General features: G+C 29.6%; 74 protein-coding genes, 1 pseudogene and 1 riboswitch (1 of these 76 running past the window's edge). Of the genes and pseudogenes, 5 read left to right on the top strand and 70 right to left on the bottom strand.

All coding sequences use genetic code 11. The annotated features are described in order from the left end of the window. From cbiB to ACWW38_RS00340, 8 genes are all read right to left on the bottom strand, one after another. Positions 1 to 219: the start of an adenosylcobinamide-phosphate synthase CbiB gene (gene cbiB, locus ACWW38_RS00375; protein WP_456258853.1), read on the bottom strand. The gene continues 738 nt to the left of window position 1, outside the view; the window shows 219 of its 957 coding nt (coding positions 1-219); it begins with the start codon at positions 217 to 219; the stop codon falls past the left edge of the window. Further along, positions 212 to 1726, bottom strand: a complete 1515-nt coding sequence (locus ACWW38_RS00370) for a cobyric acid synthase (RefSeq protein ID WP_456258852.1) — start codon at positions 1724 to 1726, stop codon at positions 212 to 214. Before ACWW38_RS00370 ends, cbiB begins: the two co-directional genes overlap by 8 nt. 9 nt (positions 1727 to 1735) lie before the next feature. Further along, entirely contained in the window at positions 1736 to 2323 is a 588-nt protein-coding gene (cobC, locus tag ACWW38_RS00365) for an alpha-ribazole phosphatase (protein ID WP_456258851.1), read from the bottom strand. Then, the gene (cobS, locus tag ACWW38_RS00360) at positions 2320 to 3072 is read right to left on the bottom strand and encodes an adenosylcobinamide-GDP ribazoletransferase (protein ID WP_456258850.1); all 753 of its coding nucleotides are present in this window, start codon (positions 3070 to 3072) and stop codon (positions 2320 to 2322) included. The genes cobC and cobS overlap by 4 nt, the downstream gene beginning before the upstream one ends. Before the next feature lie 10 nt (positions 3073 to 3082). Beyond that, positions 3083 to 3643 carry a bifunctional adenosylcobinamide kinase/adenosylcobinamide-phosphate guanylyltransferase gene (cobU, locus tag ACWW38_RS00355; protein ID WP_456258849.1) on the bottom strand — a complete coding sequence of 187 codons (561 nt, stop codon included), beginning with the start codon at positions 3641 to 3643 and terminating at the stop codon, positions 3083 to 3085. 7 nt (positions 3644 to 3650) lie between these two features. Then, positions 3651 to 4718 carry a nicotinate-nucleotide--dimethylbenzimidazole phosphoribosyltransferase gene (cobT, locus tag ACWW38_RS00350; RefSeq protein WP_456258848.1) on the bottom strand — a complete coding sequence of 356 codons (1068 nt, stop codon included), beginning with the start codon at positions 4716 to 4718 and terminating at the stop codon, positions 3651 to 3653. 156 nt (positions 4719 to 4874) lie between these two features. Then, positions 4875 to 5055, bottom strand: a riboswitch (cobalamin riboswitch). An 88-nt stretch (positions 5056 to 5143) separates the two neighbouring features. Further along, entirely contained in the window at positions 5144 to 6472 is a 1329-nt protein-coding gene (locus ACWW38_RS00345) for an FAD-dependent oxidoreductase (protein ID WP_456258847.1), read from the bottom strand. A 299-nt stretch (positions 6473 to 6771) separates the two neighbouring features. Then, entirely contained in the window at positions 6772 to 7092 is a 321-nt protein-coding gene (locus ACWW38_RS00340; protein WP_456258846.1) for a hypothetical protein, read from the bottom strand. A 168-nt stretch (positions 7093 to 7260) separates the two neighbouring features. On the opposite strand from ACWW38_RS00340, the gene ACWW38_RS00335 reads away from it, so the two are divergent. From ACWW38_RS00335 to ACWW38_RS00325, 3 genes are all read left to right on the top strand, one after another. Then, complete coding sequence (locus tag ACWW38_RS00335; protein ID WP_456258845.1) at positions 7261 to 7785, top strand: amidase domain-containing protein; 525 nt, start codon at positions 7261 to 7263, stop codon at positions 7783 to 7785. A gap of 85 nt (positions 7786 to 7870) precedes the next feature. After that, positions 7871 to 8152 (top strand): YmaF family protein, encoded by a 282-nt coding sequence (locus ACWW38_RS00330; RefSeq protein ID WP_456258844.1) that lies wholly within the window; start codon positions 7871 to 7873, stop codon positions 8150 to 8152. A gap of 208 nt (positions 8153 to 8360) precedes the next feature. After that, entirely contained in the window at positions 8361 to 8705 is a 345-nt protein-coding gene (locus ACWW38_RS00325) for a YmaF family protein (protein ID WP_456260484.1), read from the top strand. Positions 8706 to 8859: 154 nt separating this feature from the next. Here the strand turns inward: ACWW38_RS00325 and ACWW38_RS00320 are convergent, their stop codons facing one another. Together ACWW38_RS00320 and ACWW38_RS00315 are read right to left on the bottom strand one after the other, a co-directional pair. Then, positions 8860 to 9159, bottom strand: a complete 300-nt coding sequence (locus ACWW38_RS00320) for a hypothetical protein (RefSeq protein ID WP_456258843.1) — start codon at positions 9157 to 9159, stop codon at positions 8860 to 8862. A gap of 357 nt (positions 9160 to 9516) precedes the next feature. Then, positions 9517 to 9663 (bottom strand): hypothetical protein, encoded by a 147-nt coding sequence (locus tag ACWW38_RS00315; protein ID WP_456258842.1) that lies wholly within the window; start codon positions 9661 to 9663, stop codon positions 9517 to 9519. A gap of 449 nt (positions 9664 to 10112) precedes the next feature. Between ACWW38_RS00315 and ACWW38_RS00310 the strand changes: the two genes are divergently transcribed. Together ACWW38_RS00310 and ACWW38_RS00305 are read left to right on the top strand one after the other, a co-directional pair. Next, entirely contained in the window at positions 10113 to 10541 is a 429-nt protein-coding gene (locus ACWW38_RS00310; protein WP_456258841.1) for a DUF1259 domain-containing protein, read from the top strand. A gap of 573 nt (positions 10542 to 11114) precedes the next feature. After that, complete coding sequence (locus ACWW38_RS00305; RefSeq protein ID WP_456258840.1) at positions 11115 to 12722, top strand: recombinase family protein; 1608 nt, start codon at positions 11115 to 11117, stop codon at positions 12720 to 12722. Positions 12723 to 12784: 62 nt separating this feature from the next. Here ACWW38_RS00305 and ACWW38_RS00300 read toward each other — a convergent pair. From ACWW38_RS00300 to ACWW38_RS00005, 60 genes and pseudogenes are all read right to left on the bottom strand, one after another. After that, positions 12785 to 13531, bottom strand: a pseudogene (locus ACWW38_RS00300) (FAD-dependent oxidoreductase); the annotation flags it as partial. A 50-nt stretch (positions 13532 to 13581) separates the two neighbouring features. Continuing rightward, positions 13582 to 14232: a class I SAM-dependent methyltransferase gene (locus tag ACWW38_RS00295; protein ID WP_456258839.1), complete on the bottom strand. Its 651-nt coding sequence runs from the start codon at positions 14230 to 14232 to the stop codon at positions 13582 to 13584. An 83-nt stretch (positions 14233 to 14315) separates the two neighbouring features. Then, complete coding sequence (locus ACWW38_RS00290; RefSeq protein WP_456258838.1) at positions 14316 to 15146, bottom strand: class I SAM-dependent methyltransferase; 831 nt, start codon at positions 15144 to 15146, stop codon at positions 14316 to 14318. A 21-nt stretch (positions 15147 to 15167) separates the two neighbouring features. Continuing rightward, entirely contained in the window at positions 15168 to 15707 is a 540-nt protein-coding gene (locus tag ACWW38_RS00285) for a GNAT family N-acetyltransferase (RefSeq protein WP_456258837.1), read from the bottom strand. A 72-nt stretch (positions 15708 to 15779) separates the two neighbouring features. Further along, positions 15780 to 16730 (bottom strand): NAD-dependent epimerase/dehydratase family protein, encoded by a 951-nt coding sequence (locus ACWW38_RS00280; RefSeq protein ID WP_456258836.1) that lies wholly within the window; start codon positions 16728 to 16730, stop codon positions 15780 to 15782. Positions 16731 to 16815: 85 nt separating this feature from the next. Continuing rightward, entirely contained in the window at positions 16816 to 17274 is a 459-nt protein-coding gene (locus ACWW38_RS00275; protein WP_456258835.1) for a GNAT family N-acetyltransferase, read from the bottom strand. Between the two features lie 23 nt (positions 17275 to 17297). Continuing rightward, on the bottom strand, positions 17298 to 17840 hold the full coding sequence (locus ACWW38_RS00270) for a flavodoxin domain-containing protein (protein ID WP_456258834.1): 543 nt from the start codon (positions 17838 to 17840) through the stop codon (positions 17298 to 17300). A gap of 45 nt (positions 17841 to 17885) precedes the next feature. Further along, a complete protein-coding gene (locus ACWW38_RS00265; RefSeq protein ID WP_456258833.1) occupies positions 17886 to 18863 on the bottom strand; it encodes a S66 family peptidase in 978 nt (325 codons plus the stop codon). 46 nt (positions 18864 to 18909) lie between these two features. Next, on the bottom strand, positions 18910 to 19725 hold the full coding sequence (locus tag ACWW38_RS00260; RefSeq protein ID WP_456258832.1) for a sugar nucleotide-binding protein: 816 nt from the start codon (positions 19723 to 19725) through the stop codon (positions 18910 to 18912). A 13-nt stretch (positions 19726 to 19738) separates the two neighbouring features. Then, entirely contained in the window at positions 19739 to 20218 is a 480-nt protein-coding gene (locus ACWW38_RS00255; protein WP_456258831.1) for a tetratricopeptide repeat protein, read from the bottom strand. A 166-nt stretch (positions 20219 to 20384) separates the two neighbouring features. Next, complete coding sequence (locus ACWW38_RS00250) at positions 20385 to 21023, bottom strand: GerMN domain-containing protein (protein ID WP_456258830.1); 639 nt, start codon at positions 21021 to 21023, stop codon at positions 20385 to 20387. Positions 21024 to 21617: 594 nt separating this feature from the next. Further along, positions 21618 to 21779, bottom strand: a complete 162-nt coding sequence (locus tag ACWW38_RS00245; RefSeq protein WP_456258829.1) for a hypothetical protein — start codon at positions 21777 to 21779, stop codon at positions 21618 to 21620. Positions 21780 to 22122: 343 nt separating this feature from the next. Continuing rightward, the gene (locus ACWW38_RS00240) at positions 22123 to 22446 is read right to left on the bottom strand and encodes a hypothetical protein (protein WP_456258828.1); all 324 of its coding nucleotides are present in this window, start codon (positions 22444 to 22446) and stop codon (positions 22123 to 22125) included. A 45-nt stretch (positions 22447 to 22491) separates the two neighbouring features. Further along, positions 22492 to 23415, bottom strand: coding sequence for a hypothetical protein (locus ACWW38_RS00235; protein ID WP_456258827.1), 924 nt, complete (start codon positions 23413 to 23415; stop codon positions 22492 to 22494). A 22-nt stretch (positions 23416 to 23437) separates the two neighbouring features. Continuing rightward, positions 23438 to 23893 (bottom strand): GNAT family N-acetyltransferase, encoded by a 456-nt coding sequence (locus tag ACWW38_RS00230; RefSeq protein WP_456258826.1) that lies wholly within the window; start codon positions 23891 to 23893, stop codon positions 23438 to 23440. A 50-nt stretch (positions 23894 to 23943) separates the two neighbouring features. Further along, positions 23944 to 24375 carry a GNAT family N-acetyltransferase gene (locus ACWW38_RS00225; protein WP_456258825.1) on the bottom strand — a complete coding sequence of 144 codons (432 nt, stop codon included), beginning with the start codon at positions 24373 to 24375 and terminating at the stop codon, positions 23944 to 23946. Between the two features lie 37 nt (positions 24376 to 24412). Continuing rightward, positions 24413 to 24982 carry a GNAT family N-acetyltransferase gene (locus ACWW38_RS00220; protein WP_456258824.1) on the bottom strand — a complete coding sequence of 190 codons (570 nt, stop codon included), beginning with the start codon at positions 24980 to 24982 and terminating at the stop codon, positions 24413 to 24415. 224 nt (positions 24983 to 25206) lie between these two features. After that, positions 25207 to 25653 carry a helix-turn-helix domain-containing protein gene (locus ACWW38_RS00215; protein ID WP_456258823.1) on the bottom strand — a complete coding sequence of 149 codons (447 nt, stop codon included), beginning with the start codon at positions 25651 to 25653 and terminating at the stop codon, positions 25207 to 25209. Between the two features lie 310 nt (positions 25654 to 25963). Beyond that, positions 25964 to 26845 (bottom strand): CPBP family glutamic-type intramembrane protease, encoded by an 882-nt coding sequence (locus ACWW38_RS00210; RefSeq protein ID WP_456258822.1) that lies wholly within the window; start codon positions 26843 to 26845, stop codon positions 25964 to 25966. A 39-nt stretch (positions 26846 to 26884) separates the two neighbouring features. Beyond that, positions 26885 to 27610 carry a class I SAM-dependent methyltransferase gene (locus ACWW38_RS00205; RefSeq protein WP_456258821.1) on the bottom strand — a complete coding sequence of 242 codons (726 nt, stop codon included), beginning with the start codon at positions 27608 to 27610 and terminating at the stop codon, positions 26885 to 26887. Between the two features lie 211 nt (positions 27611 to 27821). Then, positions 27822 to 28346 carry a DNA topology modulation protein gene (locus ACWW38_RS00200; protein WP_456258820.1) on the bottom strand — a complete coding sequence of 175 codons (525 nt, stop codon included), beginning with the start codon at positions 28344 to 28346 and terminating at the stop codon, positions 27822 to 27824. A 39-nt stretch (positions 28347 to 28385) separates the two neighbouring features. After that, a complete protein-coding gene (locus ACWW38_RS00195) occupies positions 28386 to 29147 on the bottom strand; it encodes a permease prefix domain 1-containing protein (protein ID WP_456258819.1) in 762 nt (253 codons plus the stop codon). Positions 29148 to 29150: 3 nt separating this feature from the next. Then, positions 29151 to 29483: a PadR family transcriptional regulator gene (locus tag ACWW38_RS00190; RefSeq protein ID WP_456258818.1), complete on the bottom strand. Its 333-nt coding sequence runs from the start codon at positions 29481 to 29483 to the stop codon at positions 29151 to 29153. A 162-nt stretch (positions 29484 to 29645) separates the two neighbouring features. Beyond that, positions 29646 to 30269, bottom strand: a complete 624-nt coding sequence (locus ACWW38_RS00185) for an HD domain-containing protein (RefSeq protein ID WP_456258817.1) — start codon at positions 30267 to 30269, stop codon at positions 29646 to 29648. A gap of 105 nt (positions 30270 to 30374) precedes the next feature. Next, positions 30375 to 30980 carry a lactate utilization protein gene (locus tag ACWW38_RS00180; RefSeq protein WP_456258816.1) on the bottom strand — a complete coding sequence of 202 codons (606 nt, stop codon included), beginning with the start codon at positions 30978 to 30980 and terminating at the stop codon, positions 30375 to 30377. 122 nt (positions 30981 to 31102) lie between these two features. Beyond that, a complete protein-coding gene (locus tag ACWW38_RS00175) occupies positions 31103 to 31360 on the bottom strand; it encodes a hypothetical protein (RefSeq protein WP_456258815.1) in 258 nt (85 codons plus the stop codon). 63 nt (positions 31361 to 31423) lie between these two features. After that, a complete protein-coding gene (locus tag ACWW38_RS00170) occupies positions 31424 to 31984 on the bottom strand; it encodes a hypothetical protein (protein ID WP_456258814.1) in 561 nt (186 codons plus the stop codon). Positions 31985 to 32156: 172 nt separating this feature from the next. After that, a complete protein-coding gene (locus ACWW38_RS00165; RefSeq protein ID WP_456258813.1) occupies positions 32157 to 32783 on the bottom strand; it encodes an HD domain-containing protein in 627 nt (208 codons plus the stop codon). A gap of 128 nt (positions 32784 to 32911) precedes the next feature. After that, positions 32912 to 33340 (bottom strand): hypothetical protein, encoded by a 429-nt coding sequence (locus ACWW38_RS00160; RefSeq protein ID WP_456258812.1) that lies wholly within the window; start codon positions 33338 to 33340, stop codon positions 32912 to 32914. Positions 33341 to 33704: 364 nt separating this feature from the next. Next, positions 33705 to 34604: an HD domain-containing protein gene (locus tag ACWW38_RS00155; protein WP_456258811.1), complete on the bottom strand. Its 900-nt coding sequence runs from the start codon at positions 34602 to 34604 to the stop codon at positions 33705 to 33707. Positions 34605 to 34774: 170 nt separating this feature from the next. Continuing rightward, positions 34775 to 35257: an NUDIX hydrolase gene (locus tag ACWW38_RS00150; protein WP_456258810.1), complete on the bottom strand. Its 483-nt coding sequence runs from the start codon at positions 35255 to 35257 to the stop codon at positions 34775 to 34777. Positions 35258 to 35948: 691 nt separating this feature from the next. Next, positions 35949 to 36209: a transporter gene (locus ACWW38_RS00145; protein ID WP_456258809.1), complete on the bottom strand. Its 261-nt coding sequence runs from the start codon at positions 36207 to 36209 to the stop codon at positions 35949 to 35951. A 231-nt stretch (positions 36210 to 36440) separates the two neighbouring features. Beyond that, positions 36441 to 37328 (bottom strand): MerR family transcriptional regulator, encoded by an 888-nt coding sequence (locus tag ACWW38_RS00140; protein ID WP_456258808.1) that lies wholly within the window; start codon positions 37326 to 37328, stop codon positions 36441 to 36443. 217 nt (positions 37329 to 37545) lie between these two features. Continuing rightward, positions 37546 to 37902, bottom strand: a complete 357-nt coding sequence (locus ACWW38_RS00135; protein WP_456260483.1) for a VOC family protein — start codon at positions 37900 to 37902, stop codon at positions 37546 to 37548. Positions 37903 to 38104: 202 nt separating this feature from the next. Then, on the bottom strand, positions 38105 to 38917 hold the full coding sequence (locus tag ACWW38_RS00130) for a DUF2262 domain-containing protein (RefSeq protein WP_456258807.1): 813 nt from the start codon (positions 38915 to 38917) through the stop codon (positions 38105 to 38107). A gap of 108 nt (positions 38918 to 39025) precedes the next feature. Next, positions 39026 to 39517: a prolyl-tRNA synthetase associated domain-containing protein gene (locus tag ACWW38_RS00125; protein WP_456258806.1), complete on the bottom strand. Its 492-nt coding sequence runs from the start codon at positions 39515 to 39517 to the stop codon at positions 39026 to 39028. 152 nt (positions 39518 to 39669) lie between these two features. Further along, positions 39670 to 39855 (bottom strand): hypothetical protein, encoded by a 186-nt coding sequence (locus ACWW38_RS00120; protein WP_456258805.1) that lies wholly within the window; start codon positions 39853 to 39855, stop codon positions 39670 to 39672. 236 nt (positions 39856 to 40091) lie between these two features. After that, a complete protein-coding gene (locus tag ACWW38_RS00115; RefSeq protein ID WP_456258804.1) occupies positions 40092 to 40880 on the bottom strand; it encodes a carbon-nitrogen hydrolase family protein in 789 nt (262 codons plus the stop codon). 32 nt (positions 40881 to 40912) lie between these two features. Beyond that, the gene (locus ACWW38_RS00110) at positions 40913 to 41380 is read right to left on the bottom strand and encodes a low molecular weight protein-tyrosine-phosphatase (protein ID WP_456258803.1); all 468 of its coding nucleotides are present in this window, start codon (positions 41378 to 41380) and stop codon (positions 40913 to 40915) included. A gap of 128 nt (positions 41381 to 41508) precedes the next feature. Further along, the gene (locus ACWW38_RS00105) at positions 41509 to 41925 is read right to left on the bottom strand and encodes a hypothetical protein (protein WP_456258802.1); all 417 of its coding nucleotides are present in this window, start codon (positions 41923 to 41925) and stop codon (positions 41509 to 41511) included. Positions 41926 to 42035: 110 nt separating this feature from the next. Beyond that, on the bottom strand, positions 42036 to 42428 hold the full coding sequence (locus ACWW38_RS00100) for a hypothetical protein (protein WP_456258801.1): 393 nt from the start codon (positions 42426 to 42428) through the stop codon (positions 42036 to 42038). A 239-nt stretch (positions 42429 to 42667) separates the two neighbouring features. Continuing rightward, complete coding sequence (locus tag ACWW38_RS00095; protein WP_456258800.1) at positions 42668 to 43060, bottom strand: hypothetical protein; 393 nt, start codon at positions 43058 to 43060, stop codon at positions 42668 to 42670. Between the two features lie 153 nt (positions 43061 to 43213). Beyond that, positions 43214 to 43927: a PHP domain-containing protein gene (locus ACWW38_RS00090; RefSeq protein WP_456258799.1), complete on the bottom strand. Its 714-nt coding sequence runs from the start codon at positions 43925 to 43927 to the stop codon at positions 43214 to 43216. A gap of 365 nt (positions 43928 to 44292) precedes the next feature. Continuing rightward, complete coding sequence (locus ACWW38_RS00085; RefSeq protein WP_456258798.1) at positions 44293 to 44499, bottom strand: hypothetical protein; 207 nt, start codon at positions 44497 to 44499, stop codon at positions 44293 to 44295. 285 nt (positions 44500 to 44784) lie between these two features. Continuing rightward, entirely contained in the window at positions 44785 to 45177 is a 393-nt protein-coding gene (locus ACWW38_RS00080; RefSeq protein WP_456260482.1) for a VanZ family protein, read from the bottom strand. Positions 45178 to 45200: 23 nt separating this feature from the next. Continuing rightward, positions 45201 to 46220 (bottom strand): phosphotransferase enzyme family protein, encoded by a 1020-nt coding sequence (locus ACWW38_RS00075; RefSeq protein WP_456258797.1) that lies wholly within the window; start codon positions 46218 to 46220, stop codon positions 45201 to 45203. Positions 46221 to 46653: 433 nt separating this feature from the next. Continuing rightward, positions 46654 to 47184 (bottom strand): CbrC family protein, encoded by a 531-nt coding sequence (locus ACWW38_RS00070; protein WP_456258796.1) that lies wholly within the window; start codon positions 47182 to 47184, stop codon positions 46654 to 46656. Positions 47185 to 47260: 76 nt separating this feature from the next. After that, positions 47261 to 47923 carry an ankyrin repeat domain-containing protein gene (locus tag ACWW38_RS00065; RefSeq protein WP_456258795.1) on the bottom strand — a complete coding sequence of 221 codons (663 nt, stop codon included), beginning with the start codon at positions 47921 to 47923 and terminating at the stop codon, positions 47261 to 47263. Between the two features lie 188 nt (positions 47924 to 48111). Further along, positions 48112 to 48687: a GNAT family N-acetyltransferase gene (locus ACWW38_RS00060; protein ID WP_456258794.1), complete on the bottom strand. Its 576-nt coding sequence runs from the start codon at positions 48685 to 48687 to the stop codon at positions 48112 to 48114. A gap of 208 nt (positions 48688 to 48895) precedes the next feature. Further along, a complete protein-coding gene (locus tag ACWW38_RS00055) occupies positions 48896 to 49213 on the bottom strand; it encodes a hypothetical protein (RefSeq protein WP_456258793.1) in 318 nt (105 codons plus the stop codon). A gap of 262 nt (positions 49214 to 49475) precedes the next feature. Beyond that, positions 49476 to 50240: a class I SAM-dependent methyltransferase gene (locus ACWW38_RS00050; protein WP_456258792.1), complete on the bottom strand. Its 765-nt coding sequence runs from the start codon at positions 50238 to 50240 to the stop codon at positions 49476 to 49478. Positions 50241 to 50533: 293 nt separating this feature from the next. Next, positions 50534 to 51976: a serine hydrolase domain-containing protein gene (locus ACWW38_RS00045; RefSeq protein WP_456258791.1), complete on the bottom strand. Its 1443-nt coding sequence runs from the start codon at positions 51974 to 51976 to the stop codon at positions 50534 to 50536. 150 nt (positions 51977 to 52126) lie between these two features. Then, positions 52127 to 52807, bottom strand: a complete 681-nt coding sequence (locus tag ACWW38_RS00040; RefSeq protein ID WP_456258790.1) for a VanZ family protein — start codon at positions 52805 to 52807, stop codon at positions 52127 to 52129. Between the two features lie 79 nt (positions 52808 to 52886). Beyond that, positions 52887 to 53399 carry a hypothetical protein gene (locus ACWW38_RS00035; RefSeq protein ID WP_456258789.1) on the bottom strand — a complete coding sequence of 171 codons (513 nt, stop codon included), beginning with the start codon at positions 53397 to 53399 and terminating at the stop codon, positions 52887 to 52889. Positions 53400 to 54039: 640 nt separating this feature from the next. Beyond that, entirely contained in the window at positions 54040 to 54750 is a 711-nt protein-coding gene (locus tag ACWW38_RS00030) for an alpha/beta fold hydrolase (protein WP_456258788.1), read from the bottom strand. After that, complete coding sequence (locus ACWW38_RS00025) at positions 54714 to 55001, bottom strand: hypothetical protein (protein ID WP_456258787.1); 288 nt, start codon at positions 54999 to 55001, stop codon at positions 54714 to 54716. Before ACWW38_RS00025 ends, ACWW38_RS00030 begins: the two co-directional genes overlap by 37 nt. A gap of 106 nt (positions 55002 to 55107) precedes the next feature. Further along, entirely contained in the window at positions 55108 to 55287 is a 180-nt protein-coding gene (locus ACWW38_RS00020) for a hypothetical protein (protein ID WP_456258786.1), read from the bottom strand. A 280-nt stretch (positions 55288 to 55567) separates the two neighbouring features. Beyond that, positions 55568 to 56104 (bottom strand): O-acetyl-ADP-ribose deacetylase, encoded by a 537-nt coding sequence (locus ACWW38_RS00015; protein WP_456258785.1) that lies wholly within the window; start codon positions 56102 to 56104, stop codon positions 55568 to 55570. A gap of 144 nt (positions 56105 to 56248) precedes the next feature. Then, positions 56249 to 56500: a hypothetical protein gene (locus ACWW38_RS00010; protein WP_456258784.1), complete on the bottom strand. Its 252-nt coding sequence runs from the start codon at positions 56498 to 56500 to the stop codon at positions 56249 to 56251. A 45-nt stretch (positions 56501 to 56545) separates the two neighbouring features. Next, a complete protein-coding gene (locus ACWW38_RS00005; RefSeq protein ID WP_456258783.1) occupies positions 56546 to 56743 on the bottom strand; it encodes a hypothetical protein in 198 nt (65 codons plus the stop codon). Positions 56744 to 57671 lie beyond the last annotated feature (928 nt).

Below are 57671 nucleotides of genomic sequence, written 5' to 3'. Positions count from 1 at the left end.
CCATTTCAGCAAATAAAAGCAGATACTATAAGTTAAGATAACAGTAGAAACGGTTAAAATAATACCTGAAAGTTTTAATAATTTACTATTTAAGCTTAGTTTTTTTATTAATCCTTCTATAATGCCTATATATTTGCCTATTAATCTTACAGGATGAGGAAACCAATGGGGGTCACCTAGAATTAAATCTATAATTAATGCCATGTAAATACTAGCCATGGATTCCACCCTCCAGAATTTCATATATCCTTTTCATGTCTATGTTGTTTCTCACAATATGAGCTAAGTTATCAAATTGATCATTTTTATAATCCCAGTAATCTTTAGGAATGTTCTGTAAAGGCATTTTGCCTTTCTCTTCTCTTATCATGTTTAATAATTTTCTTGTAAATAAAGAGTTATCAAAAATGCCATGAAGATATGTTCCGAATACCCTCTCATTTTCACTTATAGCTCCATCAAATCTTTGTATACTATTGCCGTTACTTACATTTACTTCTGATAAATACTTTGTTTTATCTAAAAGCATTGTATCTCCCATGTGAATCTCATATCCCTTTATTTTGCAATTAAATAGCTTGTCCGTACCTTCAGATAAAGCTGTAACTTTTTCTCTGCTAAATTTAGTAACTGCCTTAATTAAACCTAACCCGTCTACTTCTTTTGACACAGATTCTATTCCTAGTGAGTCTGATACCTTAAGTCCTAGCATTTGAAATCCGCCACATATTCCAAAAATGAAACTTCCATTCTTGTGACATTCTTTTATTTTTTCAAATATACCTATTTTCTTTATGTATTCTAAATCCTCAATGGTATTTTTACTTCCAGGAACTATAATCACATCTGGGTTCTCTAATTCATCTGCCTTATTTACAAATCTTAAATCTATATCTTCATAATGAGCTAATGCATTAAAATCAGTAAAATTAGATATATGAGGAAGTTTAATCACAGCTATATTTATATCTCCGCTACCTTTACTCTCAAACTTATTCCAATCTACTACACTATCCTCATCTTCTAGGTCTAAATTGAAATATGGAATCACTCCTAACACTGGCACCTTAATTATATCTTCAATCATTTTTAATCCTGGCTCTAATAGATCATAACTTCCTCTAAACTTATTTATTATTACGCCTTTTACTAGCTTTCTTTCATCTTCTTTTAAGAGCATCATGGTACCAGCTAAAGAAGCAAAAACTCCACCTCTATCTATATCAGCTACAAGTATTACTGGAGATTTTGCAATTTTAGCCATCCCCATATTTACAAAATCATTTTCATTTAAATTTATCTCTACAGGACTTCCAGCTCCCTCCATTACTACAATTTCGCTTTCACTCTTAAGTTCTTCATATACTTCTCTGATTTTATTTTTTAGTTTAGATTTGTAGTTAAAATACTCTACAGCATCCATATTATCAAAAACTTTTCCTTCTATAATAATTTGAGAGTTCCTATCTGTAGTCGGTTTTATAAGAACAGGATTCATCTTAACTGAGGGTACCTTTCTTGATGCTTCTGCCTGCATAACTTGCGCTCTTCCAATCTCATAACCTTCATATGTAATGCCAGAATTAAGAGACATATTTTGAGATTTAAATGGATTTACATTATACCCGTCTTGAGTAAAAATTCTACATAATGCAGTACATAATATACTTTTACCTACACTTGATGCAGTACCCTGAATCATTATACTCTTATTATCTATTTTCATATTCCACTCCTATTTATTCAAATTTCTTAAAACACAAGAACTTTCCGTTATTTCAAATAAAGTGTATGCTCCATGATCAAAAGTGAAATTCCAAAATGAGTCATAATCCAACTTCAACAAGATCATTAAAATTATTTTCAAAGTCCCTCCATGAGCAACAACAAGGATTTTTTTATCTTTATATTTGTCTAGTAAAACTTCTAATCCAAGCCTCACTCTATTGTATAGATTTAGAAAGCTCTCTCCTTCTGGAGGGGCATAGCACTTCCAATTGTTACTCCAAAGCTCCCACTCTTTTTCATAAACTTTTCGGATTTCTTTAAAATTCAAGCCCTCCCACTTTCCAAAATTTATTTCTTTAAATTCTTCATAGAGTAATATATCCTGATCTAAACCAATTATAATTTTTACAGAATCTAATGCTCTTTTAAGAGGGCTACTTATAACTATATCAAACTTTATATTTTTAAAGTCTTCACTTAGCTTTCTACACTGGTTTATTCCTCTTTCAGTAAGATAACAATCTGTCCATCCAAAATATACATTTTCATTATTTAATTCTGCTTCACCATGCCTTACAAGATATAAAGAGGTCATATTAACGTGTACCTCCTCATAGCTACTATAATTAAAATAGAAATGATTTCAGCAATTTCGTTTCCTGAACCTAATGTATCTCCAGTCATTCCACCAATTTTTGAATTCATATATCTTTTATATAAAACTGACAATATTATAATTACGCCTATAACTATAATAGATTTAAATCCCATAAATATAGTTATTATGATAAAGCTAATGATTGATGAGGTTAATATTCTATAAAGAGTAATTTTACCAATAAAAAGATTTCCAAGCCCCGAGTCATTCCTAGCATAGTTAGATTTAAAAGCTAATAGAGCTAACATTATTCTTCCCATTACAGGGGATATCACTATAGCTTTTAAAATATAACTTCCATTTAAGTTAGCTAGAAGCGTTATTCTTAATGCCAAATCTAAGAATATTGCAATAACACCATTAGTACCTACTCTGCTATCCCTCATTATCTCAAGCATTTTATCTTTCTTTCTTGAAGAATATATACCATCACAGGTATCAGCTAGTCCATCAACATGAAGTCCACCTGTTATTATAATGTTTGCAGTTATAGATGCAATTAATGGGAATAATCCACCCGCTATTTTTGAAGCTATAAAATAAATAAGTACATTAAAAATACCTATTATTAATCCCACTATAGGAAAATATATAATTCCCTTAGGCAGATCACCTTCTTTAAAATCTATATTAATGTTTATAGGTATTCTTGTTAAAAACTGAATTATTAATATAAATCTGCTCATTATGTACTCCTCACTTAATTTTCATTGGCAATCCACATGTTACCAAGTATACTTCATCTGCCCTAGAAGCAATATTTTGATTTATTCTTCCTACTATATCTCTATATATTCTTGCTAGTTTATTTTCTGGAACTATTCCATACCCTATTTCGTTGGTAACTATTACAAAATTGCTATTAACTCTACTTATTTCGTTTAATATATCATTTATCTCATTTCTTATTTTTTTCTCTAAGTCATTGATATTTTTACTGTTTAGATTTTCTTCATTATCCCCTATTGAATAAAACATTAAATTAGAAATTAATATTGTTATACAGTCAATTAAAACCCCATTATATAAATTTCCTCTTGCTTTGATAACTTCATTCAACTTTTCAAAACCCTCATATGTATCCCATTCCTTAGGCCTAGATTCTTTATGCTTTTTAACTCTTTCTTTCATCTCTTCATCAAATGGTATAGATGTAGCTATATATAAAATATTCTTTCCAAATCCACTTACCATTCTTTCAGCAAAGCTACTTTTGCCGCTCCTAGCCCCGCCAGTTACTAATACTATTTTCCCCATGTCTCTTCTACCTTATATCTATGAGATAATCATCTCTTAGTGCTACTTCTTCAAATGTAGCCATTTCAGAAATAATCTTTGTTGATGCTTCAATTATATTAAAAGCAAGTGGACAGCCTGTTCCTTCTCCTAATCTCATATCAAGATTGAAAATAGGGCTTAAATTTAACTCATCCATAATAATTTTAAATCCAGGCTCTTTTGAGTAATGGGAAGGTACCATAAAGTTTCTTGTAAGAGGATTTAATTTGTATGCTACTAAGGCTGCTGCTGCTGAAATAAAACCATCAATTATTATTGGAACTCTATAATAAGCCGCCCCTATATAACATCCAACAAGTCCTGCAATATCAAATCCACCTACCTTTGATAGTACATCTAAAGGGTCTTTTGAGTCAGGTTCATTTATTTCTATAGCTTTTTCAATAGTATTTTTTTTATTTATATATCCATCTTCAGTTAGTCCAGCTCCTTTTCCAACTGCTATTTCTGAAGAACATCCTGTGAAACTCATAACTATAGCACTGCTCGTTGCAGTATTACATATACCCATTTCCCCTGTACCTAAAATACTATAGCCATCCTCTACTAATTTTTTTACAACTTCTATTCCAACTTCAATTGCTTTTATAGCCTCATCTCTTGTCATGGCCTTCCCTTTTGACATGTTCCATGTTCCTTTTCTTATCTTTCTATCTATAACTAAAGGGTTATTTATATCACTATTTACACCTATATCTACAATCCTTATGTCCATGGATGCATGTCTAGAAAGTACGTTTATAGCTGCTAACTCCTTAGTAAAATTTAAAGTTTGCATTGCTGTAATTGATTGTGGACAAGAACTTACACCTTCTTCCCAAACTCCATTGTCAGCAGCCATAATTATATTGCACTTTTTATAAAACTTATTATTTATCTCTCCAGTTATTCCTGATATCTGTATAGCTATATCTTCAAGCCTTCCAAGACTTCCAAGAGGTTTTATAAGATTGTCTAATCTTTCCTTCGCCTTATTTTTAGCTTCCTCATTTAAAGGTTTAATGCCTTTTAAAGTATTTATAAATAGTTCCATATTCTCCTCCTTTATTCTCCTATATTTTCTTATTTTTATAGAATAAAAAAACCGCATCATAGGGATGCGGAAATATACAAAAATATTATAATATCATAAATGTTATTACATCTATAAAATAAATTTATATTTCTCATCCTCCCACCGAAGATTAGATTCTAAATTAAGCATTAGGCAGGTTTCCTGGCTTATGGATCACTTTACTTTCCAACCTTCTCAGTTTCCCAATGGTTTAGCTTGGATTTCATCACCAATTACAGTAGCGGGGGCTGCAGTGGATTTTAACCACTTTCCCTTTTAACCCTTTTTATGGGGCACCTAATACTTATTATTTACTTTTAAACTGCTGTGATTATATCATTAATATGAAAATTATTCAACTTTCTTTTTATATAGCTTAAAAAATTCAACATATAAAATTTAATTTATTCTGCACTTAATCCAGCTAGGTTTAATAAATTCCATGGTTTATTATAATGTGGCTGGAAAAAGAAATCTACAAAGCCTAGCTGATCTATAGTCATTTTGTTTTGTATACACACTGATATAGTATTTATAGATTGAGTTAAGTCAAATTTTGAAATAACTTGTGCACCTAGTATTACCTTTGAATTTTTATCATAGACTACTTTAAGTTTTGCTAATTCATGAGTAGGCATAAACTCTGGACGATAACTGTCCTCAACTGTAACTGTCTTTACCTCTATTCCAGCGTCCTTAGCAGAATTTTCTGTCAATCCTGTAGATGCAATGTTATAATCATATATCTTAATACCAGATGTCCCTTGAGTACCCATATATTTAGTTGTTGGCTTTACTAAATTTCTTGCTATTAATGTACCCATACGCACCGCATTAGTTGCTAAAGGTATATATCTGTACTCTCCTGTAGGATTATACATTACTGCACAGCTATCTCCAGCAGCAAATACATCCTTATTGCTTGTGCGCATATACTCGTCTATAACAATAGCTCCGTTGCCTAGCATTTCAACTTGGCCTTTAACCAATTCTGTATTTGGTTTAAATCCAATACATAATATTACTAAATCGGCTTCATGCTCACCTTTGTTTGTAATTACTTTTGATACTTTTCCATTTTCACCTTGGAACTTTACAACTTTTTCGCCAAGTGCCAATTTTATAGAATTCTCTGTAAAAGTCTTTTCAGCCATATCTGTAAATTCTTTGTCTAAGTATTTACTTAAAATTCTATCTTCAGCATCGACTAAAGTTACATTTTTACCATTCATTTGAAATGCCTCAGCTAATTCTACTCCGATATAACCAGCTCCAACTACTACTATATTTTTTACATTTTTAGCTCTTTCAATTATAGTATTTGAGTGGTAATAGTTTTTTGAAAGCAAGATGTTATCTAAGTCTATTCCTTCTATTTTAGGAACTATTGGCCATGATCCAGTTGTTATAATTAACTTATCGAAGCTATCTTCAAACTCTTTATTTTCTTCTAAGTTACGCACTCTAACTTTTTTAGCAACTATATCTACACCTAATACATCATGATTCATTTTAGTTCTAACACCTAGCTTACTTAATTCTTCAGGTGAAGAATAAAATAGTCCTTTAGGATCTTTAATTACACCACCTACATATAATGCTATACCACAAGACAAAAACGATATATTATCGTTTCTTTCATAAACTGTAATTTCCGCATCAGGATATAATCTTGCTGTATTTAATATTGCAGCTGTTCCTGCATGTGTACATCCTATTACTAATACTTTCATTTTCATTACTCCTTTCCACATTGACAATTCCTTAACTTAATATAAGTATACATTAAATGATATTGATTTTCAATTTCATTTTCTTTTGGTTTTGTTTATTTTTTATGATTTTGTTCTCATATAGTCTTTTAAATTTAATAGCCTATCTATATATTAATCTTTTGCAATCTTATAAAATGTATACAGAAATAATGCTTATAAAAAAACAAAATCCGATACTTAGAATTTTTAAGTATCAGATTTAATTTAATTATATTATTAGTTTCTTATATCTTTATTACAATTATGTCCAAATCATTTTACTTTGATATCCTATCATTATTCTGAATGGATACTTTCGTATTTCGTTGTATATTATTAACTGCGCTTATTAAATCATGCATAAAATTAGCTCCTCTAGAAATTAATATTCCAGTAAGAACTGTACCTATATGAGGTATTATTGTATCTATTCCTAGTAGTAAAAACATATCTAGCCCAGTAGCTATTGCTAATATTAATCCAATAGCAAGAGCCCCTATTCTATCAAAATTAAACTTACCTTTTTCCCATATCATTTTTAAGGTTTCCCAGACTGCTTCAGCAATCATTGAAATGATTATTAGATTTAATATGTTCATAGCTTATCCCCCCATATGTAATCTAATTCTTTATATGTATTAAAAGAAAATTTTATAACTATCTAAACTAAAAATTTATCTTATCTATTTTTCATATACACTGAATATAACAATTTTCTCTTAATAACAATACTATATAATTATGAATAATTTAAGGAGCCAATCAGAATGTATTCTAGGCAAAATAAATACTTAAGAAATAATGCGGTAAAATATGCTTTAACTTATGCTTTAACCCCCAATCCTGCTTTTAGATATTTCCCTTTGATTAATGATACTAGCGGCGACTGTGCTAACTTTGTATCTCAATGCCTTTTAGCAGGAGGTGCTCCAATGGATTTTAATCCAGAACGCCCTTGGTGGTATAGGAATAATAACACGAGTAGTATTAAAGACGATACTTGGTCTATTCCTTGGACAGTTGCTCATTCTTTGTATTATTATTTAAAAGTCAATGAAGAAAAAAATTCATCTGGTGTAAAAGGTTTAGAGATTTCTAACAAAAATCAATTACAAATTGGAGATCTAATATTCCTTGAAGATAGAAATGGAGCTATATTCCATTCAGCTATCATAACTTCTTTTTCAGGTAACGAACCTTTAATATCTCAGCATTCCTTTGAAGCTCTAAATATTTTTTATAGAAATTCTTGGCCTGCCAGTAAATATCATTTTATAAAAGTAAGCATTTAAATAAAATTATTTATTTAATTGTAACAATGCTATTAAAATTAGCATATATTATTAAGGTGTTTAAAAATATTTTGGAGGAATTTTAGTGAAAGAGCATTCTCATAGTTACGCAGGTATAACAACATACAATAAAGGTCACATTCACCATTATGGCGGAGTAACTGCTAAAGCACCAAGTGGTGTACCTCATACCCATTCTATGGATGGTGAAACAACATATAACCTTGAACATGATCATGATTATAAGACTAGAACAGGCCCGGCAATGCATTTACCTGATGGACGTCACTATCATTATTTTCAAACTCGAGTAGAACTTGTAAATGGCCATATCCATTATATAAGTGGCTATACAAGCGCTGATTAACTTATAAAAATATTTTTACTATAAATTTATTTTAGTAGCTACCTTATAAGCGGCGGCTACTTTTTATTATTTTTACAATAATTATTCATTTATTGTAACTCATTGATTAAATTCACATAATATATATTAGGACAAGCTATGCTTGTCAATTTTAAAGAGGAGGATTACTATGTACGGAATGACAACACCTTATGAAAGTGATTATGAAATTTCCAATTGTAATTCCAATAATAATTATGATAAATGTCAAACCCATGTACACGAATATCTAGGCAGCACAAGAATCGCTGAAGAAAATGCAGAAGCGCACAACCATCGTTTTGCTGGAGTTACTAGTGAAGCTATACCACGTGGTAATAGTCATGTGCACCAGCTTCTAGGGAATTCAGATTTCTTTGAAGATCATCATCATGAAGTTGGCGCTACAACAGGACCAGCCATACCTGTTGGTAATGGAAGACATGTTCACTTTGTTTCTGGGACAACTACCCAAGATGATGGTCATGTGCACCAATTTATCTTTGCTACACTAATTGAAAATCCTATTGGTTAATATATCTTTATGTGGCCGTCAGTTATGACGGCCTTAGTTTATGTATAACTTTTAGTAAAATATCCATTTCTTCTATTGCATTAAATAACATAAAATCCAGTAGCCATATGACTACTGGATTCTCGTTATTAATGTTATTTTAATTATTAACTTTTTATATCATTTTCTCTCTAAAAACATTACTCAATCCAAGACTATTAATTTTTTCTTTAATTTGATTTTTATCAATAGTGTATAATCTAAGTTCTTTCATCCTATTAAAATAGACTGAACCAGCAAAGGTAAATCTACTCTTCTTATCATTCTCTTCTAAAAATCTTTTATTAGAAAAATCTATAATGTCTCCTATTACTGTTTCATTTGGTAGAATTAACAATTTTCTTCCTGTTCCATATCTAACTGCATTATGTCCAGCAAGAGATCCTGTACATATTGCTTCTGCACGCCACAGCAAAGCACAATTTTTACAACAACATTGAATTAATTAAATATAAATTAGTAAAATACTCCTCTTTTCACATTACAACTTCTATCTAAAATAATATTTCATTTTATATTCAAATTATTTTATGTAATTATATTCTACTATTTACTTAACATTCTATATCCATTAACAATAAAAGTTAACACAAATGGCCCTAACATTGATATGGCAACTAAAGCCCAAATTATTTTACTTATACGTTTTTTCACTTTCAAATATCTCACCTTCCTAAAATTAAAAATTCCACAAAAGAAGTTTAAATCCTGCAAGTGAACGTAAACAAAATGTAAATTAAATTAATTCTCTCATTTACTTTTTATTTTTCTATTAAATCCTATTCTTTCCTATGTTTTTCTTAAGAATTTCTGAAAATGATACCTTTTCATTATTGTTACCTTCTTTTTTAGGTTTAATTTCAATTCTTTCTCTATGTTCATAGTGCCTATTAATTTCCAGTATTCTATTAACTTTCATACTAAATTCCTCCCCATATTTGTATACGAAATACTTTTAATATTTAATGGGGTTCAAAATCACCTAGTAATTACACTCGTGTAATATACGGTATTAAAACAAATTGTTTCTAACATTTTTATTAGCAAATTCTATCTTACAAAAATCCTATTCCTTTCTAGCTATACTCTAACACAAAATTCCATAAAAAATAGCTCTATTGACATGTTATTCACTTAATCACGGGTTTATGAATATATGTTATAGTTTTGGAATTAATCTATATAAGCAAAATGAAGCATTTACCTGTATACCAAATTATTTATATAAAATGCACATATTTGGACAAGCTTCATATTATATATAAGGATAGATTTATATAAAAACTAATGAAACCTATATTACATAGAAAACCAAGTTTTCTTAATTAAAACTTGATTTTCTAAAAATAATATAGGAGGTTAATATTTATGGATAATTGTTGTAATCAATGTGATCAATCTAATCACCGTAATCAATGTAATCAATTTGCTAGAATACTCGGTGCAGAAATTTTATCTCAAGCAAACAATGTATGTACTGTAACCTTTCTTAGAAATATAAATGCAGAAATTCTAGGGAGAAGAACTCGTTCTCCATTAGCTTTAGCTGCTTTATTTTCATTTGAATCTGTTGATGCTCAGGGTAGAGCGCTTAATTTAGGTGAAACAGTAATTCTGCAAAGAGAAATTAATGACTTCATAAGTGTTTTAAGGAGACATGGAATTCTTGTCACAGCACTTCACAATCATTGGCTATTTGATAACCCAAGGTTAATGTATATTCACTTTGAATCTATAGATAGACCATTAGACTTTGCAAGAAAAGTTGCCGATGCTCTTGAAGTTTTAGGTAGATAAATAATTAAAGGCACTTGCGGATTATTTCGCAAGTGCCTTATTCATGTAATTCATACCTTAAATAAGCATCATCAATGTCTTATCTACTTTTCAGTTCTCTAATCTCTGCTGGCGATGTATATACTACCTTCTAACAATTGCCTTTTTTTAAGCCTTCTATTATCTTGTCTAATATTTCTGGAGGATACATTTCACATAAAACTTTTGCCACTGCTCTTGCTGCTCTCATGTCGAACTCTTCTTTATTTTCTGGAAGTGGGTAATGCACTGTTACTTTTTTAATCTTTTTTTGTCCAGTCAGGCTTTACTCCCCCTACTTAAAAATGCTCTCTAATATTTAGTATATGATCTCCCTTTTAACCTGTTACTGTTGCTGTTGATATTTTTTATGTACTACATAACACACTTTTATGAAAAGTTTTTCTCATTATTATATGTATACAAAAATACATATAAAATAATAGTTAGAATACTCTAATTAGCTGGAATAACTATGCTTGATGATAAAATAATCTATATTGAAGTTGAAGATATTGAAAAATGATAAATAAATCTTTGGGGGTGAATCACCAAATGAGAGCAGCAATATATAGCAGAAAAAGTATTTTTACTGGGAAAGGTGAATCTGTAGAAAATCAAATTAATATGTGTAAAGAGTACGGAGAAAAGAACTTAGGAATAAAAGAATATATAGTTTACGAAGATGAGGGGTTTAGTGGAAGCAGTACTAATAGGCCAAAATTTCAGGAACTTTTACATGATGTTAAAAAGAAAAAATTTCATGTACTTATATGCTACAGGTTAGACCGTATAAGCAGAAATGTTGCTGACTTCTCTTCAACCCTTGAATTGTTACAAGAAAACAATATAAGCTTTATATCTATTAAAGAGCAATTTGATACCTCAACCCCAATGGGTAAAGCAATGGTTTATATTGCTTCAGTATTTGCACAATTAGAACGTGAGACAATAGCAGAGCGTGTTAGAGATAATATGCTTGAACTTGGTAAATCTGGACGTTGGCTTGGTGGGCAAACCCCTTTAGGCTTTAAAAGTGAGCAGATAGTCTATATAGATCAGGATTATAAAGAAAGAACTATGTATAAATTATCTCCAGTTGATATTGAATTAAAGTTAGTTAAGTTAATCTATGAAAAATATTTAAAATTTAAGTCTTTAAGGAGAGTCAATCAGTACCTGTTAGAAAATAATTTTAAAACTAAATTAGGAGCAGATTGGAATGTAAGATCTATATCAGACTTGCTTCAAAATCCTACTTATGTTAAAGCTAATAACAAAGTCTTTGAGTACTTAAAAAGTAAAGGCATAACATGTATAGGCACTCCAGATGGTAAGCATGGAATTCTTACTTATAATAAAAAGAAAGGTCAAAAACATTATAGAGATACAGAAGAATGGATTGCAGCTATAGCTAAACACTTAGGAATAATATCTGCTGATAAATGGTTAGAAATTCAAGGCACATTAAAGGATAATAAACTTAAAGCTCCAAAACTTGGTAAAACCCATAATGCATTGCTTACTGGCTTATTAAGATGTGGTAAATGTGGCTCTCCAATGACAGTATTGCACGGTTCCAGCGACAAAAATGGAAATAGAAGATTTTATTATGGCTGTTCCATGAAAATAGATTCAAAAAATACAAGATGTGATACTTCAAACATTAGAACTGAAGAAATAGAGGACATAGTTATAGACAAATTGAAAGCAGTTACAAAAGATAATGAATTACTTTTTAAAGAACTAAAATCCGTTAGAGATCAAATATCCTCTCTTCAAGAGCATTCTGATGAATTAGAAATATTAAACGCTACTCTTAAATTCAATAAAGGAGCTATAGAAAGTTTAGTAACTCAATTATCTCAAAATCCAAACTCTGCAGCTGCAAAGTATATAATATCTGAAATAGAAAATAAAGAAAAAGAAATTGAAGACCTTAGGATTAAAATAGAATCTATAAAAGAAAATACTACACAAGTTAATCAAATTAACATTGAAATAGACTTAAATATAGATAGCTTAAAAGATTTCTGTAGCACTATAGATGGTGCTGATATAGAAAAGAAAAAATATTTGATATCAGCTCTAGTGAATAAAATAACATGGGATAGTTCCACTGGTAATGTGAACATACAGTTATGGGGAAGTACTAAAAGATAGACTCTTATCTTCAAAATCTTTACTTAGAAAATCCTTTATAAAAGTTGCAATATGCTGTGGCAAGCTTCAGTATGCCCTACAAATAATCCAGCTTTTTCTCCTGCACAGAATAAATTATCTACTCCATTAACCTTCATAGCATTATCTCTTGGAGTTATTGCAAGATATCTTATAGAATTTCCTTTTCCTCCAGCATATGGATCAATATATTTTGCATGCTCCAAGCCTTTAATTTTTCTTAATTTATCTAAAGGGTAATAGGAAGTCATAAGTTTTACGTGCCCTGTATCCAGCAAAATTACATTTTCTGCAAATTCTTTTAATGCGTATTGCTGACATACTTTTATTTTCAATTTGTCTAAATTTACATCTTCACTTGGTATCTTTAATACTACCACCCCTTTTTCTTCTAACTCATTTATTATATCTTCATCTATACTTTCTTTACATAACTTACAAGAACCACTAAAGGCTCCATATACTTCGTCTGCTCTCTCGCCTCTTAAATCTTCTACTCCAGCCCGTTGACTTATGCTTATTCTTGGCCCAAATGCAGGACACCTTAATACACACATAGAACAACCATTTCCATATCTTAAACAGTTTCCCATTGGTCCTGTTGTACCAGTAGTTTCCACAAATACATCCCCTTCGTCATAAGTCCCATCACTAAGATATATTCCCTTAATTTTGTCAGCTTCTTTCTTTACATTAACAACTCTGGATATTAGTTTTATATCTATACCAATGTTCTTTAAATATTTTCCAACTTCAGCTTCTATTTTATTTACATCATAGAGCCATGCATGAGCAAGGTGTATAGTATTGCGATAAAGTTAATAGGATTCTAGTTATTTTACTACTCCCTTTGGCAATAAAAGCAAAAAAAGTCCAAATCCTCTATGTTTACGTTTTTAAATTTGTATTCTTTACATAATTTAAACAATGTCTTATCTTCTGGTATTGGTTCCTTTTTATCAGAAATATATCCTATACTTTTGTGGTGTTCTCTTAAACCCTTTCTAGTTTTTGAGTGTGCTATTATAAATGTTCCACCTTTCTTCAAATTATTATAAGCATTTTTAAATACTATATTTAGGTCATTAAAATGAGGTATACTATTATAAATGATAATATAGTCAAAAGAATTTTCAAATAGTATTCTTGATTCAAAATCTGCCTGCCTAACATCTGCTTCTGGATAGCTATTTTTAAATTCATCTACCATTTTCTCAGCTAAATCCACACCAATATATTTAGAAAGCTCTATATCTTTAAGGATTGAAAAAATAATGCCCGTTCCACAAGCAACATCTAAAACACTGTTGCCTTTTTTAATATTAAATTTCTCTATAATATTTAATGCTATCTCATAATTTTTCTTCGGTATGTTCTTATTCCAATTTTTCGCTTTTTCATTGAAATTATTGATTTCGATTTGTTCTGTTGATAATTCTTTAATTAGATTTTCGCCTTTCCTTGAATAAATTTCATCCTCTGTTACGTTCATAATATCACTTTCCCTCCAATCAAATATAAACTATTATACTAGCTTAATCACTGCAAATTACGAATTTAGTTATTGTTAAATTTTTATTTTTCTCCAAATCCGTATATCACTGGCATGCTAAAATGAATTTCATCTATACTTTTGAATTTTTCCAGACCATCAAATACATCTTCCTTAAATTCTTTAAATTTGTTAATACCAAGAGCTTCTATTTGCCCAAAAATTCCTCTTACTGCATTAGACCACATTTCTTCCCACCACTCTTCTTTGCTCATATAGATAACATCTGCATCTTCTTGATAAACCTTAACATTTTTAAATCCTGAATCTTCTAATATTTTTCTTATATCTTCCACAGTATTAAACTTTGGAATATCTGATTTCCTATTCTTATCTTGACTAGATGGATTTATATTCAAGTACCTATTAGTTATCTCATTTAACCATTTTTGATCTTCTTGTATACCCCATGCACTAAATCCTGCTTGTCCGCCTTTTTTTAATACTCTTAGTATTTCAGTTAGTTTTCTATCATTAAATAGAATATATCCAATACCAAAGCCACAAATTACATTATCAAAAGAACTATCATAAAAACTTAATTTGGCTGCATCCATTTTTATTACTTCTATATTGTCTATATGCTGCTCTAAGATATCTTTATATGTTTCCTTTACCATGGCTTCTGAAATATCTATGCCTACAGCATACCCCTTCTTTCCTATTTTATTTACTGCAGAAAATAATGAAGCTCCTCTGCCCATTCCAACATCTAATACTTTTGCCCCTTCATTAATTTTTGAAAGTTGAACAAGCCTCTTTCCAAATTCATTCCAGTAATTTGGTCCAACTTTACTAAATGTAGGTGCAACCTTATCCCATATACTTATAAGCTTCTGTTTTTCTTCATCCATAGCATAATTCCCTCTCATGTTCTAAGAATAATATTCACTTTTAGAAATATTATAAAATAATTCATTAACCTGTTTATTATCCAATAATTTTAATGTAATATCACGATTAAACTTATGGTTGAAACCGCATTTTTCAATTACTCTTTTAGATTTAATATTAAAATCATAATGACCACACCAAATTAAATCTAAATTCATCTCATCAAACCCATATTTAATTAAAATTTTTACTGCTTCTGGAACATATCCATTTCCCCAGTATTTAGGATTTAATACATATCCAATTTCTCTTTGCTTTAAATCTTTAAGTGCTTCATCTGGAGTTCTATTGTGCATTCCAATTCCTCCGATTACTTTGTTCTCTGATTTTAATACAATTGCATAAGTATCGTCATTTTCAATAAACATTTTAATAACTGATCTACTTTCTTCCACAGTCTTATGAACAGGCCACCCTGCATTAGGTCCAACCCGATTGTCACATGCGTATTCAAATAAATCTAAGTAATCATCTTCATTCCATTTTCTTAAAATTAATCTTTCTGTTTCTAATATTTTCATATTACCCTCCATTATATGATTGAATTTTATTTTCTTACTTGATATATTGTTTTTTCCAATTAAGTCATCCCTTTACTTATTCAACACATAATCCACTTTATCCATTTTTACATCTTCTACTCTTGGTCTATTGTGGCAATACCACTTATAGGCTAGCTGCATTCCTTCAAGAAGATCAATTTGCGGCATATATAATCCATCTTCTTGAGCTTTCTTGGTATCTAATAAATAAGTAACATTTCTAAATGGAAAATATTCTCTTACATTAACATTCTCACTTCCACTGCCTACTTTTTTTATATTTACTTTTTTATTTGTAACTGCCATAATTGTCTCAACTAACTGCTGCCATGTTACCAATTGTGAATGTGTTACGTTATAGGCTTGTCCTATTGTTTTCTCAGTATATATAGCACTTTCAAATACTTTAACTAAATCACTAATATATACAAATTGCGTCTTCGCATTTCCATCTGGTATAGGAATATCTAGCCCTTTAGTTACTCTATCGAATAGATAAATTTCTCTATACAAATTATTACCTTCTCCATATATGTAGGTTGGCCTAAATAAAGTTATAGGAAATCTCTCATTTTCCCATAGTCCTAATAAATAATCTTCAGCTTTCTTTTTATCTAATCCATATTTACCCCAGTTATCATTTTCGCCACGAATAAAATTCTCTGAAACCATTTCATTTGTAGGAATATATACTGCCCCAGAACTACAAAATACATATCTTCTCAAATTTTCCTTATTTAAAACAGCAACTAGCTTTTGTACATCCTCTTCTATATAAGCTGAAATATCAAAAATATAATCATATTTTTCATGTGAAAGATTTAGTTTCAGATCTTCAATTGATTTTCTATTACCTTTTAAATGTTTCCTAATGCCACCATAATTAATAGATTTAATACCTCTTGTAAATATATCTACACTATATCCCTTTGATATCAAATATTTCGTTAACGAGCTGCTTACGAACTCTGTTCCCCCCATAACTAATACCTTTGTATTCATAAGTTGTCCCCCTTTCATTTCTCTATCCCCTCTTATTTTAACTAATAAAATATAGCAAATTAATATACTGGACAATAATAAACTTTTATAGTGCTATGCTTAATCTAATCATATCAATGCATTCTATTCCATTCTCTATGATTTTTTCTCTGTAATGAATTTTAAAAAAATCTTTATCTATGCCAGTTATACGAAATCCACATTTTTGATATAATAATAATTGACTTATACTTGAATTTCCCGTTCCAATCTCTAAAATTTTTATATTCTCATTTCTTGCTTTATTTATTGCATCAAGTATAAGTTTTCTGCCTATGCCTTTTCCTTGATATTTTTCATCTACTGCAATATTTATAAGTTCCATCGTTAAAGGCCTTGTTCTTATTAGAACATACTCCCCAATAATCTTCTCATTATAACAAGCTACATAGCATGTTCCCTGGTTTATATAACTTCTAATCATTTCTTCTGATGGATCTGCAAGTAAAAGCAAATCATATGGCTTTCTTTCTTTTTCATCTAACATCCTTATAGTAATATCCATACACTATTCTCCGCTGATTATGTTTATTGGGTAAGTCTTTTAATGTATAACACTAATGGCTCTATTGTTTTTATATCAGTAAAGTCAACCTTGTCCCCATATGTGGCTAACATCATTTTATCATCTTCAGACAATTCCTCTGTTTTTTTCTTAGACACCATCCTTTTAACCATGGCCATCATGGATTTATGCATAAAGTTTAGCCTCTTATAATCAATTCCGCCACGCATATGAAAAAATTGTATTTTTTTACGCATTTCTTCTGTACAGTTTTTTTCAATAATTGGTTTAAAGATCGCATTGTCATCTGTTGAAGCAAGTCCTACCGTAAATACAATAAGATTTTTATTTTTTAGAGTCTCAAAATTTTTGGTAATAATAGATATGCCATTAATACCACTTGCATAAAGTCCGCCACCAAAAACTATTGTGTCATATTGCAATAAATCACCAATGCTAACTTTTGAACATTCAAATAAATCCCCATTTACTTCACCAGCTATCCACTCTGCATATTTTTTTGTACTACCATATTTTGATTTATATATAACTATTACTTTATTCATAAATACCCTCCCTAAATATAAATAGTCTTAGATTTATACTTTCTATTAATGTGCTCTTATTGTAATTTTACTTTCTTTATCTGCCACAAATTCTGCATATCCTCCTATTGGAAAAGTTATATGCGGCGTTGTATGGCCAAAGTCTACATTTGAAATTATAGGAATGTTTTCCAATTCTTTTTTTGACCTTAATATTTTAATCAACTTTTCATCTTCCATTTTTGATGCTATTTGAAATCTTCCTAGGATAATTCCTCTTACCTTTTTAAAATCTGATTGATGTATTAAAGATTGCAAGTCTCTATCAAAAATTTCTGGAAATGTTAATTCAGTATCTTCAATAAATAATATACTATCTGTTAGATCTGGCATAAATTGTGTTCCTTGAAGCAAGTTTAATGTACATAAGTTTCCACCAATTATTTTGCCCTTTGCATCTCCTTTATTTATTACTCTATATCCATTATTTTTATAAAATGTTCTATTTTCTTGATCTAAAAACCAAGGTTCATCACTCCACTCATTTGAAGGACTAATCTTGAAAATTTCATCTGAAAATAGACATTTTTTAAAATACTCCATGGTATATTCAATTCCTTTTTTCATTCCAAATGTTGAATAGTGTGGTCCCGAATATGTAACTAGACCTGTTTTTTTGTATATTGCATTTGATAATGCAGTTATATCAGAATAACCACATAATATTTTAGGGTTGCTGCGAATTAAATCATAATCTATATAATTCAACAATTGGTTAGAGTTATACCCACCTATTACAGTCAAAATTCCTTTTACATTCTTATCTAAAAAGGCTTCATGTAAATCACTTATTCTTTCTTCAATAGCTGAGGATATGAATTCATCTATAACTTCACAATTTTTTGAGAAACTAATTCTTAAGCCCATTTCTGCAAAATGCTTATTTGAAATACTCCTTGTTTCTTCATCTATCATACTTAAACTTCTAGCTGGTGCTATAATTCTAATTTCATCACCTTTTTTCAATTTTTCCGGTATAATCATAGAACTTTCTCCTTTCCCTTCAAATTTAAATATAAGAATTCAGTATTCATACACTACTAAATATATCTCCTAATATTCTTCTAGATTTAGATGTATTTAGTGATAGATCTTTATCTTCACTTAAAACATTACTTTTAATTAGATCACTATTTAAGTTTAATTTTATAGACATTTTCCTAAAATAATCATAATAACTTTCACTTTTCTGTGGACCTAAATGAATAATTCCTTTATAATCAAGTTTAATCAATTCCATTATTGCGGTTGCTAGTTCATCTAATTTTACAAAAGTATTATATAGATTTTTTGTTCTTATAACTTCTTGTTGTTGTTCTTGCCTACTAATTAGCTCAGATATTCTTTTATCCCACTTTCCATTTATATCTTGTCCATAAATAGCACCAGGCCTTATAATAATTGAATTATTATGTTTCTTAACTATCTTCTCTCCATCTATTTTTGCATTTGCATATAAATCTAGTGATTCATCACTGTTTATATATTTAGGTTCCTCATTTTCACTATAATTACCCTTCCCACAGTTTCCACGAAAAACAGCATTTGTAGATATGAAAATTAATTTCTGTTGGGGCTGTATATATTTTAAAATATTATTTAAGCCCATATGAATTAAAAACTTTTCACTTCTTTTACTCATTAAACTCCATAAAACAATATCTGGTCTAAATTCTAATATTGTAGATTTAATTTCCTCATCAAAAGTTACATCAAGTTTTATAAAATCCCCATTATTGTCCGACTGAAAGCAAGTTCCCAATACATTAAAATTTGTTTTAGATTTTATTATATTAAAAATCTTACCTCCTAAAAATCCACTTGCCCCTAAAATTAAGACTTTCATATGCTATTTCCCCTTACCATATTTCATCCAACTTATCAGAATAGAATTCTATTGCTTTTTTATACTTTTTTATGTTATCATCTGATGATGTTTCAGCTAAATTAGTTAATAAAATTTCCATTGCTTTAGTATAATCATTTAAGTTATATAAGGTCATTGCATAAAATACTTTCATAGCCTTATTATCTGTAAATCTCGCTAATCCTTTTTCAAGAACTTCTTTTGATTTTTCATACTCTCCCAACGTTCTATAAGTACTGCCTAAACCTAAAAAAGCACCTTGTAAATCTTCATCTGGTAAGTCAAGCATAATAGCTTTTTCATAATATTGTACTGCCTCTTTTTCCAATCCTAATACATCAAAACTCCATGCACACTGATAATTAATTATTGAATTATTAGGATATTTGTTTACAAGATTTATTAAAATTTCATTTGATTTTTTTAATTTTCCTTCTTTCCTTAATTCAACTGCAGTTTCTAACTCTTTCATAACTAATCTCTCCTCAATATTTCACAATTAAGTACTAGTGTTTAACCCTTTATATAATATTATCATTATTTTCCATAACATTAAATTAAATTGCTCTCAAAAAATAAGAAACGTTGCAAAATAATGCTCCATTTCTTTAAACTTAATATTCCTTGCAAAGTTAATATTATTGTTTATACAGCTCAGCAACAGGGTATTCTACAGTAAAGTATCCCTCTGGTAAATCTCCTTTTAAACAGGTATAAAGTTCATTATTAAAATATATAGCAACTTTATCTACCCCTAAATTATATCCATAAGTAGCTATTAAGGAAGTTAAAAGACCACTTTCAGTACTAGATCCTAGATTCATATTACTTACATAAGAATCGTTGAAAATTACTTTAAGGACTCCTGTTTTTTCATCCACTTTTGCTGATTTTATCTTTACTTTTTTTGTTAATGATAAAAAATCCTTGTTATATGAAGTGTTTTGCAGCTCCTTTGTTAATGCAGTTACTAAAGCATTGTTTTCTACAGGCAATGTTTTTTCTATATAATAATGTTTTAATTGAGACATATTAAATAAATACACCCTGCACTTTTTCTCTTTCACTGAAGGCTTTTCATCAGTAGATGGATTATCAGCTTTTTTATCAGTATTGGACTTACTTTCACTAGTGTCATTATTTGAAGTTGCGGCTGGTGTGTTATTCGAAGTATTAATACTTTCATTACTTTTACAACTACTTAAAGCAGCAGCAAATATTACAGAAATAATTACTGCAAGAAATTTTTTCACTGGTGGCAATTTTAACTTTACCACTCTGCATCCCCACTTTCTTTAAAAATATTTTCTCTTAATATCCAAATTAAAATTTAAAAAACATATAAAAGTTATATAAATATAGTAAACCTAAGACTTTGAGCTATTTTTTAAATTTAATACTAGATAGAATTTATATATTTTAGAAACTTATTTTTGACGTATTTCTGCCGTCAAAAATATAAGGGTAATTATAAGTTTATCACCCTTATATTAATTCAGGAATTTTTTGATAATTCTATATAATACTATATTTCTATTTTTATTAATTATATGATAATTAAATTAGATATGTTAATAAGCATAAATAAAAAGCCTGGAAAAATCCAAGGTTTAAATTATATTATTTCTGCGAGTAGGTATAAAACCTATTAAAATTAAACTCACTATCATATTCGTATTGCTTGCCATTTGTTATGACTTTAGTTAAAGAATCTCCAGTTAACACTGATTTAGTATCATTGTTTATGTATGTTACATACACCTTTAATGAATCATCGTCTTGAACTACTTTATTTATATTTATTGTGATATTATTTTGAGTTAAAGAAGAATAAAAAAGCCCCTGGAGAGATCCAGGGTTTCTAAACAATATTATTTTTCGCCTTCATTCATCAATTTTTCAATACATCCTCTACCACCCGGGCAACCAACAACGTGTTCCTTTAACTTCTCAGCTAATTCCACTGTAGTAATACCTATGCTATCCATAATAGCTCCTATCTGTGATAAACGTTCCTTATCATCATCGTTCATTACAACATTCCTCCCTTGTTTTATCTTAATAATTATATTTCTACAAAAGAGTTATAATTCCTTTAAAATAAAAAAATCCCTAGGATTTCTCCTAGGATATATTTTAAATTGCTAGCCTTTTATTATAGTTTTTATAATAGTTACCATGATAAATTATCTATTTTTTAGTTATAATGCAATTTTTATTAATGAAGGATTACTGGATAACGGCTTACTATATATATTCCTAGACCAATCTATTCGTTCTTTGACTATAGTATCTTTTCAAACTCCGTTAAATAGATATCTTTACTAATTTCTATATCCTTTATGCTTTTATATCCCTTTTTTAAATATAAGTTAATTACTTATTGTCCTCATTTGGACAAACTTCGTTTACATAATCCCAATATTCTCCTGGCGTTAGTGGCTTAGGCTCCGTAATCATTTCAGCCACCTTTGCCAGTTCTTTAATTTTATTTCGAAGCATTGGTTGCATGCAACAAGGGACATGATCTTGGTTAACCCTATGTATCATTACACATTCAAAACACTTACCATGCCACTCACATTTCTTCTTAGGGCATGGACATTCTGTATATTTACCGGACTTGATCATAGTTCTTAATTCTTTTATCATTTCAACATATTTTTCTTTTTTTTCTAAACTAATTTCAGCTTTCTCCATTAAACTAATCTCCTTTTACAAGCTTCAACGATTGTCCAATTTTGTTTATATTCCTATCCGATTAAACTTATATAGAGATAATAAAGCCTCAAGAGTTAAAATTCCCATCCACTCAATCTTAGAGACTTCCCACTCCTCTAAATATTTATCCCATTGCCATGAAGGTAATATCTTACCGTCCTCTTCAAGTCTATCTATTAAATAGTCTAAGTTTTGATCTATTGATTTACCTTCAATTCCAAAGAAGTTACTAGAATCAATCTCAATAAAATTCAATGGAGTCGGTACATAATTCATCCATTCAGATTCGTTTACATTAATTAATTGAGAGACAGCTAATTTTAGTCCATCTTCAATTTGGCTAGAAAATTTTTCACCTAGAATATTATACATATGGATATAACAATATATTTCATGCTCTGATTTAAACTCTGTGCACTCATTCAAATTAGTTATAGCATAGCTTATTAGTGAATGAACATCTAATTCATTAAGATATTCTTTATATTTATAAAGATAACCTATCAATTCAGCAGTAGGATTTCCCCATGAATAGTCAATAACTGTCATATTTATATCATTTCTAAATTCCCACCAAGGTGCATGTGGATATTTGTTTACATTACTAGGAACGCTATACCACCCTTTTCTGTTATTATTAAAAGCTGTCTCTAAATACTCAATAGCTCTAGTTATCATTTTTTGTGCCCTATCATTATTATCTAGCCTACTCAGATGTCTCAACCCAATGGATGTTGCCATTGGCGAAGATTGTATTAGTTTAAAATCTGGTTCAATGCCTCCACCAAAACCTCCATCTGAATTTTGAAAAGCTTCTAATGCATCCAATATATAATCACCACTGGAATCATTAAAATAATAATTGAATATAGCTCTTTCTAGTGGCCTAGCTTCCCTATTCATATAGATATTCAATTGATTTAAAATAGTTTTAGATAACTTTTTCATTTTAAAATTTCCTTTCAAAATGTTATTTTCTTCTCAAAATGTAATTTCCAATATAAAAACCATATCTTTCGTAGAATGGTAACGCTTCATCATTTGAATAAACTACGCCAATTTGAATATTTGTTATTCTATTTAATTCGAACCAATTCAAAGCACTTTCCATAATCTTTCCACCTAAGCCAAACTTACGATACTGATTTTCTATATAGATAGATTCTATTTCTCCTAAATCACCATTAATTGAACTTAAACAATATCCTATATAATTTTTAGTTTCACTATCCCAAAGCATATCAAGCTTTATAACACCCTTTTGCGATTTTTCATAAATAACTTCCATTCTTTTATCAAATGTAAATTTTTCATATTTACTCTTAAAATAGGTAGATTTATCAAAGTGAAGGGAATTAAGTTGTTCCCATAATGGCTTTATAAGTTGGATCTCTTTTATACTCTTTTCAACTATACAAATGTTCATATAATACCTCCAAATATATTATTCCTGATAAATAATTATATTAGTTACTACTAACCATTAAATATTTCCATAAATCTTTCAGGGTTACTTAAACTATTAAATCCAAATTTTTTATAGAACTCGTGAGCATCTTGTGTAGCAAGGCACCATCGTCTCAAATTTTGTAAATCTGGATGTTTGAAAACACATTCAAGAGACCAAACCCCTAGTCCCTTATGTCTATATTCTTCTTCAATTATAACATCACACAAATATGCAAATGTAGCATAATCTGTAATTACCCTTATTAGTCCAATTTGTTTATCTTTATGAAATATAGAAAAGCATAATGAATTTTCTAATGACCTAACAATTGCATCTCTTTTGCGAGTATTTGCCCAATAAGATTTTGCAAGAAGTGAACACACACTATTAATATCTATCTTGCTAAAATCAGTTGAAATATAAAAGTCGTCTTTTTCATAATTTACTATTTTATTCAATAACCACACCTCATCCTTTTAGAATTAACTATCCTATCTATTCAAGCTCTAAGTTTAATAAAGTCATATGAATATGATCTTCCCATCTTCCATTGATTTTTTGATAGTTCTTAGATAAGCCCTCATATTTAAAGTTATGTTTCTCTAGTACCTTCAATGATGGTAGATTTTTAGGCATTACAGTAGCCTCAATTCTATGAAGGCCATATTCGCTAAACATAATGTCTATTCCTTTTTCTAACGCCTCTGATATATATCCCTTATTAGTTTCTTTATTGTCAATACTATAGCCTACATAACAGGATAAAAAAAATCCCTTTACTATACGACTAAAACAAATTGTTCCAATTATCTTTTGAAAATCTATATCTGTTTTTTTAAATATCCATAGCCTTAATTGCTTACCATTATTTATATCAATAAGTTCCTCCGCTAATGCTTTCTTACGATTTTCTAATATATAAAAGTTCTCGTTTCTTAATGGATCAAATTCTTTAAAATGCTCTCTATTCCTGTTAAAATAGTCTAATACCAATTCAGCAAATGATCCATCTATAACCTTTAGGATAAGTCTTTCTGTCTCATATATCTTATAAATTCTAAACATCCCCTTAGACTTTTTATAAAAAATTTCAATCTATAATGTACCTAGCTTACTTCTATATTCTTTTCATTATAAGTTACGTCTAATTTATAAACATCTTTATCTTTTGGCCATTTAAATAGGCAATGGTATCACAATATATTTATATTAATTATATCTTAACTACCGTAAATTGGATATAAAAAAGAATGTATGATTTTATTCAGAATCATACATTCATTCTCATTTTACTTAGTTTTCTTTTTTGCCATTTTACATTTTTGGTAAAGAATGTCTTTTAAGACCAAGACAGTATCCACGTCGTCAAAGCCAAACTCATTTTTAAAATCATCATACAACTCGGATATCTTTTCACAATAGGTGTTTATTCCCTTTATACCTTGATATGACGCTAAAATCGGATATTTTTTACTCCATGAACTAGTCCAGTCAATTTCATCAACTATCATTTCGATACTAGTAACATCGCCTCCAATATGGCTTCCACTAACAAGGTAGTCATAACTTACATTATACAGTTGGCTTAGCAATTTTGCTTTAATCAATTCAGGAACCGTTTGATCAGTTTCCCACTTACTTACCGTCTGCCGAGATACACCTAATTTTTCAGCAACCTCTTCCTGTGATAAACCTGATTTTTTACGTAAATATATTAAATTTTCGCCTAATGTCATAATAGTCACCCGCCTTTTCATTTCAAGTTAACTTGTAAATACAGTATACTAAAAACAAACATGGTTTTCTATCAAGTAAAAGCGGAAGTTTGTCAACTAAACTTAACATTTATCCGATGACTACCCGTTCTAATACTCCCATCTTCTTCAAAGTTGGAGTAAAGAGCGGCTACGTCCCTGGATAACGATTTCTAAGCTTCAGAAGGAGTGAAAACTCCCTCCGAAGCCAAGAACTCTGTTTATAATGTATAAAGATTTGATAAATAATCTTTTCTTAGCAACAAATTGTATATATTATATTTATATTCTTTTACAGTCCTCCCATAAATCTTACAGCATCTTGTATCCAATGAAAGGCTATAGCAGTTTCTAAGTCTTTTTTTAATGCAAGAATCATCATTGGTATACCAAATAATAGACAAACAGCTCCTCCGTAAGCAAGTGCAAACATAGGTCTTTCGTAAAATAAACTATCAAAATGAGAATAATTGTGTACCAATGTAGCTATAATTCCTGAAATTATTATAGAATGTTTTGGATAAATGCGATTTATCAGCAGCCATAAAATTCCTAGAAATGTAAATCTATAAACAACTTCCTCAATAACTCCAGGTTGTAGTGCATTTAATAAAGGTATAATGGAGCTTTCTAAAATAAAAGATCTATTGTTTATAATAGTAAAAGCGTAAGCATTAAAAATTGCAAGTGGCAATCCAAATAAAGCACCAAAACCAATTTCTTTGAAAGCTTTCTTCCAGCCCTTAGTTATTAAAGAGACTTTAACAGGTCCTCCCATTCTCATAATTATTATTCCAGCAAGAAAAACTATTATAAATACCGACCCATGAAGTATAGAAGTAACTAGCGAACTTTCATTTAGTCTAGTTAAAGGATAATATCTAGAGTAATTTATTTCAACTCCTAAGAAAACCCCAAGTAAAATAGATATTATTAAATCTTCCTTCTTTACCAGCTTTACTCTTCTTACTAATATCCCTAAAGATATTAAGAAAATAATCATATTAAAAATACTAAAAAGATTAGGCGGATTTCCACCATGTTTAGCTATCAAAGTTCGGACTATAAATATTCCTAATATAGTTCCTATTAAAGCAAGTAACAATAATATTTTAAACAATGAACTATATGATTTATTTATCACCTGATTACTCTTATCGAATTCAACTTTCATCTAACTAACACTCCTACACTAATTATAAATTTTACCTATTTAACTTATCTTTTTTAGCAATACATGATTATAAAATGAAATGTTTATATAATCTTTTATATTAGAAACCTTCATCTCAAGTTCAAACATTTTTTCTTGCCAAATTTGGTCATATTTAAATTCATTATTTGGGTGTAAAGCAGAAAAAGTTCTAACTCCAAGAATCTTTTCAATATTAACGTCTAAATCACCTATCCACTCTCTAATATCATTCATATCATAATAATTTATCTGTCCAAAATAAGCCGCATTGCTTACCTCACCATTAAGTAACAAGAGTGCCTCGTCCATATTATTTTCAAAAATAACCTTTGACATGATTCTTCCAGTATAATTATGTTTTATGATAGATATTATTCCATTAGACTTAAGAACTCGATAAAACTCCCTAAATATATCTTTTCGCTCTTTTGCATATTCAAAAACATTGTGGCATACTACAAGATCAAAAGAGTTATCTTGCTGCTGCCTTAATTGTTCTATATTTCCAATAATCTGTTGATAACTATTTTCACATATTCTCATATCCATCATATCAGCATTTGGTTCTATTGCAACCACGTCATTGTTCTTTGCTAAATGATTTGATGTAATTCCAAGCCCACTTCCAAAGTCAAGAATTTTAGAATTAGTTATTTGAGATAATTGTTCCCAAACTACTCTATAAAACATTACACTCCAAGGTTTTTTCATATTTTCAAAATATGTTTTTAAATCATTATTCATTATGTTCCTCCATAAATATAAACCACTTTTAGCTTATTAACATGACTTTATAATCCCCTATATGTTATCCTGTATATTGATTATAATACATAATTTTACACTTCTATATAAAAATGGCCCTCAGCTAATGTAAGTGATACATTTTATTAGATGAGGAACTCATTAATAGAATTATAGTTATGTAATCATAAAATTGTCTAACAACAATTTCTTAATTTTTTCTAGAAAGTTCTTTTAAGTATTTATTTACCTCAGTTCTTTTTTTAAAAACTATTATATGTTTATCTCTACTTTTCTCTAGAATTTCAAGGTTTGTTTTACCTGATGCTTTAGGAAAGTCCCAAATATATTTCATAAATTCAAAGTCAAGCTTCTCCAAACAGCCTTCCGCCATATCAGGTCTTATTTTATTTATATTAGTTATCACTCGTTTAAAATAACTATACATACATATCGCTCTATTTAATTGAAAGCAAATAATAGTATCAGCTTTTTCAATACGTATATCTAATGTACTGCCATAGTTACCATCGATTATCCACTTATCTCTCGATATTAGATCTTCCTGTTTTTTTACCCACTTTTCCCTAGGAGTTTCAACCCATCCATAATTCCAAAATTCTTTATCAAGATGGATAAGTGGAATTCCTGCTATTTCTGCCAGTTTTCTTGAAAAAGTACTTTTACCACTCCCTGGTGAACCTATAACTACTATCCTTTTTCCTATACTATTCATTTATATCACCTATAAAAATTTTCTTAATAATAATTTCATTTATAAATTATCTGCTAAAATCATTCGAGAATAAGTCTTTATTAAAATCCATGCAATTATTGATATAAAGCAACACCCAAGCCAAACAAACGTTGACTTTCCTACGATTTTTATATATTTTGGAGTTGATGCATTATCATATAAACCTACATTTACATTATATTTCATACCATTTTTAGCGATAATCTGCTCAATGATATTAGTACTCTTATCAATATCTTTAAATTGAATATCCCTCGGATATACATATTCTAAGCCTTTTAAATTCCTGTACCATTCATCCTCACCATTAGTCACACGAAATATTGCTACATATTTAACACTTTTTTTAGATTTATTAAGCACTTTTTCAATATGTTTATTTATGGTATCTATACTCTCTTGATCGTATGACTTCATTGTATTAAATATTTCAGTATTATTTGCAGTATATTTTTTTATGGAAACGTTAGTTCCAATTATAAGAATAGAAAATGATATTATGGCTATTAAAAGAAATGATAATGCTGCTATTAATGCTTTCTTTGCTTTCGTGTTTACAAACTTAAATATACCAATTAATTCACTTTCAATTTGAGTTTCTTCACCAAACCTTTTAATTGCAATTGAAATACTTTCCTCTTCAGATTTTCCTTCTGATTTTAACTCTTCTATCATTTGTAGTAAATGGCTTTTCATTTCCTCTTTTAATATTTTAATTTCTTCTTCGTCTCCACCTACATGCCTATAAACTGAGTTAACATACTTATTAACCTGTTCCATAAATTATACCTCCTTATAAAATGTATCAATTATATTCTTGAAAAATATCCATTCAGATTTTTTATTATTTAGATAATTAATACCTTGTTCTGTAATTTTATAGTACCTACGTCTTCCTCCACCAGTTTCTGTGTCATCCCAATATGGCGAAATTAACTTATTATTTTCAAGCCTTTTCAATACTACGTATAGAGTTCCTTCTTTAATTTGAAATGTATCTTCGCTAACCTTTCTTATGCGTTTTGAGATTTCATACCCATATAAATTTTCATTTACCAAAATACATAGAATTATACTTTCAATGTATCCCTTTACCATTTCTTTATCTATTTCCAAATTTTATCACTCCTCAATTAAATAATAGCATAAACTACTATATAGTGTAAAGTAGTTTATGCTATAGAATAGACAATTAATAAAAAACATAGACCAAATTAATCTATGTTTGAAAACTTAATTTTTGATTCATCTTATAAGACTATTACTATTTAACACATTTTAAAATCCGAAAGTATTTTCTTTCACATTAGGTAAAATACTATAAATAGACCTACCTATCCTTTCTTCAAAATACCTCTGTATTTCAAATGTTGCTTTCCATTTTTCGATTGTGTACTCATTTACTCCATGTCTCATGGCAACATCTAACATTCTCTTTTCCATTAAACAATACCCTGTAGGCAAAGCTAATGCGTCACACAACTGAATTAATTTATCGTAAGCTGAAAAACTTATATCATCTAAATAATCCTTAACAAATTTATATTCTTCATCTGAACAATCCCATTCCCCAAATATAGCTTCAATATTTTTATACGGAAAAGAGTGAGTTATACAAATTCTCGCCAATAAGCTATATTCTTTTTCCATTGCAAACTTATATCCATCTAAACTATGCCTCATACTTGTTACCCCGTATCTTCTTCCTATATCATGTAACATTCCTAAGACTAGCGCAGTATTTTCATCTAATTCTCTATCATATTCAGCAATTAACTCTGCTGCTCTACCTACATTTAAAGAATGCTCTATCCACGGACCTGGATTCAATTTACTACCTTCATCTAATATTCCCTTCGCTTCTTCTAATGTAGGTATACCTTCTTCCAAATAGTTCTTCATATTTTTACATACCCTCTCTGCATTAATTTTATATTTACTCATATTTACCTAAACAAAATATAGGAAAAGATAAATCAAAATTTCCTAGACACAATTTAATACATTCTAATAACCAAGCTCATCATTAATAATAAAAAGTTTTATCCTATTTTTATCAGATTGTCCTTCTATTATTGAAATACTATTACATACTCGTTCTTCTGAAGTACAATCTATGCATTTATTCAGTGAGACACATGGGGGATTAAATCCTGCTCGTTTAGCATTTAATGGGCATGCTACATTTTTCACTCTATGCATTGCTTCCTCTAAGGAATTTACTATTTTATTCTTTCCTACAACAATAATTACATTTTCAGGGCCAAAAGTTATTGCAGCTACTCTATTTCCACTATGGTCAACATTTACAATACGTCCATCTTCTGAAATTGCATTTGATCCTGAAATATACCAGTCCGCAAGTAATGCTTTCTTTTTCAATACTTTACATTCGTCTTTACTTGTAGCAAGCTCTTTATCAAATATAATATTTCCTCTTTCTATTAATAAATTTGTTATGTTCATTTTCTGCAGAGTTAAAGAATGTCCAATTCCAACTGTGCATTCAATTGGAATTAATTTAAGTATTATATTTGTTGCATCTTCAACTGTATCAAAATAACTTACTTCAATATTTCTTAATTTAAAATTATTAATAAGTTTATTAATCAAAATAATCTCCTCCACAAATTTTTTCCATGCAACTTAAAATATAAGCATAATATAAATCATATTTTCACCTCTATAATATGCTCCACTACTTGTGATAACTTCAAAATATTACTATAAAAATATTATGCAAAAGTATTTTCCTTAACATTTGGAAGGACATCATAAATCGAGCGGTTAATCTTTTTTTCAAAATAATCCTTATCATGTTTTGAGATTTTATTATAAGATTTTTCAATTGCTTTTTCTGTTTCCTTTTGCAGAAAATCGGAACATATAAAAAATACAAAAATGCTTATTATAATTTCAACCACTATACAAATTACAATTCCTTCTTTTCTCTTCGTTAAATACATAAATGATAAGGCTTCGCCTATTCTCATTCCTGTCTTATAAAGAAATAAACCTCCCATTATTATCGAAGCTTAGATGGATTTTTATTATCTTTAGTGATAGACTGTATTATAAATATACTTAATTATTTTGCTGTTAGGTAAGTACTGTATTCTTACAAATTCACCTTTCTTAACTGATTTTTGAGAATGTAAATATAATAGTGTAATTTCTCTATGTGTCTTAAGAGTACGCACTTTAAATTTGGTTTTAGAAGGTACTTTTATAGTTTTACCAGTTTCAGTCTTCTCAATAACTATACCTCTCACTTCTGCATATTGTTTATTGACAGCATATGGAATATCTCTATATAGGCTTGGCAATTTCAATCCTCCAAATAGTATTATAGCCATAGAAACTATACATGAGATTGTAATTATATACTTAATTTTACGTTTAACTGGCTGGATTGATAATATTATGATTTTTATACCATAATAAGATAGTTGCAATGACACATAAGTTACAAAAGTTTCCCCAATTAAAATGCTCCAGTAGGTATTTAATTGTATACTCATCAACCCAATAATTATCATGCTACAATATACAATCATTAGTATATTTTGTTTTTTTGAGAATTCATAAGATACGACAACTTCAGTAGTATCTTTCAATATACTTCCTCCTGTTCATCATTTCATATTACTTTAGCTGCTCGTTTGATATTGAAGGACATTTAGCAGTATTAAAATAATCGGAAAATCCAAGCGTTATAATATTCTGTTAGCAAACTTCATCGCAATCATGCCTTCTACCTATTGCTATAGCTTTTTTCCCATATCAAATCTACTTAAGAGTAGCCATGAGATTGAAACCAAAAGTCGTTTCAATAACACCATCTAATACTTTATAGATTGACATACCTATTTTTTGGCTAAAGTAGTCTCTTAAACTTAAATAGTTCTTCCATTTTATTAAAGTAAAATCATTTATACCATATCGCATAACTACATCTAATAATCTTTTTTCCATCAAGCATATACCCTCTGGTAACGCAATTGCATCACATAATTGGATAAGCTTATCATAATCATTATAAGTTATATCTTTTAAATATTCCTTTATAAAAGCTAATTCACCTTCAGTACAATCAGCTTTGCCAGCATAAACCTTAATATTAGGTATTACAAATGAATGCGTCAAAGCTACACGAGCTGCATCATCATAGCCTTTGCTTTTCAAAATCTCATATCCACTTAAAGAATGATGCATCTGCACACGTCCTTCGAATCTACCTACATCATGTAGCAATCCTAAGATATAGGCAATATCACCATCCAAATCTAAGCATTCTCTTGCAATAGATTTAGCTGCTTTTGCTACATTGTATGAATGTGCTACCCATTCCCCAGGATTATTTCTTTCAGCATATTTAATAAGTTCACTTGCTTGTTCTAAAGTGGGTACCTTCATTTTTAATCTCCTCTCATTGTTACGCGTACGACAACATTTTGCTTGTGATTTTTCTTTTACTGTATATATGCATAGGTCTAACCTCACGAATATCTTCCTATGTTTTCCCAATATATTAATATCACGAACTATTTAAGATTTACAGTTTCCTCTGTTGAAACCTTTATATCCGTAATAAATTTTTGTATATCTTGCGCTGATAATCCATGTGTATCAACAATTATTTCTCCATTAACTTGAATTGTTTCATTAGGACTCATCTTCTTATTAACAGTAACTAATGTTTCTTTACTTAATATTTTATTCTTTACTGTCTCATTAACTGACGGTTCAATAGTTTTTATAAAAATAGTTTTTCCGTTTGTATTAATTAGTTCAATTGAATAGGAGTACTCTGATCTTCCATTATTATCAGCTAAAGTATAAAACAAATTCTTAGTTTTAACTCCTCCTTTTGCCGCAATTTTAGAGTTCATATTTTTATATCCTAAAAAGCATATTAAACCACATAGAGTTATTATAAATATAAGTATTGTTACAACTGATTTCTTTGACATATAAACTCTCCCCCTACTCAAAACAAAGTATATTAATATGTATTATAAGGAAATAGTGTATCAACTCTAGTAATCATAAGCCAATTATCGACAATATCAATGATAGTCTATCCCCCTCGTTATATAAACATTGTTATTGGATGTATCTTAGCTGTACTTCAATCAATAACCTATATATAGATTATAAACCACATTTTTACATAATACTATAAAAAAATAGTCCACCATTCAAGGCGGACGTCAACATTTTGATACTAAATGTTTCAGATCTTTTACTTTTTATTTGTGTAAATATAACCCTCTCCAAATCTTTTCCCGTAGTTACTAAGTAAAAAATAATTCTCATAAATTTCATCTTGAAATTTCAAACATACCTCAGTGATAAATCATTTAATTCTGCCATTACCTTTTCATTATTTAATTTTGCTGCTATTGGTGAAAATATATCTATTGTTTCTTTTGCCTTCTCTTTCCAACGGCCTTTATCCATAAACTCAATTGTTCTCATATTATGAAGTCTTTCAGCTAATTTAACCATTATTACATCTTCATCTATTGCTGCTTCATCTCCCGTAAATTTTGTTACATTTTTAATAATAGTTACAATTCTATCAGAGAAGACTTTCTTTATTTCTTCAAGCCAAGCATTAGATTTTTCTTGAAGAACATCATGCAATAAACCAGCTATGATTGCCTCCTCGCTTGCACCCAATTCTAATAGCAGAATAGCAACATTAATCGAATGAGTAACATAATCATCACCCGAATATCTCTTTTTTCCATTATGTGCTATGCAAGCTAATTCATATGCTTTCCTAATCTTTTTCTGTTCATATTTTAAACTGTTATCATTTATAGCGATTACTAATAGTTTATATAATTCCTCTTTTGAAGCGTGAATGGCTGTACTCTTCATAAATACATGATCCATATTATAATTACCTCCCAAACACTTAATTTGAAAGCTCAATGCTCTTAAAAGTACAGGTGAAAAACCGAATTTATTTTTAAATGCTTTTGTAAAACCGCTATGTGACTGATATCCATAATTTAATGCAACATCCATTATTTTATTTCCATTTGATATTTCTTCTGAGGCTTTAATCAGTCTACGTTCTTTTACATATTCCATAACTGATAATCCCATTTGCTTTTTAAATACTCTTGAAAAATAATATAATGAATATCCAGCATCTTTTGCTACATCTTCTATTGTTATAGATTCATTAATGTTTTTTTCAATAAATTTAAGGCTATTATGCATAATGATTTGAATTCCAAATTCTTCACCTTCTTTATTTCATGTGATAATTATAATATATAGATTTTTCAGTTGAATTTCTTTTCCATTCTTGCCATACATATTAAAATATCAAATTATATAAAATCTTAATAATAATATAATCTAACAATTTCTTAATCACAAAAATATTTCTAATTACATTTTTTATCTATTATAAGCTCTATTACTTGTGGTAATTGTAAAATACTATCTTTAATAAATAGCGGATATATGTATAAATCCCTAATTTCTTTTATATCCTTCCAGTAAAAAGTATGAGTATGTTGTCCATTCTCTTGAACTTTAAATTCCTCTTTATTTACTAAGGTGTTGTCTATCATATCTAATAAATAATAAAAACATATTTCGTGAAAATCCTCATTAAGGTACTGTTCATGAAAAAAATTTTCATGGACCCACAGAATACGATTAACTTTAACCTCAATGTTTAATTCTTCTCTTATTTCTCTAATAATTGCTTCCTTACTTGATTCATTCATCTTAACTCTACCACCTGGAATATAATAATACGGTGAATGTTCATCTTTCATAATTAATAATTTATTTCCATAAATTATAATACCTGCTACCCTATAGTTAAATCTTCCATCATCATTTTTAAATGAAATATCCATATTTAAACTCCCCCTATCTAATCAGTTAACATAGTGCAATCAACTATGATTATTCTTTGTTTCTTTAGTCTAAATGAGAATTTCAAGCTCACTACCTTTATTATCTATTTCCTACTTAACCTCAGAAATAATCCTAGATTTTTCATTATCTCTTCCAAATATAAGTTCAATTGTTTTAAAGGTTGCTATTTAATAAATTCGAGTTTTTATAAATATCTTCTACAGATCCTAGAAGCCGATTTCCATATGTATTTTCAACATCGCTTCCATGGTTCATTAATAAATATGCCTTAGCGATATATGGCCAACCTATATATTGATTATAAACCACAATTTTACATAATACTATTTAAAAATAGCCCACTGGCCAAGGCAGTCGGAAATATTATGTTATGTTTTAGAGCTTTTACTTTGAATATGCTTATATTTATTCCCTACAGATATTTTCCTCTGTCTTTTGCAATATAATAATAAATACAGCTCAACTTCTGAATACATACTACTCATATTACGACGCAAAAACACCGTAAAATCCTTCTTTGAATAATACGGTGTTTTAAGCAATTGTTCAATTTTTATAGTTATTTCATAAAATAAAAAATATGTTAAAAAATTTTTGAATTTAAAAGGTCCTAAATGTAGTTAATTATACTAAGGGCCTTTTAGATATATTGCTTATTTTAATACTTCTTTAGTAAAGGGTAGGAATCGGGTAGCATGCAACTTGATCAATAAATTCCGGATTAAACCCATAGAACGTCCAATTTCGCCCAGTCCACATATAACCTGAAACTTCGCCATACTCTATTCTTGTAGGATAAAACCAGAAAGGCCTTCCATATTTTAGCCATACATAAGTGTAATTATTCACACAGTCAATAATATAGGAATATGATGGCTTTGGCGGAATAGTTGTTGGTGGTGGGTAACCCGGAGGTCCGAATTGCCTCATATGTCTTCACTCCTTTTAAAAATCCTTAATACTTATAATATGAGCGAAGGTGTGCTATTGTTAATAAATATAAATAAAACAATTAAAAATCCTAAAACAAACTGAATATAACTCATAAGTCCCCTTATTAGCAGTTAAGTAATTAACAGTATTACTATACATAACTTTACTTTTGTTAAAAATAAAAGAAGATTGTGAATTATTAATTAAGCAAATACTTTTCCATTCTGTTTAGCCCTTTTGATATACGTTTGCCATTTGTGGGTATTTCTCAATAAATAGCTTATTTGCCTCTTGGAGTTTATCTGCATATTCACTATAAGAAGGACTCAAGATTTTTAGATTTGGTATAAAAATCTCATAGTATCCATTGCTTTGCTGAAAATCTAACAATAGTTGTTGGAATTTATATGCTGGACTGGATTTAAACTCTTCAGAGTTACGTATTTCAATATACTCTTCTAAACTTTTTTTATTACTTGAAATGTAGTTATCTATATCTTCAACTGCATTGAGTAGATGACTATTTATTTTTTCCATATCTGTTTTTTCCATAATAGTAAAATAACTTTCTAAATATTCTTCCAGCTCAGCTGTAATATTTATGTTACTAATACCATCCAGAAAATTAACAATTTTAGAATATGCCTCTTCTTTCTCTTCACTGTCAATATTCTCATTTAAAAACTGGCCGAAATGTATAGATAAATACATTCCATATGTGCCAGGAAAAGACTGAACTAATTTTTCTCTGATAGTAAACAAACCGTTGATATTACAATCTATATATCTTGTTCCTTCATCAATATCATAGTTTGCAATCAAATTTTCAAGACACTTTTGTTGTACAGTTATCTTTTCCATTTTCAAATCCATTAGATATTTATATTTCGCTAAAGTTGCGGACTTATTGCTACTTGATAGTACATCTTTAATATCATTGATACTTAATCCCAATCTTCGTAAAACAGATACTTCCTTTAATATAGATATATCTTTATTGTTATAATTTCTATATCCATTTTCGTTGACTTTGGGATAAACAAGTCCTTGCTTTTCATAATATTCTATTGCCTTTTTTGTAAGTGAACATTCTTTACATACCTGTCTAATTAACACAACTATCACCTCAAAACTATCATAATCTATCCCCAGAGGTGATAGTCAACATCATTTTTTCAAAATTATATAAATAATCATTACTTCATCTTAAATTACTACTGCAATTTAATAAAATAATTGTTCAACATAAGAATGGTAATAATAACCTAAATCTCAAATTTATATTATGCCATTTTTAAGAAAGTTACAATTTATAATTTAGCAACTTTTAATACTAATTTTTATGTTCAACATATTCTACTATAGTTCCATCTAAATGTTTTACAGTCATATTCATTCCTGTTGGAACTTCCTTTAAGTCTCTAATGATTGTTGCACCATTATCTAATAAAAAATCTTTGAACTCAATAATGGAATCAACTAAAAACGTTGCTTGAGTATTCTTAAATGGCTTTAATGCTTCATCAGAACCACCTATAATTAAGATATTTGCTATTTGTGCTAATTCTAAATTTGCTTCAGTAATTTTAAATCTCAAACTACATTTTTGATTTAAGATTTTTTCATAAAATTCTATTGATTTATCAATGTTCTGTACGTAAAATCTATTTAAAATTTGTTTTATTTTCATTGTCATCCCCCCAACAGCTTTATTAAAAATTCGTAATAATATATAATCTCAACCTTGCCTTATACTCTATTCCATGGGCAACTTAGATCATCACAAGGCTCATCTGAATCGTAATCTCCATGTTCAAATCCAAGGTTGAAACAGAGCCAATGCATGTCCTCAAATACATTATTATATGACGTCTATCTTCCTCTTATCACATTTATCCGGCAATCTCAGCTGAAGTAAAACACCCACTAATATTTCCATTTACAATAATAGAATGTCCCCAAAACATATCTCCATCAAAAAAGAATATCTCAAAATTCCCTTCTGGATAAACACTTATGCTGTCTAATCTCATGAAATCAATAAACATTTCTTTTGTAATCTCATCTATCTCGGCTTCATCATTATCCTGAAGCCAGTCATTAGCTAAACCTACCAGTTTTTCTGAAGCATACATTCTAATTTTCATATTCCATTCATTCTGATATTTAAAAAGTGCATGTGCTGTTTCCAATGCCAACTCCATACTATTCTTATCTTCATACCAGTCAAAATATAAATTGCCTTCTTCTCCGGCCCAAGAAATCTTCTTTTCAAAAAGTTTAACCCTTTTATCAAGTTCAAACTCACCTAGTACCTTATCATTGTAAAAGACTGGCTTCATCGAATCTTGCAATATTGCTTCTAAATCATCATCTCTATATGTTGTATCCAGAATCTTAACTAGCATCATTGACTTTTCTGCCTTACGCACCTGTAACCTTACAACTGTATTCCTTTTCAAGATATCTCTTGATTTTTTCCATCCTTCATCATCAACTAACCATTCAAGTCTTATATCTTCTATCTTTACAGGTTCATTTAGGCTTAAATTTTTCCACGCAATCAATCCAATTGATGCATTCCACATGATGTCTTTGCCAACTTTTCCTGCACCTATCCCTGATGCCCCTGTAACAGCTGCCACTTCAATAACGTTATTCATAAATCTGTTTTCAAATCTAATTATTTCACTTGATTTACTCATTTTATTTCTCCTATTAATATCTGGTGTACATTTTCGTACATAATTTACTTTTTATATCTTTATTAATGATTAAAATACATAAGGATTACATTATTGAAAATGCAAATTTTAAATATCTATATAAGACATATTATTTCCATGGTTTTTAATTATAGATTCTAAGTCCTGTGGACGAATCCAAACAGTTGCTGTATTATCATTTGGATGAACTCCAATGCGTTCAAATAATAAAATGCCTTTATCCAAAACCACTTCCACCTTACAATCAGTATCATTTAATATCCCAAATGGGGTAACAGAGCCTTTACTTAATTCCATATATTTGCCTAAGTCTTCTTCTGAAGCAAAACTAAGTGGTCTACAATTTAACTCATTTCTAATTTCTTTCAAATCAACTCGCTTATTTTTTTGAAGAACTATTAAAAAATATCTTTTCTTTTTATCATCTCTAACAAATAGATTTTTAACTACTTCATTTTTACTGTCGATATTCAATTTATCCATTTCTTCTATGGTATATACTGCTGGATGTTCAATAACATCATATGAAATATTCATGCTTATCATTGCATCAAATACTTTCTTACGAATACTATTCATTTTCTGTTTCTCCTTCCACGTATTAATAAGGGCTCTGATAGTTTTCTTCACAATTAATTACCATTCTTACTTTTCACTATATTCTATATATTAACTATGTCCTCTAGTTCTTTGCTTATTATAATACAGGTAATTTATATTAGTTCATATACTTATTTTTTTAGTTCATTTAATTTGCCAACAATTATACTTGTACACACTACAACTACACTTACAAGGGTTGCAATTGCACCAATGAGCATTTTATTACCTTCATCACCACCTGGAATAATATTTGCAAACATCATTGAAGAAAAAAATGTGCCTACAAATGTAGCAATAAATAAGATTATTTTCAAAAACCATTCCTCCAGCCTTTGTATATTTACTTACAAAAATAAATAAAGTAGTGATACTAATTATTACTCTTTAATTTCTTGTAGTTTTATAATCCTATATCATGGTAAAAATCAGCAATAAACTTATAGTAAATATGCTTATTATCTTGGATTATTTATGCTATGATCCATCATTTGTATTACATAATACAAAGATTATTAAATATCCTATCTTAATTTCTAAAATCCCGACTTGGTTATCTGACGTCACCCTTTCCATCCATTAGCTTAATTACATCATTTCTACATTGATTAATATACCAGTCTGATATATTATCTAGGTCTATTTTTCTTTTGAAAATATTTGTTTTTTCAGAAATTATCTCCTCAATTATCTCCCCACTAGGAGATATTAACATCGTAGGGCAATGTTGATTTTTATTTGCATTATTTGAGCTTATAACAAATCTTATATTCTCAGCAGCTCTACTAACAAGATGACTTCTCCATACTGAAACATCGCTTCCATTAACTGCATTTGTTAAATATATAAATACCTGTGCTCCATTTAATGCAAGCCATCGCCATTGTTCAGGAAATCTTATTTCTCTACATAGTTGAATTCCTAAATGTACTGTTTTACCGTCAATGGATAATTTGCATATCGGCAATTCGTTTCCATGATGAAAATATCCTCTTTCATGCATGGCTAAATTAATCTTTCTATATCTAAATTCTCCACTAGTATGGGAATAGCATATACCCGCATTAAACCAATTATTATTTTCAAAGATACATGTCCCATATATCAGATGTATCTTTCTATATAAAACCTCTTTTTTTAGTTCTTCCATAGCACGTTCAAGTTTATGTATATCGATATTTTCAAGAAACGAAATATCATCAGAGTAACCGGATAGTGCTCCTTCAGGTAATACAACTAGATCATCTTCTTCTGAATGTTCTAAAATGGAAAATATACTTTTTAAATTTTCATTAATATCATGTTTTATTGGAAATTGACCCACTAACACGGATAACTCCATAAAAACCCTCCTAAATTAAAACAGACATATTTTTATTTAATTATTTGTTTTTTCAAAATATAATCCAACAATGCTGCACACCCTTCTGTAATGTCGTTATACGTTTCATCAAAATTTCCTGTATACCAAGGGTCAGCAATATCTCGGGGACGAGTTGAAAAATCAAGCAATCGATGAATCTTTCCGTCTTTGTCATCTCCAATAATCCGTAAAACATTTTTGATGTTGTAGCTTTCCATACAAAGTATATAATCATACATTTCGTAATCTTTTTTAGTAAGTTGAACTGCGGTCTTTCCCTCACAAGAAATTCCGACTTCACACAACTTGCTTTTTGTCCCCGAATGCACAGAATTTCCTATTTCTTCTCTACTAGTAGCAGATGATGCTATATAAAACTTGTCCGAAATATATTTTTCTTCCACCATATTGCGAAATACAAATTCAGCCATAGGACTTCGGCAAATATTGCCATGACATACAAACATTATTTTTATCATATTCTTCATAACTCCTTATCTTAAGATAGTTGAAACTATAAAACTGCTATCTATGTTCATAAGAAAATCTTGACACTTTTCAAATCTTATATTATAGTTTGCAGAATAATATATTTATTAATAATTAACTATTTTAGTATCTTAGATATAATCCAACACTTACTCAAATAAGCTCCTAATGATAACATTATTAATATATTAACTATAATTGGTGTAAAAATTCTTATTGTTACGATTATATTATAATTTAGTGAAACTACTGGCAAATATGCTATATTTGAAATTAACGAAATAAATAATATGTATAAATAACTATTTATATGTTTTATTTCTAATTTACTTAAAATATAGACATATAATATGATGATTATTATTTTAATTAAACATAACGCTAGAATAAGTCTTAAATCACCTATTTGATTCTCTTCAAATCCAGGGTCAACTGGTGATGAGAAGACATAATAAAAAAAGAATTCTAAAAAATAAATTATACTACAAAAACTCAAAAAGAATATTTTAAGAAAAATATGAAGCTTACTCTTCATAGAAAACCTCCTAGCCTTTTCAATCTTTTGTTCTTCTTCATAAAATTTTACTGTTTCAATATAACATAAAAAAGATTGAATAAAAGAATCAATAAATTAGGGTTTAGTAACTAATCTATAAAGCTATAAAATTTGCTTAAATCTATTGTTCCATCTAAAATTTTATACTCACCATTATTTATAACTAAATAATCATTGTCTAATAAAGTAATTATTGAACTATCTTTACTCTTTATATCAACTTTATACAAATGATTTTTAGGTAGTTCCCCCTCAAAGATCTTTATAGTATATCTTGATAATTTTGGTATAAAATCATCTATTAGATATTGGCTATTTGTTCCTGCTTCTATTCGTTTATCATTTATTGTAATTGACTTATAATTGCTTTGAACTAAATTAATTACTTTAGAAGCATTTATCTTTTTAGGTATAGCCAGCCATAGAACTGCACTACAAAGAACAATAATACTAATAGTAGACATAAATGTTTTCTTTTTCAAAACAGATCCCCCTTTACAATTAATTCTCCTTAGTCCACCAGTCCTACAGCTATCAAGAAGGCTTAGATAGCTTTTATCTTAGTTTTCATGGCGGCAACTCGTTTTGCTGGTGAATGTGCTATGGCTTTCTTTACCGTAAATTTCACCCTAATGAAGCCATAGCCTTGCGGAGTCATCTTAATATCATTCCTTCTTGAAACATATTAACTACTCTTGGCACAATTTATGAAGATTATGGCTCAACCGTTTTTACTAAAGTATTTTATTGTTGGTAAAATAAATAACAAAACAATGATTATTGATATAGGATTTCGAGTAATGAAATGTGCTTTATTTTGCTGATAAGAAATAATCCATATTGCTAAAGAAAATAAATTTATACTTACCATTAGCCAATATCCCCATTTTTTGAGTTTCAAATATCCATAGGATATTATTAAAAGAATTATAGCGATTAATGCTCTCATTATATTCTCTGATAAACCAGGAATCTTTAAATAATTTGGCAATGATTCAAAATAGATTCCAAATCGTTCTGAAAATTTCGGAAATAATGATAATACTAAAAATGAAGCACCAAGAATACACCCATCTCCAATGAATGTTATTATAAATGGTCTTTTTTCAATCATAACTTCTCCTCCACCTCAAACTGATTCCTCATAATAAACTACAAGTATTCATTTGTTTTATTATAAGGTGTACTTTACAATCTTATCATGCAAAGCATACTTAAACATTTTGTTAGGCGACGTAAACTCTATAAACTTACCCTAGAAGATTATTTATAATTCTCTTAAATTAATATAGTTTGCTACTTCATTAGCTTTTATAAATCTTCCTAATTCAATATCTTCTATTGAGTGTTTATCCGAGCCTGCACTAATCTCTATTTTGTTACTAACTAGTTTTTCCATAAGTTCCTGGACTTCTTTTTTATTTTGTTGATAGATTATGTCATCAAAACTCTCATATGCCAAGTTAGAATTAATCTCCCAAAATATATGATTTTTTTTCATGAAATCTACAACATAATCAATCCCACCATCGGATTTATGTTTTGCTCCTATCTTAAATAAATCTGTATGCGCTAATCCAACTTTACATTTGAAATTTTTAAAATAGATTTCTAAATCCTTAAGGCGAATTTTATCTGATAGCATATCTAGGTATTCGATTAATACAAAATCAAGATTATCAAACTGACTATAAGGTAAGTTTTCAAGACTTGCTGGAAATGGAATTGCGTTAATTTCTATACCTATTAAAATAGATATCTTATGTTTATATTGTTCTTTTAGATTGTTAATCTCCGCTATATACAAATTTAACTGTTCATTTGATATAGAAAGGCATTTAACAGTATTAAAGTGATCCGAAAACCCAAGTATTTTAATATTCTTTGATATAGCATCTTCTATCAATTCAACAGCTGAATTTATTCCATCTGACCATATAGTATGATTGTGCATATCTATTAGTTTTAAATCTGTTTTCATAGAGTCACCTCTCCTATAACGACTAACGTTCCGCATTTCAAATGCTTCTCAACCTTAGATGACTCCTATCTTAGATTGAGAAATGTGCCTTAGCGATCTTCAAAGTTTAGCCTATATATAGATTATAAACCATGATTTTACACAATACTATATTAAAAAAGTTCACCAGCCAAGGTGAGCGGCAACATTTTGTTATGTGATGTTTTAGAGTTTTTACTATGTATGTACATAGGCTTACCTTCGTCAATATTCTCCTATGTTTTTCCCAATGTAAGAATAATGTGTTACGTAATATCAATAATTATGGCTCTCTTTAAATTCTACTATGGTAGATATAAAGTTTTGTTTGTATAAAAATTTTGCATCTAGTTTATTTTAATTCCAATAGCTATAGTTAATATTAAATATATGCCATATCCAAATGTATATTTTTTCATAAATTCAGTAATACATCCTTTAAATTCATTCATTATTAAAATTATAATACCTAAAAATAATGCAAAAAAAATGCTATATATTAACCATGTTTCTATACCTAATGCTTTTCCAATTACTCCTTCATCGTTATACAAGAATGATTTTCATCATACAAATTCTAACTTTCAAGTCATCTGGTAACTCTTTACATTCTATATCTTAAATATTATTCAATCTTATTACAATTTTAAAATATTCTCACACATATAATTAATTAGTCAAATTTCATGGTGACGACTCGATTGCTATGGCTTTTATTTCCTTAAGCTTGGCCTCAATAAAGCCATATCCTTGCGAAAATACCTTGTTAGCTGAAGTACGTCTATACTATATTTTTTATTAGAAGTACACCAAGAAAGTTTCTATAAATCCGCAGCTCATTATTCAATAAAAGTAATAGTTTTATTATAAAATACACTCTTAAAGATTTTATAAATGATGAATCCTAAAATTGAACCTACCACATTTAATATAATATCATCTACATCAAATTGTCCAAGTCCAGTAATTAATTGAATTAATTCTAATATAAGACTAAATATAAATGAAATAAAAATAATCTGCTTAAATTTATTTATCTTGTTAATAATTATAGGTACTAAAAATCCTAGAGGGCCAAAAGCAATAATATTACCAAGCAAATTACTCTTGGCAACTCCAACACTTTGATTACCACCTAAGTAGTAGAAAATAGTTTCCATAGGAATGAAGTTACTATTTGTAATTCTGAAACTTAAATTTGATAAATTATCATGTTTTAAAACATCTAGTATATTTTGCTCAGTTCTATGCTAACTTAAAATATCGGGTTTATTTCTAACCATTTTTTAAGATTTAAAATATCATTATCAACATTTTTAATGATAGCTGAGTCTCCCCAAGTATTTGGCAAATAAGAAATGTATAGAGTGCCAATATTAAAAATTCTTCGGAATGGAATAAAGAGATCAATGGATTTAATTTCATTTTCGGTCATAGTTCTAACCTTGTTATATCCATTTAGAAATTGATTTTTGCGTTGTTCTCTTTTAGGAAATTTTGTTAAGTCACATCCCATAGCAAAAGGAAAAGCGTACATTGATATATCATATGCTCTCCATCCATTGCCACAAAAATCAAAATCAAACAGAATAGGGCTATTGTCAGCATCTACTCTTATATTCCCGCTATAAAAGTCCCCGTGGCATACTCCATATTGCGGTTTTTCGGTAGTTAGACTTGCTAATTTATCTTTTACTTTTTTTGCAACTTCCTCTAAAAAGTCTATGTCAAAATCATGGATAGTATAGAATCGTCTTATAGCACTCATAGAATCATCTATAAATGAATGCGAATCTAAATTTCGTCGGTTAATACCAAAATCATATTTATCCCAAGCATTATGAATTGAAGCCATATAACTTCCTAATTTTTCGTTTAATTCAGCAGTTTCCTCTATTTCGTTGAATTCACGTATTCCAACAGATGTATACAATACGCCATACCTTATTCCATTTACAGTCTTAAATTGTCCAATGAATGTCCCATCCTGTTTAATAACAGGGTTTACCGTCTCAATACCAGATGCCTTAAGATGATTAAGTAAATCAATCTCAGATTGAATTTCTTCCATGCTTCTTATCCCTTGACGATATACCTTAAAGAAATATATTTCATTTTTTGCAATAACCTTATATATGTCATGCAAACCTCTATAAAATAGTCGACATCTCAGTGATGCTTGAGGAAAATATTCTTGTGCAATATAATTACAAAGTGCACTTGATGATAATACAGATACCTCCAATGGAAAAAAATCATCTAATATATTAACCATCTCCTGTCTATTATAAAATTTTTAACTTTAACTAACGCTTGTCTTCTGTAAGCTCTTATCCAAAATCCAACAGCTAAGTAAAGAATTCAAGTAATGACTCCATTGATTGTTGAAATAAGAATTTCTTTTCCTGTTACAATAGGAAAATCAAAACAGAGGTCAAGTACCATTTTATATTTCCTCTGGAATTCGGCATGAAACCAATACCTTTCCCATGGATAATCTCACGCAAACGTCCATATTCATTCATGAGCCATGATTCTTGATTTACGAAGGTAATACTAGGCGGTGCCCATGTATCTTCTCTGCTGTGTATCAATGGCTTTTGTATCATAAATTTTGTGCTTGATGCGCTAACTTTTATTTCACATTGGTTGTACCATCACCACAGAATAAATGCTTTTATCATATTTTAACATGCTCACAAAACCCATTAATCAGCATCTACCCATAAGCGATATCTCCCACAGTGTAAACACTTGAATAAATAACCTTGCATTATTCCATTCCCCAAATATTCCATACAATCTTCATAGTAATCATTTGGATTATCTGCTTCATAATCAAAAATCACTTGTTCTGCAATTCCCATCTTTTTCAAATCCTCAATTCCAACTTCTCCGATATATTGGCAAAAATCATTGCAACATGCTAACCAATGTTCTCCTTGCCAGCTAATATATCCTGGTGTTCGCTTCATTAATTCATCTATTTTTTCTATATCATCTACCTTATCAAATTCTGCATCTTGAATAAAAGTACCATTAAATTTTTCTGCTGCCTCACCAGATATAACGCATTCTGGGCAAACACATTTGATATCTTCTTTACAATACATAGTATCTAAATAATACTCCGTTTCTTTCTCACAGCATTGACAAATTAATGTTCCTCCATCAACACTTTTTGAAAACACGTCCATATTCCATATGTTGGGATGATATTTAAAACATATTTTTGCCATACTATCCTCCAAATTATTTATAAATACTCTTCATAATCCATGATTTTACACACTTCTATATAAACTAATCCATCGATTATTTAACAAAAAACTGCGCAACACACTCCTGCTTATAATATTCAGCAAGACTTTTATTGCCGAATTTCTTATCAATTTCGTTCACATCTGCTCCCTGTTTAAGTAACAAATCAAAAACTTGTGTTAAGTCCTCTTTTAGTTCTTGATTTAAAGGACGTTCATCCACCCATGTAGGATCTTGATAATGTATAGTCGGTAATATCTGTCTAGCATCTAGGATTGCTCTACCTAAACAAGAATTTCCATATGAATCATGACAATTTATATCTGCACCCAAATCAAACATTCTTTTTAGGATATTAAATGCCATATCGAACTGTTCCTTTGTTCTGCATATCTCCCATCTTTTTTCCCCATTTTTATAGGTATGCCTCAAAAATCTAGCATTCATAATTGTTGCCATTATTGCATCCTGAATAACAGGCATTTTCCACTGATTACAGCTTTCTATTTCCATAAAATTCACATCTGCACCGCAATCTAAAAGATAATCTGCTATTATAAAGTTGCCACTTTTGATTGCTATCTGTAATGGAGATTGTCCATCATCTTTTTTAGGTGGTTGCTTCGCCACACAAGAAATCAATTCAGGCTTTCTATGTAATATCTCCTTTACTTGTTGAATGTTCCCTTGTCTAATTGCAACAAACAATTTTTTCACGTAGATAATCTCTCCTTTGATTAAACAATACTTGAAATTAAATATTTATCATATCCATGTTAGTTACTCCTTACCCCGACAGGATTACTCATAACGTCTAGTACTCTCGACATTTGTTAGCTTTAGATAGCTCCTATCTTAGGTTAACAAATGTGCATAGCGAACAGCAGTATTTTGTTATATGATGTCTACATTTCCCATTTTTCATTGATAATACTGGTTAAAATAAGATCCTCCCACTTATCCTCAATATATATGTAATCTCTAGCATATCCTTCTACAATAAACCCTAATTTTTTTAATAACAACCCGCTTTTTTGATTATGTGGCGTATAATTAGCTCTAATTCTTTTTAAATTAAGTTCTTCAAAAACATACTTAATACTTAATTCAATAGCTTGTTTCATATAACCTTTACCTTGTTTATCTTTTGCAATACTATATCCCATTTCGCAAGAATGAAAAGGTTGTTTACATATTCCTTCAAAGCTTAACATTCCTATAACTTCCTCTGGCACAGCTTTTTCAAAGATAAATAATCTTAATGATTTTAATTTTTCAAATTCTTTAACACTTGATTCTATTCTATTTACCCAAAAATCATAAGTATAAAATCTATCTGGCTTCTTAGGTTCAAACGGATTTAGATGTTCCTCATTTTCAACAAAATATTTAATTACTGAATTAGTATCTTTAACATTAGCCATTCTTACAATAATTTTTGAATTTTCAATCTTAACTGAATTTGTTATTTCATCTTTCATATATTATCTTTAGTGAGATAGTGTATTACAAGCATACACATCCACTAAATGCTCACTTCCTTTCTACCACTCTTTTATTTGCATAACATGTTGTCAATTTATCTTAAAATGCAAACGTGTGCTATCACTTTTTAAGTAACGGAACTAGCTATATATAAGAATATTTCGAATAGATTATACTATTAGAGTATCCATAATTATCTTAATTTTACTTAATAGTGTTAGAGTCTAATGTAATATGAACATAAACATCATCGCAATATTTCACAGGAAGCCAGTATCTAATTTTTCCTTCTTCTGACTTTACCACTTGCCCTTTTTTAGTAATGAGTGCTTCATTCGCCTTGCAACCTTTATGAGATTCAGGTACTCCAATTTTAAAGCATTGAGTTCCCACTTCAAAGCCCATATTACGAGCAATTTCATTAGCTGCGAGTACGGTTCGATTTTTATGAATTAATCTTGCAGGTCCTGGAAAACTATCCCACATCATGTAAAAAGCCTCTATAATTTTTTTATCAACCATATTAATTCCTCCATATAAATTCTAAAATATCATTATCCTGAGTACCTATAAACACAAGATAAATAAACGGATATAATTCAATACAACACTTGTTTAATTCAAGTATATTCCAAGTCAAGGAGAACAACAATATTTTGTTATTCAACGTTTCAGGTCTTTTACTATCTAAATGGTAGTTCTTGTCCCTAACCCTTTCTCTGTAGTTCGCTAGAAAAGAAAATAATGAATTAACACAGTTGAACACCACACTCAAAATCTAAAACTACTTTTTCTGTGCTACTAAGATTAAACGATGCTCTGTACCCTGGATAAATAATTTTTCTTCTACTTCTTTTTGAAGACGGAGCAGATTATCAAAACAAGAATCTACTGAAAAATTTGGAAATTTCCATTCAATTATCTTTGCAAAATATACTAAAGCGCCCAAGTCATAAAACCGAATTGGTGAAAATGATTCTTTTCCTAATAAAATACTAAAGCCCACTTTTTCAAGTTCTTTACTTTTGTGCTCCAAGTCTATATTAGGATATGCAGGAATAAAATTATTAACTAATTTTATTGACAAATCATAATCATTTTTACCGCCAACTTGCTGTGTGATAAAGTAACCACCATTCTTCAAAACCCTAAAAACCTCTTCTGCATCATATGATTCATGGCGGTTAATAACAATATCGAACATATTTGACGCATAAGGAAGGATGTCATCTTCATATACCGTTTTAACTGTAATTCCTAATGGCTCCAGTTGTTTTTTACAAAGTTCAATATTAGGAGTATAGCCTTCAGTAATATAAGTTAATGAATATGGATGATTTATCGTTAACAAGAACTCTCCTCCACCTGTTCCCATATCCAGTAAGTAATCAGTTTTCTTGATATACTTTAAGAGAATTTCCTTATAATCCCACGGAAGCTTTTCGCCTCCATCCCATCTATTATTTAAATATGAAAAATTCCAACCCTTAAACGCATGCGATTCTTCTTGCTTTAAATACTCTTTTAATTCTTCTCTACTTAAATCCATTATAACTTACTCCTTTTCATTTATAATTTTTGAAAAGTAGTGCAGTTAACTGATACCAAATTAACTAATCTCGGTACAATCTGCTATCAGATTATATTAACTGCACCGAGTGGTTAATTCGTTTATGTTTCATGCTGTAACTCACCTCTTTCATCTAATATATAGCACTCTTACATCGTAGTATAAGAAAAATATATATTAACTAATCCACACATTATGCTCGTTTTGCTTAATCAGGCAAATTGGAATTTGTCTGCTTCGTGTTATGCTCATTATCGGGCCATGGCATTATGTTAACGAGTGTATATAAAGCATGTAATAGATGCAGTTAATAGCAACAATGAAATCAAACCTGTAAGAATACTATATGTTTGCCAAACAAGTAACGTTGGCCAATCGTATCCGATGAGCATTGGAAACGCCCAACACATAATGCACATGGCAACAGTAACTGTTAGCCAAACAACCGTACTGAATATTCTCTTTTTAGAAATTGCTTGCCGCTTATTCATTTTCTTTCTGCATAATCTCAAAAGAAAGAACATGATAGCCAGCAAGCTAACAATAATTGTGGCAGACGAAAGAATGATATCCCAAAGCTGTGTACTGCTTATCTTATATGACTGCGTTAGATTGCCATCCAATATACCTTTAATGCTTTTAACCAGAGCTATATTAGTATTAGCACCATTGGTTAGTAGGCAAATGGCTGTACGTTCACTTGGCAGCATTGCTACTTCGGTTGAAAAATTTGGATTACCGCCCGAATGCTCAATAATTGTTTTATCGGCATTTACCGACCATCCTGCCGCATAATACATTCCGTTGACATCCGGAACAGCTATGTTTCCGTTATGTGATTTTTGGATAACCGCTTTAAATACTTCGGGTATATCCTGTACAACACCCATCTGTATGTTCATCCAACGTGCCATATCCTTTGTACAGGACATGATATATCCCGCGGGTTTGTTACCGGCATAATCCGGTGCGTCATATGGGCTTGTTATGAAAAAAGAAGATCGATACCCCTGTGCCAGTTGCCCGGTTTCTAGTGCATCTTCTTTATAAACATAAGTATGATATAAGCCCAAGGGGCGAAATACCTGCTCCGTCATAAAGCTTTCATAGCTTTGACCTGACACGACCTCAATAACCAACCCCAATACATCATAGTTAACAGTTCCATACTTGTATTGCTCACCGGGAAGAAATGCCAGTTCACTGTCCACCAATGTTTCCACGGTTTTTCGCAACATATCTGGCGTACTGCCCTGCGGGATGCTTTGGATATGCTTTTGATTTGTCAAGCCGCTGGTGTGATGCAGAAATTGATTAAGTGTAAGGCTCTGCATATCAACAGGCATCCCTTTGTACTCCATAGTAAGCCAAGGTAAGTATTTATGAACAGGGTCATTCATGGACAATAGTCCCTGCTTCTCTAACAGTAAAATACCTGCACCAGTAAAAGCCTTACTAACCGAAGCCAGTTCGTATAGAGTGTTTTCACTCGCAGGCAACCCTTTCTCACGGTCTGCGTAGCCAGAGGAAAAGTAGAACGTTTCATCTCCAGAGATTATAGAAATTGACATGCCTGGTACACCTGATATACGACAGGCATCATCCAGCAATTTTTGTATTGCCACAGATTGTGCGTCCGATAACGCATGAACTGGTGTTGCGAATCCCGTGAATAGTATAAATGATGTTACTATGGTAACGATGATCTTTTTCATTAAGTCCTCCATTATATAAATAACTCTTGGTTCAAAACTGCTCCACAAATTACTATTTGTCTGCAGGTTATATAAATATCATTACTTCACATTTTAAGAATATTATGACTGACTTATTAATAGCAAAATTTATTACTATTATTCTTATTTTCATTGTTCAACTTTTAATTGTTGCTGATAGCTTTCATCTAAATCTTGTTTTCCTGCACTTTCTGCAAATATATTAATCATAAACTTTATGTTATACTTATTTGATAGATAAAATATGCTTCTGTATATTAGATACCCAATTATTACTCCTGAAACATTTAATATTACATCATCAATGTCTACTACTCTTCCAGGAACCCTTCCAGATAATATTTCTACAAGTTGTAGCAGCTCTATACATACAGATACTATAAGCCCTTGTATAGTAACTACTTTTATTCTAGTAAATTGTTTCCATATTATTGGTGACATTACTCCTAAAGGGAGTAATAATATTAAATTTCCCCCTACATTTCTTAATATTAGACTTATATGAAATGCTATATCTCCTCCGTAAGTAGTTCCAATCTTACCCACTTCTTCAACTATTCCTTTAAATGGCATTAGATTTATTGGCAGTCTAAAGTAGTCGGAGCTATGTTTAAGCCCTATACTTATGGGGAATAAGGTAACCCCTAATAATAAGAAAATATACAATGCAAAAATAAATTTTATCAATTCCCTAATCCAGCTAATTTTCATATTCATTCTATACTTTTTATATATACTTATTACCAATAATATTAAATATATTGGAATTCCAACAATTAATATTAGTTCACCTTTTATCAAATATCTCATACCTCTCTTCTCTCTTTTGATTTTTTATTACATTTTGATTACTCTATACTCTTACAACACATTATAATAATATTGTACATTAGTTATAATTAATTTTTAATTTTGTTCTCAACTCCTTTAATGTTTTTTCGATATCTGAACCTAGCTTTTCTTTTGTTTTGCCTATAATTAAAACCCTTTTATAACTTTTTATAGCGTAAGTATTCCAGTACTCTTCTTCTGTAATTCCTAGCTTTTTTATAAAATCATTGATAATAGCTTTAGCTTCATTTTTATTATCAGCTTTATCAATCAAATCTTTTTGTTTTAACATTTCCGCTTTCGCTTCCTTATCTGAAATATTTATCTTCAACTCTTTAGCTTTTACTAGTAGCAGCTCATCTTCTATTAGTTTTTCAAGCATTTCCCTTTCTGAAAATGGGCTACTAAATCTCGCCAGCTCTACGTTTTGTTGTGTTATACTTTTATCTTCTACTGTTGCTAAAACTTTCGAATTATCATTTAAAGCAACTTTATCTTTATTACTAGAGCATGCTGATAATACTAACATAAAGGTTGTTAACAATAATAGTATGGATATTTTCTTCTTCAAAGCAGGCTCCCCCTTTTCAATTAACTTGGTTTAAATTAATAACTGATCCCATCGTATTATCTATTTAACAGCGATACATTTTAATTGAGCATGGCTTTTCAGATAACGACTTGGCTGGCTGGTGAATGTGACTTGGCAAAACTTATGATAACCTATATATTGATTATAAACCACATTCTTACATAGTACTATATAAAAAAAGTCCACCAACCAAGGCAGACAGCAATATTTTGTTATGTGATGTTTTAGAGCTTTTACAAACTCTATGCGTAGGTCTACTCATACTAATATTTTCCTATGCCTTTCGCACATAAGAATAATGTGTACTAATATGATATCTTCACTTTAATTTTATATATTGTTTAGCTTTGCTAACTAATATTACCATATAATTTATAAAGCGGAATATTAACGGTGATAGCAGTACATGCAAGTTATCTAAATTATATATGATTACTGCTAAACCAAATGTAATAAGATACACTGAACTTAAAACAGAAAAATATAACTGAAGTTTCACAAACTTACATTCATTTAGTATGCTTAGGTTATCCCTTCTATTATAAATATTTATTTTATCTTTAGATATATAAGAAGAATGCGAATTAATTAGAAATTAAGATTATGCTCATTCCCTATATCAATTAGCTTCAATAAAGTACTTTATTTCAAATAGTACGATTTCTTTGTTTGACCAATGCAAATAATGCTTACCATTTTCTATAGTTTTTTGTCTGCTTTTATTTGACCAATTCAATAATTCTCGTTGAACATTATCCCACTTTTTTCCGTCTGCTGATGATAAAATAAGTAAGGGAATATCTTGTAAATGCTCATTTTCAATTACCGTTTTAGCATTCTCATTTATATGATTTATCATGTCGAGATTATTATTGTTGCCAATGAGATTATAATACATTGCAGAATCAATCTCTTTTATCCCATTAGGAAGTGAACTGTATCGTAGATTTTCCCCTACAAATGGGAGTTTGATTCCAATACTCCCCAAAACCCGATTTATACCTGTTACCCTCAACGCGGCGTTTATTCTATTAAGTAACAATGCTTTATTTTCAGGATAATCTAAATAGAAATTCGTGCTTCCTCCATCTAGAAAAATAATCCCTTTTACTTCATCAGGGTATAGTTGGGCATATCTTAACGCCTCCAAAGAAGCAAGCGAATGAGCAACTAAAACATATGGTGATGATTGGTTAGATTTTTTAAGCAACTCATGTAGTTCATTTGTCAAATTATCTATTGTTCTCGGCACCTCAGTTGTTTCACTCCATCCAAAACCTGCATAATCGAAGCTTACTGTTCTTGCATATTGTTGCAGCTCACTCTGCAAATAGTAAAAATCCGTATACGCCTAGGTGTGCCAGAACCTGCAATAAAAACAATTGTTACATCCCCGTTTCCCATATTGTATAGGTGTGTCTTATGTGAATTAACGGTAAGCATTTCGCCAATAGGTTCATATTTTTCAGTTTCATATTTTTGCATAGTTTCTTGCCATAGACCGCCTATTATCAATAGCCCAAACACAATAATGAAAACAATATATTTTATTTTGAATTTGCGTTTTAAAATATTCTTCATAGTCACCTCTAATGTGAGATTACGATATCTCTATTTTATCTAATATTACTTCACATAATTTTACTGTTGTGACGATTCATAAGGAGAGTGTGTAGTAATTTAAGTATTAATTATCGTTTTTATTATCTAATTTATTTAAGATAGTATCTACCTTTTTATTCAATTCCTTATTTCTATTAATAAAATTTTTAACACCATGTACTGCTTTATATACCCCTATTATAATTGCAACATATAAAATAAGATTAACAATGGTAACAATGATAATGCTATAGCTAATTTTCATGCAAAATCCTCCTTTACGTATTAGTGTTGTATCTTAATAATGTACTAGGGCGTAGCATTATACTATTCACGTAACAGAAATATAATTTAATAAAACATGGCTTTTCAGATAACGTTTTGTATTCAAGGCGTCCATGAACCTACCCGGACTTTGCTTGATGAATTGACGTGCTTTGGCTGGTTTAAAGGCTTGACCCTAACTTAGCCAAAAATAACTTGAATGTCTTGTTAATCAAAGTACATGGCTTTTAATTAGAGTAAGCTATTTAATTTAGTAACGATTATATTACTAATAGTTTTAAGTAAATATCATATATCTCAGCATTAAAGCAGACAAAAATAACTTCTTCAATATTACTATCTTTTTCTAAAAAACTTTTTACTTCTGAAACTGCTACTTTGGCTGCTAATGTCTTTGGAAACCTATAAATTCCAGTGCTTATACTAGGAAATGCTATTGTTTTTACTTTATTTTCAATTGCAATAATTAAACTATTTTTGTAACAGTTTGATAGAAGCTCTTCTTCTCTATTTTTTCCTCCATTCCAAACCGGCCCAACAGTGTGGATTACATATTTAGCATAAAGTTTTCCCCCTGTTGTAATTACCGCTTCTCCGGTCTTACAACCGCCTTGCTCACTATGTATCAACATACATTGTTCAAGAATTTTTCTCCCACCTGCTTTATGAATAGCTCCATCTACTCCCCCACCACCAAGTAAACTGCTATTTGCAGCATTTACGACTGCATCAACTTTTATTTTTGTTATATCACCTTTAATTAACTTAATTCTACTCTTACTATATTGTATTTCCATGTTAAAGTCCTCCGTAAATCTACCCTTAAAATATACCTTAGGTTAACCATATGCTTTTTTTAGGCATTTCGACTAACGTTTCATGTTGCCGACGTTTATCAGCCTTAGATAACTCCTATCTTAGATTGAGAACTTCTTATAAAATTATTTTATTGACTTCATAGATTCACTTACGAGTTTTAAAGTTTTATAATCATCTGATGTATTTTTAAATACCCAAGTATCATCAATCTTATTTTCACCTAATAAAACTGCTACAATAAAGTCGCCAACTTTAGGTTTATTATTTGCTCCATTATACTTATCAAACTTTTCGATTTGAACCTCTGATTGTTCTATACTGCCTATAATAACTGTAGAAGGAACAACATAAGAAATTTGAAAACTATTCTTCATCGTATATACACTCACTCAATCAATATTAGAGCCTTAAAATATTCTTTATTTTTGAGAAATTTTTTTAATGCATAACACACCAACTAATATTCCTATTGTTAAAAAACATATAAAACTTGCACAATAAGGTATTAAGTAATCCAAAATAGACCCACTTGAGGTAAATACCTTAGATAGATTTGGAATAATTGAAATAAATATTATATCAATAAGAAAAATAACTATAAATATATTTTTTTTCAATATTTTTCACCTCCCTATTATTTATCAGATATAAGAAAAGTACTTCATTACTTAATACATAAGACATTAAAGAACAAATTATGTTATGCTTATAAAATAATGTAGAATTAATTTCGTTACATTTTACCATTATGTATCAATTCTAAAATTACCGCCATGGACAGCGGCGTAGTATATGTTATTTAATGTTCCTATCTGCCGACACATGCAAAACTTAGCCATACCTTGCTTAGTGTTACATGTGTATCTTTGCTGTCTTTTCAGTACAAGACGAACATCAATTTTTTGTCATATGACATCGCAAATCTTCCAATAATGATTAAGTATTACATCTACCATCTATAAAATTTATGATAATTCCAGTGTTCTGATAACAGCGCATTGTAATACATTCTAACTTTACTTTTAACTTTCTCAATAATATTAACATTATCAAAGTATTCATCTTGTTGAGGATCATATATAAGTCCATCTGCGATCGATGAAATTATAGCTACAGAGTATCATGATAAGGGGACCTCAAATCATTATTTTCCCCCATATAAAAACAAATTTTCTTATTTTTAAAGCCACATTTTAGCTTGGATGTCATATAACGTTTCGTATTTTCGACGTTAACCAGCCCTACAGTCAGCATGAAGACTTAGATATCTCTTATCTTAATTTTCATGATTAATGCTCAGTTGGCTAGCGAATGTGCCTTGCCCCTGCTTTTATCGATAGCCTATATATAGATTATAAACCATAATTTTACACAATACTATATTAAAAAAGTCCACCAGTCGAGGTAGACGGAAATATTTTGTTATGTGATGTTTTAGAACTTTTACTATATGCAGGCGTAGTATAACCCCACAAACATCATCTTATGTCATTCACAAGATTAGAAAAGTGTCCGTTATGCAAATCTGTTTTGCTCTGCCAAATG

The organism is Clostridium sp. JNZ J1-5, from assembly GCF_053901425.1.
The sequence above is the reverse complement of the archived record's forward strand: the minus strand, read 5'-3'. Positions and strand labels throughout refer to the sequence as shown.

What these genes read in the sequence shown, in the direction of transcription:
- ACWW38_RS00370 (WP_456258852.1), bottom strand. Translation starts at nt 1,726, where the DNA reads ATGAAAATAGATAATAAGAGTATAATGATTCAGGGTACTGCATCAAGT.
- cobC (WP_456258851.1), bottom strand. Translation starts at nt 2,323, where the DNA reads ATGACCTCTTTATATCTTGTAAGGCATGGTGAAGCAGAATTAAATAAT.
- cobS (WP_456258850.1), bottom strand. Translation starts at nt 3,072, where the DNA reads ATGAGCAGATTTATATTAATAATTCAGTTTTTAACAAGAATACCTATA.
- cobU (WP_456258849.1), bottom strand. Translation starts at nt 3,643, where the DNA reads ATGGGGAAAATAGTATTAGTAACTGGCGGGGCTAGGAGCGGCAAAAGT.
- cobT (WP_456258848.1), bottom strand. Translation starts at nt 4,718, where the DNA reads ATGGAACTATTTATAAATACTTTAAAAGGCATTAAACCTTTAAATGAG.
- ACWW38_RS00345 (WP_456258847.1), bottom strand. Translation starts at nt 6,472, where the DNA reads ATGAAAGTATTAGTAATAGGATGTACACATGCAGGAACAGCTGCAATA.
- ACWW38_RS00340 (WP_456258846.1), bottom strand. Translation starts at nt 7,092, where the DNA reads ATGAACATATTAAATCTAATAATCATTTCAATGATTGCTGAAGCAGTC.
- ACWW38_RS00335 (WP_456258845.1), top strand. Translation starts at nt 7,261, where the DNA reads ATGTATTCTAGGCAAAATAAATACTTAAGAAATAATGCGGTAAAATAT.
- ACWW38_RS00315 (WP_456258842.1), bottom strand. Translation starts at nt 9,663, where the DNA reads ATGAAAGTTAATAGAATACTGGAAATTAATAGGCACTATGAACATAGA.
- ACWW38_RS00310 (WP_456258841.1), top strand. Translation starts at nt 10,113, where the DNA reads ATGGATAATTGTTGTAATCAATGTGATCAATCTAATCACCGTAATCAA.
- ACWW38_RS00305 (WP_456258840.1), top strand. Translation starts at nt 11,115, where the DNA reads ATGAGAGCAGCAATATATAGCAGAAAAAGTATTTTTACTGGGAAAGGT.
- ACWW38_RS00295 (WP_456258839.1), bottom strand. Translation starts at nt 14,232, where the DNA reads ATGAACGTAACAGAGGATGAAATTTATTCAAGGAAAGGCGAAAATCTA.
- ACWW38_RS00290 (WP_456258838.1), bottom strand. Translation starts at nt 15,146, where the DNA reads ATGGATGAAGAAAAACAGAAGCTTATAAGTATATGGGATAAGGTTGCA.
- ACWW38_RS00285 (WP_456258837.1), bottom strand. Translation starts at nt 15,707, where the DNA reads ATGAAAATATTAGAAACAGAAAGATTAATTTTAAGAAAATGGAATGAA.
- ACWW38_RS00280 (WP_456258836.1), bottom strand. Translation starts at nt 16,730, where the DNA reads ATGAATACAAAGGTATTAGTTATGGGGGGAACAGAGTTCGTAAGCAGC.
- ACWW38_RS00275 (WP_456258835.1), bottom strand. Translation starts at nt 17,274, where the DNA reads ATGGATATTACTATAAGGATGTTAGATGAAAAAGAAAGAAAGCCATAT.
- ACWW38_RS00270 (WP_456258834.1), bottom strand. Translation starts at nt 17,840, where the DNA reads ATGAATAAAGTAATAGTTATATATAAATCAAAATATGGTAGTACAAAA.
- ACWW38_RS00265 (WP_456258833.1), bottom strand. Translation starts at nt 18,863, where the DNA reads ATGATTATACCGGAAAAATTGAAAAAAGGTGATGAAATTAGAATTATA.
- ACWW38_RS00260 (WP_456258832.1), bottom strand. Translation starts at nt 19,725, where the DNA reads ATGAAAGTCTTAATTTTAGGGGCAAGTGGATTTTTAGGAGGTAAGATT.
- ACWW38_RS00255 (WP_456258831.1), bottom strand. Translation starts at nt 20,218, where the DNA reads ATGAAAGAGTTAGAAACTGCAGTTGAATTAAGGAAAGAAGGAAAATTA.
- ACWW38_RS00245 (WP_456258829.1), bottom strand. Translation starts at nt 21,779, where the DNA reads ATGAACGATGATGATAAGGAACGTTTATCACAGATAGGAGCTATTATG.
- ACWW38_RS00240 (WP_456258828.1), bottom strand. Translation starts at nt 22,446, where the DNA reads ATGGAGAAAGCTGAAATTAGTTTAGAAAAAAAAGAAAAATATGTTGAA.
- ACWW38_RS00235 (WP_456258827.1), bottom strand. Translation starts at nt 23,415, where the DNA reads ATGAAAAAGTTATCTAAAACTATTTTAAATCAATTGAATATCTATATG.
- ACWW38_RS00230 (WP_456258826.1), bottom strand. Translation starts at nt 23,893, where the DNA reads ATGAACATTTGTATAGTTGAAAAGAGTATAAAAGAGATCCAACTTATA.
- ACWW38_RS00220 (WP_456258824.1), bottom strand. Translation starts at nt 24,982, where the DNA reads ATGTTTAGAATTTATAAGATATATGAGACAGAAAGACTTATCCTAAAG.
- ACWW38_RS00215 (WP_456258823.1), bottom strand. Translation starts at nt 25,653, where the DNA reads ATGACATTAGGCGAAAATTTAATATATTTACGTAAAAAATCAGGTTTA.
- ACWW38_RS00210 (WP_456258822.1), bottom strand. Translation starts at nt 26,845, where the DNA reads ATGAAAGTTGAATTCGATAAGAGTAATCAGGTGATAAATAAATCATAT.
- ACWW38_RS00205 (WP_456258821.1), bottom strand. Translation starts at nt 27,610, where the DNA reads ATGAATAATGATTTAAAAACATATTTTGAAAATATGAAAAAACCTTGG.
- ACWW38_RS00200 (WP_456258820.1), bottom strand. Translation starts at nt 28,346, where the DNA reads ATGAATAGTATAGGAAAAAGGATAGTAGTTATAGGTTCACCAGGGAGT.
- ACWW38_RS00195 (WP_456258819.1), bottom strand. Translation starts at nt 29,147, where the DNA reads ATGGAACAGGTTAATAAGTATGTTAACTCAGTTTATAGGCATGTAGGT.
- ACWW38_RS00185 (WP_456258817.1), bottom strand. Translation starts at nt 30,269, where the DNA reads ATGAAGAACTATTTGGAAGAAGGTATACCTACATTAGAAGAAGCGAAG.
- ACWW38_RS00175 (WP_456258815.1), bottom strand. Translation starts at nt 31,360, where the DNA reads ATGAGAATAGGCGAAGCCTTATCATTTATGTATTTAACGAAGAGAAAA.
- ACWW38_RS00165 (WP_456258813.1), bottom strand. Translation starts at nt 32,783, where the DNA reads ATGAAGGTACCCACTTTAGAACAAGCAAGTGAACTTATTAAATATGCT.
- ACWW38_RS00160 (WP_456258812.1), bottom strand. Translation starts at nt 33,340, where the DNA reads ATGTCAAAGAAATCAGTTGTAACAATACTTATATTTATAATAACTCTA.
- ACWW38_RS00155 (WP_456258811.1), bottom strand. Translation starts at nt 34,604, where the DNA reads ATGCATAATAGCCTTAAATTTATTGAAAAAAACATTAATGAATCTATA.
- ACWW38_RS00150 (WP_456258810.1), bottom strand. Translation starts at nt 35,257, where the DNA reads ATGGATATTTCATTTAAAAATGATGATGGAAGATTTAACTATAGGGTA.
- ACWW38_RS00145 (WP_456258809.1), bottom strand. Translation starts at nt 36,209, where the DNA reads ATGAGGCAATTCGGACCTCCGGGTTACCCACCACCAACAACTATTCCG.
- ACWW38_RS00135 (WP_456260483.1), bottom strand. Translation starts at nt 37,902, where the DNA reads ATGAAAATAAAACAAATTTTAAATAGATTTTACGTACAGAACATTGAT.
- ACWW38_RS00130 (WP_456258807.1), bottom strand. Translation starts at nt 38,917, where the DNA reads ATGAGTAAATCAAGTGAAATAATTAGATTTGAAAACAGATTTATGAAT.
- ACWW38_RS00125 (WP_456258806.1), bottom strand. Translation starts at nt 39,517, where the DNA reads ATGAATAGTATTCGTAAGAAAGTATTTGATGCAATGATAAGCATGAAT.
- ACWW38_RS00115 (WP_456258804.1), bottom strand. Translation starts at nt 40,880, where the DNA reads ATGGAGTTATCCGTGTTAGTGGGTCAATTTCCAATAAAACATGATATT.
- ACWW38_RS00110 (WP_456258803.1), bottom strand. Translation starts at nt 41,380, where the DNA reads ATGATAAAAATAATGTTTGTATGTCATGGCAATATTTGCCGAAGTCCT.
- ACWW38_RS00105 (WP_456258802.1), bottom strand. Translation starts at nt 41,925, where the DNA reads ATGAAGAGTAAGCTTCATATTTTTCTTAAAATATTCTTTTTGAGTTTT.
- ACWW38_RS00095 (WP_456258800.1), bottom strand. Translation starts at nt 43,060, where the DNA reads ATGATTGAAAAAAGACCATTTATAATAACATTCATTGGAGATGGGTGT.
- ACWW38_RS00090 (WP_456258799.1), bottom strand. Translation starts at nt 43,927, where the DNA reads ATGAAAACAGATTTAAAACTAATAGATATGCACAATCATACTATATGG.
- ACWW38_RS00075 (WP_456258797.1), bottom strand. Translation starts at nt 46,220, where the DNA reads ATGGTTAATATATTAGATGATTTTTTTCCATTGGAGGTATCTGTATTA.
- ACWW38_RS00070 (WP_456258796.1), bottom strand. Translation starts at nt 47,184, where the DNA reads ATGGCAAAAATATGTTTTAAATATCATCCCAACATATGGAATATGGAC.
- ACWW38_RS00060 (WP_456258794.1), bottom strand. Translation starts at nt 48,687, where the DNA reads ATGAAAGATGAAATAACAAATTCAGTTAAGATTGAAAATTCAAAAATT.
- ACWW38_RS00055 (WP_456258793.1), bottom strand. Translation starts at nt 49,213, where the DNA reads ATGGTTGATAAAAAAATTATAGAGGCTTTTTACATGATGTGGGATAGT.
- ACWW38_RS00050 (WP_456258792.1), bottom strand. Translation starts at nt 50,240, where the DNA reads ATGGATTTAAGTAGAGAAGAATTAAAAGAGTATTTAAAGCAAGAAGAA.
- ACWW38_RS00045 (WP_456258791.1), bottom strand. Translation starts at nt 51,976, where the DNA reads ATGAAAAAGATCATCGTTACCATAGTAACATCATTTATACTATTCACG.
- ACWW38_RS00040 (WP_456258790.1), bottom strand. Translation starts at nt 52,807, where the DNA reads ATGAGATATTTGATAAAAGGTGAACTAATATTAATTGTTGGAATTCCA.
- ACWW38_RS00025 (WP_456258787.1), bottom strand. Translation starts at nt 55,001, where the DNA reads ATGAAGAATATTTTAAAACGCAAATTCAAAATAAAATATATTGTTTTC.
- ACWW38_RS00020 (WP_456258786.1), bottom strand. Translation starts at nt 55,287, where the DNA reads ATGAAAATTAGCTATAGCATTATCATTGTTACCATTGTTAATCTTATT.
- ACWW38_RS00015 (WP_456258785.1), bottom strand. Translation starts at nt 56,104, where the DNA reads ATGGAAATACAATATAGTAAGAGTAGAATTAAGTTAATTAAAGGTGAT.
- ACWW38_RS00010 (WP_456258784.1), bottom strand. Translation starts at nt 56,500, where the DNA reads ATGAAGAATAGTTTTCAAATTTCTTATGTTGTTCCTTCTACAGTTATT.